We start from the raw sequence: 57,671 nt of genomic DNA, 5'->3' as shown, positions 1-57,671 counted from the left end.
GAACCATACTTTAAATAAATATCTGTTACATCAATATAACATTCATCAATTGAAGCAACTTCAATTTGATTAGTATAATGCGAACTAATAAAATCAAATAATTTTTGGGCAAATTCAACATATAACCAAAAATCATGATTAACAACTTCTAAATTAGGATAAATTTCTTTTTCCTTATAAAGGGGCATTGGATTATTAATTCCTAATTTTCGTGCCGCATAATTTGCTGTTGTCACAATCGCTCTTCGTGAGGGTGAAGATACCACTAATGGTTTTAATTTCCGCTGGGGATCTAATGCTTGGTGACAACTAGCAAAAAAACTATTCATATCAATATGAAAAATAACTTTCATAACAAAACTCCCCTACCCTCTTCTTATAAACCAAATGGACCAGTATATTTATAAATCTGTTTAAAAATAAAATTATAACCAAATAAATAGGTAAATTGAATTCCACGAGCATAACTACGAGCAATAATTCAATCATCATATAATTCGGGAAATTCTTTCTTAACAAATGGACGCATTTCTGTTTCATACAAATTTTCTAAGTTTTGTTTAAAATGGCCATTAAAACCTAATAAAATTAAATAAGCTGCAATAATAAAAATTAAGATTAAATTTAAAATGCCATAATGTTCAATGAAATAAAAAAATTAAAATCTAGTAAACTTGTATCCACTTTTATTAAAACATAAAAAATAATAATAAGAATTGATAATATGAAAAATAAAAACAATAATAATGGCGGTGCCACATATAATAAAAAATTCATTGTTCGTATATGACGATTTTTTAAGTGTAACTGTGTAGCAAAAAAAGTACGTCCTAAAACATAATCTAACCCTATCCCTGATAAAAAATAAGACTGATTAAATAATTGTAAATCATTAATATAAAACGTTTTCTTTTTATAAGAATTAGTAATTAACACTTGATGTGGTTTTCGTACTACTTTTAACCCACTAATTTTCTTTTTGGTTAAATAACGATCAATTACTTCTAAAGATGTCATTGTTTGACTAGGAGTATTATTTAAATTTGGAATTGGTACTAAAATATTTCGATAAGAAACAATTAAAAAAATTAACACAATAATATTAATTGCAACAAAAAATCCAATTAAAATAAAGGCAATTTCACTATTTCCTAACATCGTTTCAATCATCCTTTGCTTGTACTCATTTATCCTATTATAACTTGAAAATAACAACATTAATAGAGTCTATTAATAAAAATTAGTTTTTTTCATAAAATAAAAACTGATTTGTCTAGGCGATCAAAGGTTATTTTGCCCATCAGCTTTACTTTTGGTTTTTTTCTTCGGTTAATTCAATTTCACCTGCATTAATTCTTTGTAGTTGCTTTTTAACAATTTCTGATAATGAACTTAAACTACCATTGTTTAGCTTCATTTGTAACAGTTTTTTTCGTTCCTCATTATTTGGATCAGCTGCTAATTTTAATAATCGTAATCGTTGTTCATAACTTAAATGGTCAGGGTCTAAAACATCATTTTCATCAATAAAAATTGCTTCTTCTTTACTAATTGCAATGTTTTTCTTTGCATTCTTTAAGATATCACTCAACGCAGGATTATGATTTATTGCATTTTCATCAAGAATAGTTGTGATATTTTCTTCTGTAAAAGTTAAATTTTCATGATTTGGATTAGTTCCTAAATCATTACATTTTGGTTTAACAGCATCTTCTCCTTGCACTTTTAACAATAAATCAGCATTATTAAAGTATTTTTTTTCAGAATAAATTTCATCCCCACCAGCACGAGGTGTTGCATCCAACACAACTTTTGCTGGTTTATTAAGTAATTCTTCTAATGTCTCAGGAACAAGAAAACTATATTTTCGACGGCCTTCAACACGCGGCTCTTGTACTCGATTACGAAGAACATCTAATTTTCGTGTAACCAAATTAGTTTTTGATTTTTGTCAACGATCATAAATTTGGTTAACATTTAAAACTGGTTCAAGGGTATCGTTTTCGTCAAGAGGGACAAAACGGTTTTCATTATTTAAATTTAATTCATCTAAATCATTTAGTTCTTCTGATTGATCAATTTCAACTATTTTTTCTGATCGATTTGATAAACTTTCAAGTTCCTCATCGGTTGCTAATTCATCATAACTATTACTTTCATTAAAAACCTCATCATCCTGGTTTTGATTAACATTAAATTTATTATTATAATATGAAAATGTTTCATAGTCATCCGTGGTCTCAACATTGTTAACAATGTTTCGTTCCAAACGAATTTCATCAGCATTTGTTTTAACAATTGAAGTTGGACGTTTTGCTGGATCAAATTCATTTGGATCATAATCATCTCAATAATCAATGACTTTTTTCATATCCCCCATTATTAAAACCCCCATATGTTTTTACTTATATATTATACTACAATTTTAACTTGAAAAAAATACCCCATAATTAAAACTATTTTTATCATTTAAAAAGACTGAGTTCTAATCAGTCTTTTTAAAAAATTCATTTATACTAAACATTTATTTTATTTAATATCAAACTACACTTATTACTCTGTATAACAAATTGTAAACGATAAACCTAAGTAAACTAAATCTTTTTAAACTTGACACAAAACAGACATTACTCCAAATACTTCACTTAAAATTTCCCCAAAATGAGGAATATATTTAGTTATTTGACTAGCAACTTTTGTTGTGGATGGGTTAAGATAAATTGGACAACAATAATGTGGAGTAAGGATTATAATTAAATTAATAAATGGAGGTGTAATTATGGCAAAGAATCATTATACCGATGAATTTAAACAACAAATTGTTAGTCTTTATAAAACAGGTAAAACAGCAAAACAATTGTCCAGTGACTATCAGGTCGGTAAATCAACAGTTTGAAAATGAATTTATGAATTCAATAATTCTGGTTCATTTAAAGCAAAAGATAATCGAAGCCCAGAAGAAAATGAACTAATTCATCTAAGAAAAGAAATTAAACAATTACGAATGGAAAATGATATTTTAAAGCAAGCCACACTGATAATAGGCAAAAAATAGTAATTATTAAAAACAACAAAGAAAAATATGCAATTACTAATTTATGCAAAACACTAAAAGTTCCTAGATCAACGTTTTATTATCAATTGAAATCAAATAATCCTAAATCAAACCATACTATTGATAATGCTGTTATCAGTATTTTCTTAAAAAGTCGTAAAAATTATGGCACAAGAAAAATTAAAGTTATGTTAGCACAACAAAATATTTTATTATCACGAATAAAAATTAGTAAAATAATGCAAAGATATAACTTAATTTCCAATTATACAAAACTTAAATATAAACATCAAAGTAACAAAAACGCTATATACAAATATCATAATTTGTTAAATCAAGAATTTAATAATTATAAACTACATGAAGTTGTTGTCAGTGATTTAACACAAGTTGCTATCAATAGCAAATGATATTATGTGTGCTTTCTAATTGATTTATTTAATCGTGAAGTTATTGGTTATGATGTTAGTTCTCATAAAGATGCCAAATTAGTTGAAAATACTTTTAAAAAGCTTAGTTTTTCTTTAGATAATATTAAAATATTTCATACTGATCAAGGAAGCGAATTTAATAACAATATCATTTACAATCTTTTAGCTAAAAACAATGTTGCAAAATCTTATAGTAAACCAGGCTGTCCTTATGATAATGCTGTTTCTGAATCAACCTATAAAATTTTAAAAACAGAATTAATTAAAAACAGAAAATTTAAAAATATTGAACAATTTAAATTAGAATTATTTGACTATGTTAATTGATACAATAATGTACGAATTCACAGCAAATTAAATTATTTAACACCAATTGAATATAAAAATCTTTACTCTACATAAAATTTGTCCAAAAAACCCTTGCCATTCCATTGTAGTACTATAGTATTTATCAGAAGGGTTTAAAATTGAATCAATCTTTTTATTTATTCTATTAATTTCTCGTTTAAGATTGTCAATATCTTTTTTTAAATTATTTATTGAATTATTTAATTTTTCTATTTTTAAATCAATTTCTATTAGATTTAAAATATAGCCTCAATCTCTAATATAGCTTTTCATTTGTTCTGCAACGTTATCTCTTCATATATTCTTTTGAGACTCAGAAAGTTTATGAACATCTTCTATAATTTCACGTTTTATTCTCTTTTTTCAATCTTTTAAATTATATAATCATAATTGTACTTTTGGATCATTAACAAGAATATCATTGATTTTTTTCAAATTAACTTTAGTATTAAAAATAAAATCATTTTTTATATTTCCTATTGAATAAATTTTAGAATTATCTTTTATTTTTAATTTTAATAAAAAACCTTCACTAAAACTCAAAAGTTCTTCTTTTTTTATAATTTCAATATCATTAATATTTAAATTAGGATATTGAACTTTAATTCTATCAAAAATATAATTATTATTGTTATCTTCAATGATTCCTAGACCAACTTTTTCTCACTTTATTAAATCACTTTTAAAATCATCATTTAATTTTTTAACATATGAATTTGGATATAATATTGTGTCATTAGGGGCAATGGAAGCATTAAAATGATCAATATTCATAGAAATCACAGAAGTATATAATCTATAATTAATTTTTATTCTTTTGTCTTTAGAACTGTTCTTATATACCTCAATAATTTCATTTCAATGATCTCATATAGCTTCCCCAAGAGCATAGTCAGGCGAATTCCCATATATTCCGGTTATATTTTTTTTAGCAAATTCTAGAAAAGCGTTACTAAATAACCGTTTATCGTTCTTATTTGAATAATAAATGTGTGCTAAATTTTCAAAAGTTTCTGGTTTTAACAAAAGCTCAAAATAACTAAAATTATCCTCTTCATCAGTTTTAATACGTTCATCATTACCATTAATAGTATAATTTTTTGTATTAGTACCATTATTTTGTTTTTCATATTTGCTAACGGTAATAAACGTTGGCATACTTGTCTCACTAATTATTAATACACTTACTAAACTTAAAATTTTTTTCATAACTATTTCTTTCTCTCCTGTTGTTTTGTTTAATCCCTAACCATCAACTATTACAACTATTATATATCTTTTATTATGAAAATAATTTTTACAATAACTTTTGCAAAATTAAAAAACATCAATTAATAAAATTTATAATCTCTTATTACAAAGATTTGTTTTATTAATTGATGTTTAAGATTACATTTGCAAAAAATTAATAAAGTTCTTCAACAAAATTATTTAGCTCGTTTCATTGAATTCATTACTTTTTTAATGTCTGCTTCAGAAGGTTTTCTTCCCATTTGCATATACATTGCCCGAATTTGTTTTTCAGTAATTGGAGGATTATCACGTAATTGTTTTTGTACAATTTTTTTTGTAATTAAAAATCCTAATACCCCACCAATAACTAAACAACCAATTCCTATAATAAGTCCTGCTCATCACGGCATTTGAAACTCCTCCTTTTATATTCTATTAATTACCCTATAATTCCTATAATATTTTAACATATTTTAAGATATTAGTTAAATATTATCTTCATATTTCATCTCAAAAGACAAAAAAATAGAACATTATCCTCATATTTCGGTAATATTAAGGTTAGTTTCTAATTTTTGAATAGTAATATTTTTATTTTGTGTAATAAAAAATAAAATATCAGTTTTTAAATCACCTTGTGTTTGTTGGCCAGCAATAAGAAGATTGCTCTTCCAAAAGGTAATTAACTGAACAGTTAAAACAACATTATTATTAATAGTAAGCTTTGTTATTAATGTTAAATCATTAGTTAAAATATTATTACGATATAAACTACCATCATTTAAAAGTAAATAAAAATAACGGTTATTATCCCATGTCGGACTAGCCGTTAAACCGATAATGCTCTGCTTTTCAAAAAGCGTTTCAACAACTAATGTTGGTTTTAAAGAGTTTGTCATCCGATATAAAACCAAATCAATTGCAATATATAAATAGTTATTAATAACCATCATTAGCACATTTTTAGTTTCATCATCTCGAAACGAAGCAATAATATCTCATTGGTAATTATGGAACCGAATTAATTTTTTAGTATTATCTTCTGGAAAAGTAACCACTAAATATTCACTTTCAAATAATGAGCAACTAGCAAAAATTTCATTAAGTTGTAATTTCTCATCAAAAATAACGGTTTGTTGATTTGTCGATAAATTATAATAAGATAAATAAATTCCTACTTGGTCTTTTTTTTGATACAAATAATATACCAAAAGTTCTTCTGTTGTTGATTGTGAAAAATTAACACACTTTATTATTAATGCTTGTGGCAATGAAATTTGCTTAATTTTTGTTATTGTTAAGTCATTCATTTTATAAAAAATAATCTTTTGGTCAAAATACTCAAAAAAATAAAGTTCTTCTTTAAACTTAATTTTTTTACGATAACTATTCTTTGTTAAATTACCAAGTTTAGCTATCACATTTGGTGCAAACTGATATATGCTGTTATTTGTTATTAACAACATTTCCTCATACGTTGACATTTTAATTCCTTCTTTATTTTAAATCTTTCTATTTTAACTTAATTCCTAATTCATCTAATTGTTTTGAATCAACTGAACTTGGTGCTTCTGTCATTGGATCACTTCCCGAAGCATTCTTCGGAAAAGCAATTACATCACGAATTGAATCACTATTTGTTAAAATCATTGCTAATCGATCAAGACCAAAGGCAATCCCCCCATGTGGTGGTACGCCATAATTAAAAGCATTTAAGAATCATCCAAATTTACTTTCAATTTCTTTAGCACTTAATTGTAATGATTGAAACATTTTTTGTTGAATCTCACTTTGATGAATTCGAATACTTCCCCCACCAATTTCATAACCATTTAAGACTAAATCATAAGCATTAGCACGGGCAGTTGCTAAATTTTGTTCAAAATTATTTAAATATTCTGTTGTTGGTGCTGTAAAAGGGTGATGAGCTGCTTCATAACGATTTGTTTCATCCGATCATTCATACAATGGCCAATTAACAATTCATAAGAAATGATATTCATTCGGTGGAATTAAAGCAAACATCTTTGCCAATTCAACCCGAACCGCTCCTAATGCTTGGCAAGTAACACTCTTTTCATCACTAACAAAAAAGAACGTTCCCGTTTGATTATTACTAATTTTTAATAATGCTGTTTTTTCAGCATCACTAATAAATTTTGCAATTGACCCTTCTCATACATTATTTTCTTGTTTAACTCATGCTAATCCTTTTGCTTTATTCTGTTGCGCAATGCGAGTTAATTCTTCTACTTGTTTTTTTGTTACTAAATGTGGAATAAAAATCCCTTTTAAACTAAGATTATTTTGTAAGGCATTAGCAAAAATACTAAAAGTTGTTTGAGCAAAAATAGTTGTTGCATCAAACAATTGTAAATCATAACGCATATCTGGTTTATCTGTTCCATATTTTTCAATTACATAATCATAATTCATTTGCATAAATGGCGTTTTAATTTTAACGTTCATTACTTCAGCCATCACAACTTTAAATAATGCTTCAACTAACACAAAAATATCTTCTCGTTCAACAAAACTCATTTCCAAATCTAATTGGGTAAATTCTGGTTGGCGATCACTTCGTAAGTCTTCATCACGAAAGCATTTTGCAATTTGAAAGTACTTATCAAAGCCAGCTAACATTAACAATTGTTTAAATAACTGTGGTGATTGTGGTAAGGCATAAAAATTATGTAAACTTTGTCGTGATGGCACTAAAAAATCACGCGCTCCTTCTGGGGTTGATTTATTTAAAATTGGTGTTTCAATATCAATAAATTTTTGTTCTTGTAAAAACTGGCGAATTATATTGATTAAATGATTTCGTAACATAATTTTTTGTTGCATTACTGGGCGGCGTAAATCTAAGTAACGATATTTCATTCGGACATCTTCTAAAGCATCAGTAACATCATTAATAATTAAAGGGGTCGTTTGTGCTTTTGATAAAATTGTTACTGTTGTTACACTAATTTCAATTTCACCTGTTTTTAACTCTGAGTTCTTATTTTTTCGTTCAACAACAACTCCTTCAACACGAATAACAAATTCATTACGAATACTGTTTATCATCTCATACTGAGGATGTTTCGGTTCAACCACAATTTGAGTAATACCTTCCCAATCACGTAAATCTAAAAAAATAATGCCTCCCATACGGCGATTTTTTGCCACTCATCCTTCTAAAACAACTTTTGTTTGAACATTCTTTAATGTTAATTCCCCACAGGTGTGTGTTCTCTTCATTATTTATTCTCCTTACTTAAAAATGTAATAATTTTTTCAAACTTAACTTCTTGCTCTTTACCAGTTGTTTGGTTTTTAATTTTAACAACATTCTTTTTCAATTCTTCATCACCAATAATAATTGCATTCTTTGCTTTTAACCGTTCTAATGATTTAAACTGTGCTTTAACACTACGTGATAAATAATCACAATCAGCACGAAAACCACTTCCGCGTAATAGTAATAACAATGATGATGCAAAATAACGGGCATGATCAGATAAACAAATTAAATAAACATCTAAATAAGGTTCATCTGCTAACTTAATTTCATTTTCTGTTAACGTTAATAATAATCGTTCTAATCCTAGCGCAAAACCAACTGCTGGATAATCTAAACTAGGTTCAAAACTATTTACTAATTGGTCATATCGCCCCCCGCCTAATAACGTTAATTCTCGTTCTTGTTTATCAACAACAACTTCAAAGACAAGTGACGTATAATAATCTAACCCGCGGACTAATTTATGATCTAATACAAATGGAATTGCTAATTTTGTTAAAATATTTTGTAAATTATTAAATTCGGTTTGATCACTTTCTGTTAAATAATCATAAATTTTGGGAGCTTGATCAAATTTTTTATTATCAATTTTACAATCTAATACTCGCAATGGATTTTTTTTCACCCGAATAGCACAATCAGCACATAAATCTTGTGTTTTTAAAAACGTTTTTAAAACTGCAATGTATTTTGTCCGTTCTGCCCCAACTGCTAAGTAATTTAATTTTAAAGTAAGATTTGATAAACCAAGCGCTTTTAAAAGATTATAACCAAGTAAGATTACTTCAACATCTAATAAGTAATTTTTTACCCCAACAACTTCAACACCAAACTGATTAAATTGTCGTAATCGCCCATGTTGTGGTCGTTCATAACGAAACATACTCCCAAGATAAAATAATTTTAATGGTAATTCATATTTCCCATATAATTTATCTTCTAAAATACTACGAATCACAGGCACGGTTGCTTCTGGGCGCAACACAAATTCACGTTCTTTTTTATCTAATAATTCAAACATTTCTTTAGTCACAATATCAGTTTCATTGCCAACAGCACGAACAAATAAATCTTTTGCTTCAAAGATTGGTGTTCTAATTTCATGGTAATTATACTGCATCACAATATCTCGTAAAATTAATTCTAATGCACTTAATTCACTAGCTTTTTCATAATAGATGTCTTCGGTTCCCCGTGGTTTTTGAATATTCATAACTTTCTTTCCTCTCTAAAAAAAACTAAAAGATTTCTTAGGAACGAAAAATCGCGGTGCCATCCTATTTCATTATCTTTTAGTTAATGCGCTTTATTTTGTCAAAATCTATTAAATTTTTATAATGAAGTTGTCAACACTGTTTAAAAGGGTAATAGTTTCCACCGATCACTATTTCTCTGAGCAATTATTTTTATCAATAATTTCTTTCAATTAAAATTATACCTATTTTTTAAAAAAAGTAAATTAATTAAAAGCAAAGTTAGCATAAAAGTTTGGGGACCTATAAACTTATTCCAAATCCAGATTTTGCAATATTAAAAGTATAAGAATTAATTTATAATTCTTATACTTTTAAGTTATAATATTTATTAAATTAAATATTCTATCGTAAAATTATCCTGAATTTTCTTGTGAAATTTCAAGTCCTTCGACGAAAAGCAATATTAACTTTATTAAATTCATATTATGTAATAACATTCAATAATTGTTTCTATCTTTCCTCCTTTTTAATCATTATATAATCTAAGGCCATGGCCAAAGCCCATTCAGATTCCACCGCCGCCACGGTACATTCCTTTTGTTAAGACATTATATACAACTGAAAATTGCAAATAATAATTCCCATTTTCAAAATAATAACTTAAAATAATAAATTGTTTTCCTCAAATTTTATTTCCTCATAATGTATAATTAAGATTAAAATTTTGAATTTCAAAACATTTTTTTAAATTGTTATTGTTCAAAACAATAAAATTATTAGAAGATAAATTTTTATTTAAAATTTTTTCTTTTAATAATGAACCATTAAATTCATTTGGATTTTTCCCCTTAAATGGATCATTCCCTCAACTTATTTTTGAATAAAATTCAGAATTATTTCCTATAAGTTCAAGTTTTTCATAATTTAATGGATTAATTGTTCCAAGATTAAAAGTATATAATACTTTTAATGTTATTTTTTTATTTTTATAAGACTGATATATACCAGCAGGATAATTAAGTAATCTTGAATATTCCGAAGTTCAATTTTCATTAAAAGCCTTATTATTAGAAAAATTTAATGATAATTCATTTTCGTTATAATAACTAGGATATGGCAATTCCACAATATTCATTGCTCTAGCGGCTAATTTATAAACGCCGTTTTTAGCAGCAATATACAAATTATCATTTTTATCAACTGATATCGTATCAACTCAACCTTCAAAAAGATTTGTCATTGTTTTTGTTATTTGATTAAAATAATACACATTTTGTTCTGTTCCAATATAAATGTTATCACTTTTATCAAATGCAAGGGACTTAACCGATTGCGTTATTTCTTTAATTTTAGTTATTGTTTTAAAAATAGCACTTAGTTTATATATCCCATTTTCTGTTCCAAAGTAAACATTGTCGTCACTATCTGCTTTTATTATGTTTACTTTTGATCTAATTTGATCAAGTTTTTTTGGTCAAGATAATCAATCACGTTTCAAGTTATAAATACTATTCCCTTCTTCATAGAAAACATTCCCAAGGCGATCCTTAAAATATAGAATATTTTCACGATCAAAATTTAGTCTTATTTTCAAATCTGACAAATATTTGACTTTGCCAAGCAATGAAGGTATTTCTGATGATGGATTTTTATTTATTGCTAATTGATTTATTGCTAATTTATTTTGTTTTAAAGTAAGATTAGTAACAATGCTAGGTAAAATTGTAGAACCTGACATTGCAAGAGTTCCTAATATTACTAATATTTTGCGCATTTTTTATTTCCTTTCTTTTTCTTAATTAAATTGCAAAACAAATATTATTAGTTTTAAAATAATAAAATAATTTTATTTCCATAACAAATAGATTAATAAGGTTTGTCTTTTGATATAATAATTTACGAAAATATTATTACTTTACAACTGTTAGTGAATTTAATATTATTTTAAAAAAATAGGATTAATGTTAATCCTATTTTACAAAATTTTTAATTTATTAATTTTATCAATAACATTTTGATATTCTTGTTCTCCAAATAATAAAGACCCAACAACAATTAAATCAACCGCATTTGTAATTAATTGCTGAATATTATTTCAGCGTACTCCCCCATCGATTTGAAATAATAAATGTGGCTGCTACTGTTTTAGGATTTTAATCTTCTTAATTTTTTGTCATACGATTGGTTCAAAACTTTGACCAACAAAGCCCGGTTTAATTGCCATAATGGTAATTAAATCAATTCTTGGCAAAAGATCACTAATTTCAAAAATATCATTTAGTAAATCTAACGCAATCCCCACTTTGCAGTGTTGTTGTTTAATTATTGTAATTAATTCATTAGCTTCTTGGTAATCTTTAACACTTGCTCAATGAAAAGTAATATAATCAGCTTGAACAAATAATGGGAGTTTGTTGAATAAATTAATCCCCATTATATGAACATCAATTGTTAAATTTGGATAATGTTTTTTAATATCATTAAGTTGTTTTGGACCTAAACCATAGTTTTGAACAAAAACACCATCCATAACATCAAAATGAATTCAATTAATACCTATTGTTTGTAATTTTTTAATTTCTGTATAAAAATTAGTGGTATCGGCACAATAAATTGATGGGGTTAATAAAAACTTCTTATTCATAAGCTTTTAAAAATTCAATTAACTTAGTTTTTAATTCATTATCATCTAATAAATTATCTAAAACAATTTTATCTTGATAAGAAATCGAATTAACTAAATCCGAACCACAAATAACAGCCAGAATGTTCTGATCATTTGGATCAAACGCATTAATATTCGTGTGACTAACTTCGATATTTTCTAATTTTAATTCTTCAATAACATTTTTAATATTCATTTCAATTATCAGGGACGATCCTAAACCTTACCAACAAACAGCAACAAGTTTATTGCGTTGCTGTAAGTTAACTGTTTTATTTATCGATAATAAACTTTCTGAATTGTTTGCTGAAACTTTTTTGTTTGTTGTTATTGAAGTTAAATTTTTATTACCATTTTTTACGAGATAAAAAAGTAACTAAATTAATAATTGGAAATAACATTTAAAGCATAATAGCAATTAATGGTAATAATCATAAACTCGTTTTTCGCCCAACTAGTTGCCCTAACGCAGCAATTGGTAATTCCAATAAGAAATCACTATTTCCTTACGTTAAGACATTTAAACTACCATCAACATTAGGTAATGTTTGCATATATCTTAACCCAAAGAATAAAAATGGAATGAAACTCATTAAAATCCCATTAATAAATGGACCAAAGATAGCTCCTAAAATTCCACCATGTGCATTACCAAAAACCCCGGCTGTTGCGCCAACAAAAAAATGCGGAACAATACTTGGGATTACAATTGCTCATCCAATAATCCTTGAATCTTGAAGACCAATACTATGGACAATCCCAATTGTAATTGCCATTCCAAAAATTCCACCAATAAATGACGCAATAAAACCAATTAAAACAGCATTTTGCGCATAAGGAAACATTGTTGGACAATCCAAGGCCGCTTTGGCATTAGGGACTAACTTCTGAGAAATTCCTTTAAACGAAGAAACAATTTCAGCAATAAACATTCTAACTCCAATTAGTAACACTTCAACCCCAGCAGCAAACAAAAATGATTGTAATAACCCTTGCACAAAAACATCTTGGTTATTAGCAATAACATTGGCGTTAACTAAAGCATCATAACCTTTAACCCCTCAGGCCGTAAAGTAAATAATTAAATATAAAAAGAACATTGCAATTGCAATATTAGTATTGCGTAGAAAACTTAGTCCTTTTGGAAAATTAATTTCCTCTGTTGATTTAAGTGGTTTTTTACTTATTTTTGCAATTAAAATATCAACTCATGCTGAAAACAAATATGACAATGAACCAGTATGACCAACTGCTAATGTATTTGATTTTGTAATTTTGATAACATGTTTATTTAAAAACGCTGGTGAAATAATCATTCATAATGAAACAAATAATGACCCCGTAATAACAATAATTGGTAAATCTTCTTGTAAATTTAATCCAGCTAAATTTAAAGCACTAGCAAACATTACTGATAAATAAAATAAAACATGACCTGTTAAATAAATATATTTATGTAATGTAATGCGAGCTAATAAGATATTTAACAGCATTGCACAAATCATAATTAATGATCCCGCTAAAACAATTCTTGGTAAGACATTTAAGAATAACCCTGGAATAACATCATTATTAGCAATAATTCCATTAATACTAAATAATAAATTAAAAGCGTTCCCTAGTTTACCAACTGCTCCTGCTAAAATACCGGCACCACCACCGATAATTAAAAATCCAATTATTGTTTTAATTGTTGCTGAAATAGTTTCTGTAAATTTCTTTCGTTGTAATAAACAACCAATAAGCGCAAATAATCCAATTAAGATTGCCGAAGTTCCAATAAATTCTTTAAAAAAATTTAAAATATAATCTCCTGTATTTAAAGATAAAACATTATTCATTTTACCCCTCCCTGCTAATTATTGTATTTTCATTAGTTCATTATTTGAATTACAAGTCTCTTATTTATTTAAAAATTTTTGTGTTAAAAACACCTTTTTACCAATTAAACTAAAACATTAAATCAACTTAACATATTTCTAATATGTTATAACTTCATTCTATTTTTTTGATAAAACTTTACAATTTTCTTTGCACATTTTGTAATTTATATTAAATTTGGAAATTTTCTGCAAATTTATATCAAATTAATTATTCTAAAACAAACAATTTTAACATCATCAAAAAAACAAATGCAAGTTTTAGTTGCATTTGCTATATTAATTAAATTATATGATAAAAAACAAACTATTTAAAAAATAGTTTGTTTTTTTACTTTGCTTAAATTAGTATTTCTAACCATATATTTGAACTAACATTTTAAATTGCCCCGATAACTCAAATGATTCAAAAACAACATAAAACGCTTTTGCCGTAATTAATTCATTGTTTAGATAACTATCGCCAGGAAGAAGACCATTAATTTATTCCCCCGCTGAATCTAGGTCCTCTATTACTTTCTGCGTTACGATGGCATATAAAGAATCCATTATCCCATTAAGGTTAAGTGTTTGTTGGATATAATTTCTTGCAATATCATAATATTCATTTTCCTCATAATTAAAAATATCTTTCACCTGATGAGCAATGTATTGTCAGAAACCTTCATCAATTTCATCTTGAGCTAAAGAAATATCATTAAAATTTTTTACTGCCTTTTCTTCCTAATTTTTATTTTCTTCGTTATTTTTATCCTTCTTATCAATAACATTATCTTTACAAGCGGTAACACCGCTTGTCCCTACACCAGTTAAAGTTACTACACTTAAAATATTTAATAGTTTTTTCATATATGTTATTTTCCTTTCTAAATAATTTATATAGTACGTGTGAAATATTTTTCAATATAATGTATTTAAAACAAAAATTATAAAAAATCAATAATTAGATTGTTCTATAATTCTATGTTTTTAATTCTAACAAAAAGAAAAAAATATATATAAAAAGAATTCAATAAATATGTTTTATCAAATAATTTGCAAATTATTTGATAAAACATACAAAAAATTATTTTTTTTAGAACAATATTTTAATTTAACCTTGAAAAACTTAATTTAGTTTAATCATCATTTAATTGTCTTAGCATCTTTAATTCTTTTTCCCATTATATGTATTTTATCTTGCTTGCATTTACAATAGACTTCTTGCGATACCATTTTTTATTAAAATATTATTATAAAATATAATTTATGAGGACATAAAAATATGAACAATAATAAATTTAATACTCTTAATGATAGAGAATGGTTAAGATTAACAGGAATAAAAAAATCCACTTTTAATAAAATGTTAGATATTTTAAAAGTTGCTGAAATAGAAAAATTTAAAAAAGGTGGTAAAACTAATAAATTATCATTAGAAAATAGATTAGACTTCTTGCATTACTTGTTAAAAAATTGCAAATATTTGTAAAAAAGATACTAATAGAAAAATATAATTTTAATTAATTATGTTTTTTATTTAAAAATTTAATATTTTTCCACAACGAAAAATTAATTTATTATTTAAATTATTTAATTTTAAATAAATATTTTATGTTAAATATAATAATTGTAAATTATAAATTGAGGCAATTAAATTAAATCTTAAACCAAATCTTTTTCTTCGATTACGATATTTTTCTGTAATAATTTTAAATTTTTTAAGAATAGCAAAAATATTTTCAATAATAATTCTCATTTTTGAAACTAGTCTATTATATTGCTTTTGTTCTTTGTTTAAAGGGTTTTTCTTTGTTTTCTTTGTAGGTATTAGAACATTATTGTGATTTTTTTGTATTCCTTGATAACCACTATCAACTATTAATTTGGTATTTTTTAAAATTGGGATTTTTGATTCTTTAAATAAAGCATAATCATGTTTTTTTCCGAGCGAAAAACTTGTTGCAATAATTTTTTTGGTTTCTTGTTCGATAATTACTTGTGTTTTGATCGTGTGTTTTTTCTTTTTACCAGAATAAGATTGTTTTTGTCTTTTTTTGGGCGTTGGATTGGAGTTTCGGTAGCATCAATAATAATAGTTTTATCATTAAAATAATCATTTATTAGTGCTTTTTTACCAGCAAGTTGTTGAAAATCAGAGTTTTTAATTAAAATATCTTCAATTCACTTAATATTACGATAACAATTAGCCTCACTAATATCAAAACTTTTACCAAGATGAAAATAAGTCTGATATTCTCGTCAATATAATAAAGTCATCAATAATCTATTTTCTAATGATAATTTATTAGTTTTACCACCTTTTTTAAATTTTTCTATTTCAGCAACTTTTAAAATATCTAACATTTTATTAAAAGTGGATTTTTTTATTCCTGTTAATCTTAACCATTCTCTATCATTAAGAGTATTAAATTTATTATTGTTCATATTTTTATGTCCTCATAAATTATATTTTATAATAATATTTTAATAAAAAAGGGTATCGCAAGAAGTCTAATATAACGTTAATACCATTTTTTCTAATTGATATGGATAAATATTATTATTTGTTAAACCATTAACAACATCAGTAATTGTTTTAAAATGCGACAATGCTTTTTTTGATTAAATGCTGCTACAACTTTAGGGTTTGCTTGATAAAGCATATTATTTTCACAACGTTTAATAAAAGCTCAGTCATTGGTACTAAGTTGTCTTATTTTACCATTTGCATGCGCAAAGTTTTTAAAGGTGGCACTTACTAATTGGTTATTATTTTGGCGGGTTAAATCTATTTTTTGGTTACTATGATCAGCATATAATAAACATTTACTATATTCAGCATAATTAATTTCATTATCGCCTTTTAAAACACTTCAAAACATTCAGGCAAACAACACCGCTAGCCCTAAACTCACAATTAAAATTGTAATCATTGTAATATTTTTTGTTTTCTTCATAACCATTCCCCTTTAACAAGATTAGTTTTGTTATAATTAAAAATTGATAAAATATTACGTCCCATTTTTTATAATTATACCAAAAAACGCCTTAAATTAAAAGGTTTACGCCATATGGATAGTACCATAGGGTTCTTAAAAAAGTTTAATATAAAAAAACATCCGAAACAAAACGGATGTTAAAACATTAATATAAACAAGATGATAGTGGCTATTAGAGTTCTCTAATAACCATTTTGATTCTAGCATTTGAATACAAAAAACTATTTTCTAGTAAAGAAAAATACTAATTATTATCGTCATCATCTTCTGATAAATCTTTTATTTTCTTTTTATCAATTTTAACTCAACCAGAAGTTTGCTTTTTTTGATTCATTTGCAATCAAATATGATAATTTGGATCGTTTGGATTATTTGCTGCTTTTCGTAATTTCAACTTTTGTTCTAATGTTAAATTACTAGGATTAAAATATTCACCTTCAGTCGCATATTGATCACCATCAATTGCTGCTTTTGCTTTTTTAGCTGTTGCTAAAATTTCAGCCATTGTTTTTTCTGCCATTATATCCCTCCAGTATGAAACCATTATATTAATATTATAACATTATATAGGATAACGACATAATTATTAAAAAAAGAGTTCGAATATTATTTTAGGTACCAGTTTTACAACAATTTTAGACTATTTTTAAAAATAGTTAATCATTAAACCGCTTAATTTAAAAGTATCTTATTTACACATTTATTAAAACACATTTCTTTAAAAAGGGAATACTAAAATAGACTTCTTGCGATACCCTTTTTTATTAAAATATTATTATAAAATATAATTTATGAGGACATAAAAATATGAACAATAATAAATTTAATACTCTTAATGATAGAGAATGGTTAAGATTAACAGGAATAAAAAAATCCACTTTTAATAAAATGTTAGATATTTTAAAAGTTGCTGAAATAGAAAAATTTAAAAAAGGTGGTAAAACTAATAAATTATCATTAGAAAATAGATTATTGATGACTTTATTATATTGACGAGAATATCAGACTTATTTTCATCTTGGTAAAAGTTTTGATATTAGTGAGGCTAATTGTTATCGTAATATTAAGTGAATTGAAGATATTTTAATTAAAAACTCTGATTTTCAACAACTTGCTGGTAAAAAAGCACTAATAAATGATTATTTTAATGATAAAACTATTATTATTGATGCTACCGAAACTCCAATCCAACGCCCAAAAAAAGACAAAAACAATCTTATTCTGGTAAAAAGAAAAAACACACGATCAAAACACAAGTAATTATCGAACAAGAAACCAAAAAAATTATTGCAACAAGTTTTTCGCTCGGAAAAAAACATGATTATGCTTTATTTAAAGAATCAAAAATCCCAATTTTAAAAAATACCAAATTAATAGTTGATAGTGGTTATCAAGGAATACAAAAAAATCACAATAATGTTCTAATACCTACAAAGAAAACAAAGAAAAACCCTTTAAACAAAGAACAAAAGCAATATAATAGACTAGTTTCAAAAATGAGAATTATTATTGAAAATATTTTTGCTATTCTTAAAAAATTTAAAATTATTACAGAAAAATATCGTAATCGAAGAAAAAGATTTGGTTTAAGATTTAATTTAATTGCCTCAATTTACAATTATTATATTTAACATAAAATATTTATTTAAAATTAAATAATTTAAATAATAAATTAATTTTTCGTTGTGGAAAAATATTAAATTTTTAAATAAAAAACATAATTAATTAAAATTATATTTTTCTATTAGTATCTTTTTTACAAATATTTGCAATTTTTTAACAAGTAATGCAAGAAGTCTAATCTAGAAAAACAAAAAACAGGTTTAAGTTATAATAAACTTAAACCTGTTTTAATTATTAAGCATCTTCATTATAATATTTATTTCATGAAGCAATATCATCACTATCTTCTTTTTTAGTTCCTTCTAATGCTGCTTCACTTTCGCGATCAAGATTTTTTTCTTCAACAGTTTCTTTAGTGCGGTCAACAATGAAATCATTTTCTGGTGCAGTTCGATTTTGTAATGATGAAATCTGCATTCTCATTCGTGACATTGTTAGATTATTATCTTTAAATTCAATAATTCATTGAATTGGCAATGTTAATGGATCAATTTTTTTCGAATTACGAATCAACATTAATAACATATTAATGAACTTTCCAAAACCTTCTTCACCAACTCAATGATCCATTTCTAATGGATCATGTACTAATTGGTTTTTAACTAAATTATAATTTGAAGCATGTGCTTCAGTAATTCTTTCAGCTCACTCTGATTCCGAAATTAAATAAAAGTTAGTTGATAAACTACAATTAAATAAATGTTGTTGATTTTTAAATAATGAAAAATTAAATTTATCAACAATAATGGCACTAATACTAATTGTTAGACCTGACAAATCAGTTACATCATTCATTCAACGAAAAATTGCTTGAACATAACGAAGAATAAATTTTAATTTTCCCGATGAATAAAGAACTGTTTTTCAACTTTCATAATCAAATTGATATTCTGCATCATGACGGACCTTGCGAATGTTTTCATCAGGTTCTAAGTCCAAGAACTCTTCAGCTGATAAAATTATCATATCTTTTTTCATACGATTACTCCCCTCCCCTATAAAGATAACCTATCTATTTAATTTAACTTATAAATGAATTATACCATAAACTTAGGAATAAAACCATCTGTTAACCGATAAAGGGTGGAATAAAGTAAGTGTTTGTTTAATAGACATAAATTTAATGCTTGGAATTATGTAAAATGAAGTGCAACAAACCTTATTAGGCATCGTGTAAGTGAAGTGCAACAAATCAACTCAGAAAGGAGTTGATTTTTTAATGGAAAGAAAATATTATTTTATTTTACGGTCCTTAGTAACTAAGTATGGAAAAGATAATGTTATTAATACGGTAAATAATATTAGACTTCTTGCGATACCCTTTTTTATTAAAATATTATTATAAAATATAATTTATGAGGACATAAAAATATGAACAATAATAAATTTAATACTCTTAATGATAGAGAATGGTTAAGATTAACAGGAATAAAAAAATCCACTTTTAATAAAATGTTAGATATTTTAAAAGTTGCTGAAATAGAAAAATTTAAAAAAGGTGGTAAAACTAATAAATTATCATTAGAAAATAGATTATTGATGACTTTATTATATTGACGAGAATATCAGACTTATTTTCATCTTGGTAAAAGTTTTGATATTAGTGAGGCTAATTGTTATCGTAATATTAAGTGAATTGAAGATATTTTAATTAAAAACTCTGATTTTCAACAACTTGCTGGTAAAAAAGCACTAATAAATGATTATTTTAATGATAAAACTATTATTATTGATGCTACCGAAACTCCAATCCAACGCCCAAAAAAAGACAAAAACAATCTTATTCTGGTAAAAAGAAAAAACACACGATCAAAACACAAGTAATTATCGAACAAGAAACCAAAAAAATTATTGCAACAAGTTTTTCGCTCGGAAAAAAACATGATTATGCTTTATTTAAAGAATCAAAAATCCCAATTTTAAAAAATACCAAATTAATAGTTGATAGTGGTTATCAAGGAATACAAAAAAATCACAATAATGTTCTAATACCTACAAAGAAAACAAATAAAAACCCTTTAAACAAAGAACAAAAGCAATATAATAGACTAGTTTCAAAAATGAGAATTATTATTGAAAATATTTTTGCTATTCTTAAAAAATTTAAAATTATTACAGAAAAATATCGTAATCGAAGAAAAAGATTTGGTTTAAGATTTAATTTAATTGCCTCAATTTATAATTTACAATTATTATATTTAACATAAAATATTTATTTAAAATTAAATAATTTAAATAATAAATTAATTTTTCGTTGTGGAAAAATATTAAATTTTTAAATAAAAAACATAATTAATTAAAATTATATTTTTCTATTAGTATCTTTTTTACAAATATTTGCAATTTTTTAACAAGTAATGCAAGAAGTCTATTATTCTTTCACTAAGATTAGCGTTTTCGACAGTATCTAAAATATCTTTATATCTTTTTCCATCGCCTAAAAATGAATTAATTTTATTTATTAAATTTTGTTCATTTCTTTGGTATTTTTTTAAACCTAATTCTTCATCCAAAGGATAGCGGTTTATATATTCATTTTTTTCTTCATCATATTTAACATATCTTCGTCTTTTTAAAGGTATATCTCCATCTTTGGATGGGTTAAAATAAATTGGACAACAATAATGTGGAGTAAGGATTATAATTAAATTAATAAATGGAGGTGTAATTATGGCAAAGAATCATTATACCGATGAATTTAAACAACAAATTGTTAGTCTTTATAAAACAGGTAAAACAGCAAAACAATTGTCCAGTGACTATCAGGTCGGTAAATCAACAGTTTGAAAATGAATTCATAAATTCAATAATTCTGGTTCATTTAAAGCAAAAGATAATCGAAGCCCAGAAGAAAATGAACTAATTCAGATAAGAAAAGAAATTAAACAATTACGAATGGAAAATTATATTTTAAAGCAAGCCACACTGATAATAGGCAAAAAATAGTAATTATTAAAAACAACAAAGAAAAATATGCAATTACTAATTTATGCAAAACACTAAAAGTTCCTAGATCAACGTTTTATTATCAATTGAAATCAAATAATCCTAAATCAAACTATACTATTGATAATGCTGTTATCAGTATTTTCTTAAAAAGTCGTAAAAATTATGGCACAAGAAAAATTAAAGTTATGTTAGCACAACAAAATATTTTATTATCACGAATAAAAATTAGTAAAATAATGCAAAGATATAACTTAATTTCCAATTATACAAAACTTAAATATAAACATCAAAGTAACAAAAACGCTACATACAAATATCATAATTTGTTAAATCAAGAATTTAATAATTATAAACTACATGAAGTTGTTGTCAGTGATTTAACACAAGTTGCTATCAATAGCAAATGATATTATGTGTGCTTTCTAATTGATTTATTTAATCGTGAAGTTATTGGTTATGATGTTAATTCTCATAAAGATGCCAAATTAGTTGAAAATACTTTTAAAAAGCTTAGTTTTTCTTTAGATAATATTAAAATATTTCATACTGATCAAGGCAGCGAATTTAATAACAATATCATTTACAATCTTTTAACTAAAAACAATGTTGCAAAATCTTATAGTAAACCAGGCTGTCCTTATGATAATGCCGTTTCTGAATCAACCTATAAAATTTTAAAAACAGAATTAATTAAAAACAGAAAATTTAAAAATATTGAACAATTTAAATTAGAATTATTTGACTATGTTAATTGATACAATAATGTACGAATTCACAGCAAATTAAATTATTTAACACCAATTGAATATAAAAATCTTTACTCTACATAAAATTTGTCCAAAAAACCCTTGCCATTCCAAATTTATTAATATTTTTATTAAAAATACAATTGTTTATTTGAAAAATATGTTATTATCTAATTTTGTTCAGTTTTAATTGTAAAATTATTTATAATTTGGTGATAAATTTCATCAAAAACAGGTGGATTCATTTTAAGATATTCTTTTACTTGTTCGCGACCTTGTCCTAATTTATTATTTTGATAAGCATATCATACTCCTGTTTTTTCTAAAATATCATATTTCACTGCTAAATCAATTAATTCATAATATTTATCAATTCCTTCATTATAGTTAATATCAACGATTGCTGTTTTAAAGGGTGGTGAAACTTTATTTTTTACAACTTTAATTTTGACTTTATTCGCAGTGGCGATTCCAGCGGTAGTTAACGTTTCTGTTCGGCGAACATCTAAGCGAACGGAAGCATAAAATCGTAAGGCACGACCACCGGCTGTTGTTTCGGGACTTCCAAAGAAAACGCCAATCTTTTCACGAATTTGATTAATAAAAATAACAATGGAATTTGTTTTATTAATTACACCATTTAATTTTCGTAACGCTTTACTCATTAGACGAGCTTGTGCCCCAATGGTAACATCACTCATTTCCCCATCTAATTCTACTTTTGGGACTAATGCTGCAACTGAATCAATCACAACTAAATCAATTGCATTTGATTTAACAAGGGTTTCTAGAATATCTAATGCTTGTTCACCAGAATCAGGTTGGGCAATAATTAATTCATCAATGTTAACACCTAATTTTTTTGCATAATTTGGATCTAAAGCATGTTCGGCATCAATAAAAGCCCCTCTTCCCCCCCTTTTTGTGTTTCAGCAATGGCATGTAATGATAATGTTGTTTTTCCAGATGATTCTGGTCCAAAAATCTCAATAATTCGTCCTTTTGGATATCCACCAACACCAATTGCTTCATCAAGTAATAAACTACCTGTTGAAATTGCTTCAATGGTTAAGTTACTTTTATCTCCCAATTTCATAATGGCACCTTTACCATATGCTTTTTCAATTTCTTTCATTACATTTTGTAAGATTTCATCTTGATCAATAGTCTTGGTATTATCAGAATTTGTTTTATTATCTTCTTCCATTTGTAACGCTCCTTCCTACTTAGTTTTATCTATTTTAATTAATGATTCCTTTTTTATTTTAAAATAATTTGTAAAAGATGGTTAATAATTGTTTCAGCGGCAATAAGTTTTATTTTTTCTCGTGGTCAAGTTGGATTTAATGATAATTCAACTGTCGTTGGTTGATTTTGATAGACAATTGTGGCAAAGATGGTTCCAATTGGTAATTGTTCTAATTTACCAGGACCAGCATTACCAGTAAAACTAACAGCAAGATCGCTGTTAAATTGGTTTTGACAAGCAATTGCCATTGCTTCTGCGGTTTGTTTTGATACAACCCCATATTGAGTGATAATCGCTGCTGAGACATGACCAATGTTAACTTTAACATCATTGGTATAAGTAACAATACTTCCTAGGAAAACTTGACTAGCATTAGGAATATTTGTTAACAGATGACTAAAAAGACCACCCGTTATTGATTCATATGCTGCGATTGTTAATTGTTTTTGTTGTAATAATTGAATTAATTTTTGTGTCATTTTCATTGTTCACCTCAAAAACTTTCTTTAATATTATACATTTATATAATATAATATAATATGTAAGTAATATTAAATTGTCAGAGAAAGAATATCGTTAGAAAAGAGGACTTAAAATGAATTGAGCTAATCGTATTACATTAATTCGAATTTTTTTAATGCCAATTATTATTGTGCTCATGGGAATTGTTCCGTTTCCAGGAACATCACTATATCATAGTTGAGACCAATGGTTAACAATTAATGGACCTAATGTGACCTATTCGTTACCAACTAGTTATTTAATTGCTGGAATATTATTTATTGTTGCTAGTTTAACTGATTTATTAGATGGTTATGTTGCTCGTCGTTATAATCAAGTTACTACTTTTGGAAAGTTTTTTGATTCAATTGCCGATAAATTATTAACAAATACTGTTTTAATTGTTTTTGCTTGTGCAAATATTATTCCTGTTTGAATGACAGTGGTTTTAATTGCTCGTGACTTTGTAATTGATGTTGTTCGTCAAATTTTAGCGTCACAAAAAGTAATAATGGCAGCTAATCAATTAGGGCGTGTTCGAGCAGCAGTTGAAATGTTTGGAATGATAATCTTATTCTTTATTGGTTTTCGTATGTTTGGTGGGCAAAGTTTAAAAACGGGACAATGAGATGAATTTGGGTGAGTAAATCAAATTATTATGATTCCAATGTATTTAGCAACAGTTTTATCATTATTAGCATCTGGAAATTACATTTACTTAAATCGAAAAGCATTATTTGATATGACCGTGATTAAAAAACCAAAATTAGAAAGTGACCAAAATCAAAATGGCTAAAAAAATAATAAATAATTCAGAATGAGCGGTTGTAACAGGAGCTAGTAAAGGTTTGGGATATTGTTATTGTGAAGAGTTATTAAAACTTGGTTATAATGTTATTGCTGTTGCTCGTGATACAACATCTCTTGCTATTTTGCATGAAAAGTACCCCGACCAAGGAATCAAAATGATAAATTATGATTTAAGTAATTTAGATAATCCTTATCAGTTTTTTGCTGATGTAAAAGCAGAAAATGTTACGTTGTTAATTAATAATGCTGGTTATGGGGTATGAGGTTATTTTAATGAATCAAGTCTAGAACAAGAAATGAATATGGTTGATTTAAACATCAAGGCGTTACATATTTTAACAAAATTATTTGTGCAGCGTTTTATTGATCAAAATAAGGGTCGTGTGTTAAATATTGGTAGTTTAGCAGCCTTTACTCCTGCTCCTGTTTTTGCCAGTTATTATGCTTCAAAAGCTTATGTCTGAAGTTTAGGGGTTGCAATTAATACTGAGTTAAAGAAAACAAAATCCCCTGTTCGGGTAATTACCTTGTGTCCAGGTCCGTTGAAAACAGATTTTTGAAATCGAAGCAGTAATCAAAAAGAGGCAAAATATCATTCAACAGTAAAAGTAATGAAAACAGCAACATATGCTCGAAAAAGTTTAATGCGTGGTTTAAAAACAAAACGAAAAAATTACATTATCACAGGAAGTGTGAATAAGATGGTTAAAGCATTAACCAGATACGCACCACAAAGTTGTGTTTTAACATCAGTTTATAATTATCAAAAAAACCGAAAATAAAAGTTGAAGTTAACTTCAACTTTTATTTTTTTATCATCATATAATGTTTAAGATATCACCAGAAACTATTCTCCCTCATGGTCTACTACCAGTGGCAGCATAATTTCCAGAACCATAAAAATGAATTCGCATCATTAAATGTTTTAATTTTTTGTTTGTCATTGTTTCAACTTTTCCCCCAATTCAAGCATATAATAGACTTCTTGCATTACTTGTTAAAAAATTGCAAATATTTGTAAAAAAGATACTAATAGAAAAATATAATTTTAATTAATTATGTTTTTTATTTAAAAATTTAATATTTTTCCACAACGAAAAATTAATTTATTATTTAAATTATTTAATTTTAAATAAATATTTTATGTTAAATATAATAATTGTAAATTATAAATTGAGGCAATTAAATTAAATCTTAAACCAAATCTTTTTCTTCGATTACGATATTTTTCTGTAATAATTTTAAATTTTTTAAGAATAGCAAAAATATTTTCAATAATAATTCTCATTTTTGAAACTAGTCTATTATATTGCTTTTGTTCTTTGTTTAAAGGGTTTTTCTTTGTTTTCTTTGTAGGTATTAGAACATTATTGTGATTTTTTTGTATTCCTTGATAACCACTATCAACTATTAATTTGGTATTTTTTAAAATTGGGATTTTTGATTCTTTAAATAAAGCATAATCATGTTTTTTTCCGAGCGAAAAACTTGTTGCAATAATTTTTTTGGTTTCTTGTTCGATAATTACTTGTGTTTTGATCGTGTGTTTTTTCTTTTTACCAGAATAAGATTGTTTTTGTCTTTTTTTGGGCGTTGGATTGGAGTTTCGGTAGCATCAATAATAATGGTTTTATCATTAAAATAATCATTTATTAGTGCTTTTTTACCAGCAAGTTGTTGAAAATCAGAGTTTTTAATTAAAATATCTTCAATTCACTTAATATTACGATAACAATTAGCCTCACTAATATCAAAACTTTTACCAAGATGAAAATAAGTCTGATATTCTCGTCAATATAATAAAGTCATCAATAATCTATTTTCTAATGATAATTTATTAGTTTTACCACCTTTTTTAAATTTTTCTATTTCAGCAACTTTTAAAATATCTAACATTTTATTAAAAGTGGATTTTTTTATTCCTGTTAATCTTAACCATTCTCTATCATTAAGAGTATTAAATTTATTATTGTTCATATTTTTATGTCCTCATAAATTATATTTTATAATAATATTTTAATAAAAAAGGGTATCGCAAGAAGTCTATTGTAAACTATGTTTACCTTTTGCATGCGTAAACATTCCAATTCCGGCAGATAAATTAGGTAATTCAACAGCTTTGTAAAGATATTTAAAGACAGCTAATGATTTTATGCCAGTATAAGCAGTTAAATCCATTCATTTTGTTGAAATTAATCATTTAATTTCCTCACCTTCACTTGCTAAATTTTTATTGTATTTTTCAATTGGTTGGATGTTAATTGCAATCTTATTTTGTTTTGTAACAAGATTTTCTTTGATAAAACAACTGGTAGTTTCATTCTGTTTTCTCCTTGCCTTTTTCTTATTTTTTATAAAAACTTAAAATTTGGCCAGTCATAAATCAAATGTGTGGTCAATTCCTTGTTGATCAACTTTGCCCACCAACATAAATTATTAAAGTTAAAATTAAATGATTTATCCTAGAATGCGAAAATATTACTTGCACTGAAATGTGACCATCAATATGAGCACCACCAATTTCCTCAATTGCTCTTTCAATTTCAATAATTGGACTAACTCATTTGTCAGCATTATTAGGGAGGTGGTTAAAATTAACCGAAAAATCAGTAACAGATTTTTTTCGAGTAAATAAATATATCTCGCCATTAAATTCATTTAATGTTAGTTTTTGATATGTATCATGGATTTGGCCAGTTTTTGTTGCCCCGGTTGTTGCGGTTAAATCTAATTGCATTCGTATTACTTCATGATTTTCATTATCATTAATGTCATTTTTATCAATTTCTTCATTTTCAACAACAACTTTTAACACATCTTTCTGAAAGTCAGGTTCTGCACCAAAACCAACTAGTTCGCCATCAATATGAATATAATTACTAATTTCACGACCTAAAAATGTCATTTGGGCCCCATCTGTTGGATCAAGATAAGTATATTGTGTTTCGCCAGGGTTATTTTCGTTAATATTAATTCCTGTAATCAGAATGGCATGGCCATCGTTCTGATCAGTATAACCAAAGAGAACGAGGTAATTGTTAAATAATGATTGATATACATAATTTTCAAATAACAATTGTTCAGCGCTAGTATGTCCAAAATTAGCAGGCATTTGCACAAGACCATAATTGATGGTTTGATTTACGGGTCGAATATTCTTATTTAAATAGTTAACTAAATTTTGGTTAATAACTAATCCGTTTTCACCAACACTATTTAAATCATTATAAATTACTGTTTGCCTTCGGGTAATATTAAAATATCCAAAAATCATTTGCATACTAGTTGAAACACAAAACCAATTGGTTTCTTGAATTCTACGAATAATTCATAATTTAATACTTCTTTTATTTTGTGCTACTGTTTTATGGTAGCAATCATTAGCAATAACATTTGGAATACTACTACCCAAGATTGTTATTACGCCTAAAGCACTTAATAGTTTTTTCATAACCTAAGGCCTCTCTTCTTAACAACCCTACCACCCTACCAAAATTAATAATTTTTGATAAATAAAAAACGGAATTATAATTAAAATATTATTACATTTTATTTTAGTGATGATTGTTAAGTTGATATTATGATTCCGCGGTTAACGGTTAGAACTAATTTAAAACATTTTGTTATAAAGATAAGTTTATTATATCTTAAAAAACTAAAATTAAGGGATGATAATCCTTTGTTTTTTTGCTTGGAACTAAAAAATGTTTATCAAAGATAAACATTTTTCTTAAGAAATATTAAATTAAAGTTATTTACCAGAAATTTCTGATAGTTTTGTTGCAACCGCTTCAACATTTAAGCCAATAATGATTTGAATTCCTTTTGTTTTTGAAACTAAAACCATTCCGGCGACCCCAGCCTCTTTAATTGGTTGTTGATTAATTTTAGTGTTGTCTTCAACGGTTAATCGTAATCTGGTCATACAGTTGTCAACTTTAACTAAATTGTCATGGCCAATTGCATCATAAATAACTTGTGCTAATTTTAATGGTCCGTCTGGATCTTTTTGAATGTCAATTCGTTTATTAGCAACATTGGTGGGAGTGTTGCAAAGATACGGATTTTAGTTAAAAACAAGATATAATCTTGTTTTTTCTTTTATATATAGAAATTATTAATATTAAAGTTATTATTTTTTAAAAATTTTAAGGAGTTGGAATTATTCAAACAAAGCAATATTTTATTTTGCGGTCGTTAGTGAAAAAATATGGTAAAGATAATGTTATTAATACTGTCAATAAGATTGCAAATGATATTGAAATTAAAAAGTAAAGAATAAATTATTCCGCGTAATTTATTAGCGGATAATTTATTCAATAATGTTTTTTAATGGAGCAAAGCGACAACGAGCGGAGCGAGTTTGCAAATTTCAATTTTTTAATTTATTGAAAGGAGATATATTATGCCAGTTTGATTAACGACAATTTTTAGTGTTGTTATTATATTAGGTATTTTTGCGTGAATTGGTTTATCAATTTATCAAAAAATTCGCCAAATTCGAGGAAAGAAAAAATATAAAAAAGAAATTGAAAATAAGGAGGATAAGAAATAATGTTAGGTATGTATTTAACAACAGTAATTAATTTTTTAGCAGTTGGTGATAAACCTACTATTTCAGATGGAATGGGTTCTATTTGAAGTGGATTAGGACAAGCAATGATGAAAGTTAAAGAAGCAATTTATGCTGTATTACCACAATTAATGACCTTTTTAGGTGATGCGTGAATTATTTTAATTCCATTTGGTATTTTTGTTATCATTAAGATTTTAAACTTTTTCCGTGTTATGGTTAAAGGATTTTAATTCATATATCTTAGCTGTGGCACACTAGTTTTTATATGTGATTTTATTAAATAATTTTATTGTTTATTTTTACACTATACACTGTTTACAAATTTATTTTTTAATAAAGTTTATTATTATTGTTAATGTTGGAATTATAAAAATTTCTATTATACATATAATTTTAACTATATTTTCTATGGTGGATAAATTTATATTGTTTATTATTCATAATATTGAGTCTATTATGAAAAATATTTTTTTAGTGGAATGGCAAGGGTTTTTTGGACAAATTTTATGTAGAGTAAAGATTTTTATATTCAATTGGTGTTAAATAATTTAATTTGCTGTGAATTCGTACATTATTGTATCAATTAACATAGTCAAATAATTCTAATTTAAATTGTTCAATATTTTTAAATTTTCTGTTTTTAATTAATTCTGTTTTTAAAATTTTATAGGTTGATTCAGAAACAGCATTATCATAAGGACAGCCTGGTTTACTATAAGATTTTGCAACATTGTTTTTAGCTAAAAGATTGTAAATGATATTGTTATTAAATTCGCTGCCTTGATCAGTATGAAATATTTTAATATTATCTAAAGAAAAACTAAGCTTTTTAAAAGTATTTTCAACTAATTTGGCATCTTTATGAGAACTAACATCATAACCAATAACTTCACGATTAAATAAATCAATTAGAAAGCACACATAATATCATTTGCTATTGATAGCAACTTGTGTTAAATCACTGACAACAACTTCATGTAGTTTATAATTATTAAATTCTTGATTTAACAAATTATGATATTTGTATATAGCGTTTTTGTTACTTTGATGTTTATATTTAAGTTTTGTATAATTGGAAATTAAGTTATATCTTTGCATTATTTTACTAATTTTTATTCGTGATAATAAAATATTTTGTTGTGCTAACATAACTTTAATTTTTCTTGTGCCATAATTTTTACGACTTTTTAAGAAAATACTGATAACAGCATTATCAATAGTATGGTTTGATTTAGGATTATTTGATTTCAATTGATAATAAAACGTTGATCTAGGAACTTTTAGTGTTTTGCATAAATTAGTAATTGCATATTTTTCTTTGTTGTTTTTAATAATTACTATTTTTTGCGTATTATCAGTGTGGCTTGCTTTAAAATATCATTTTCCATTCGTAATTGTTTAATTTCTTTTCTTAGATGAATTAGTTCATTTTCTTCTGGGCTTCGATTATCTTTTGCTTTAAATGAACCAGAATTATTGAATTCATGAATTCATTTTCAAACTGTTGATTTACCGACCTGATAGTCACTGGACAATTGTTTTGCTGTTTTACCTGTTTTACCTGTTTTACCTGTTTTATAAAGACTAACAATTTGTTGTTTAAATTCATCGGTATAATGATTCTTTGCCATAATTACACCTCCATTTATTAATTTAATTATAATCCTTACTCCACATTATTGTTGTCCAATTTATCTTAACCCATCCAAAATATTGTTGCAGGTAGTTTAGAATTAACACATTTTAAACAATATTGGGATGGTAATAATGCAAATAGTTATCGGTATACTGATGATTTAGGTTTTTTGTTTACTTTTATGAAAGATAAAGATAATATTTTTAATTTTAGTGCTGAAACATATAATTATAATCAAGGTAATTCTCCCAATACTGGTAAAAATGTTTTTGAACAGATGAAAGGTCAAATTGATATTAATAAATTTTTAAAAGCCTTTTTTGCCTATGCTTTGGTACCTGTTTTTCAAAATCGTAGTAATTTTATTGAAAGTGGTTATATTGATAATTTACAATATGATACTGTTTTAATTAATTTTTTTGGCTTAAAATTAGTTAATTTTAGAGATGTATTAATTGAAGAAAATAATACTAATAAAAGTCAATTTGAAAAGTTATTAAATAGTATGTTCACGATTTCGCAAAACTTTTATAAAGATTATTTACGTACCATTTTTGATTTAGAAAATAATACTTATGTGCAAGGTTATAATAAAAAATATGGTTTATTAGCAAATAATGGTTTTAAAATTTACCCACGATATTTTTATTTTTCAGATAAATATAATCAGTTGGATATTAAATTGTATTCAGCATTTAAAAATCGGTTTTATAATACAAACTATGGTAATGTATTTAATTACGATTTTTCAGTTGCAAATGATTATAATATTAATCAAAATGAGGGTTATATTTTTGAAGGGACTTTAAAAGATAAATATGGTTTAAAATATAAAAAAATTGAATAACAAAAAATCGGTTATAATGTTTTTGAATTACAAGCCCAAAAAGAAAATGATATGTACCGTTATTATGATTTTAATTTTGGAATTTATAACTGACAAGAAATAAATAAAGATGGATTATTTCCTGATGGGCAATGATGACAAGCACAACCTGAAAGTTGTAAATGATATGAATTATCGTGTTATATCAGAAATTCTGCAATTTGAGTTGTTAATAATATCCCTGGTGTAAAACAAGTTAATGAATTAGCAAGTGGTGTTGGTAAAATATTTCAAACAATATATAGTTTTTTTAATCAAACATTCGAGGTGTGAAAATTTAGTCCAGCATTATATAACACAATAACAAATATATTCTTATTAATTATATTTATGAAATTTGTACGATTAATTTAAAAAAGGACTTATAGGTCCTTTTATTCTTTTCAATCAATTATTAGTCCTGTATCTTTATTAATTTCTGGTATTTCAAGTTCATTTAAACCATCTCAACAATAAATTTTAGCATGTGTACTTCACATTCATCTATGATTAATGTCTTTTGCATTTGTTTTAATAATTCTTCATTTTTGTACTTGATCTCCATAAATTACTATATATTCTTTATTATCTTCTTCTACTTCTGTACCGCTAGGAATAAACTTTCATTTACTTCCAACTGGCGGTTGTTGTGGTTTATTAGGTTCTGGTTTATTACCCCCCCCCGTTTTCATTGTTATTTGGTTTTTCACAACTAATTAATGTTGTTGTACTTGCTGTAGTTAATCCGATTGTTCCTAAAATACTTAGTCATTTTTTCATATTTTTATTCCTTTCTGTGAAATGCTATAATTTTTTTAATTATACTATACATTTTTTAAAGTAGGTGTAAATTTATGAAATATATTAATTAATAATTTTAATTTAACAACGAAAGGAAATAATAAAATGTTTAATTTTAATAAATTTAGCGTAAATATTTATGAAAATGCTTTAAATCAGTTAATAGAAAAAATAGAAAGAATTGATAATATAATTTTTAAAAAACGAGATAAAACAAAATATTTTGTAAAAGAAATAAAAACTAGAAAAATTAAAACAGAATTTGGAATATTGATTTATAAGCGAAGAATTTACAAATATTTTTATAAGGGTAAGTGAAAATATGTTCCTCTTGTTGATAAACAATTTGGAGTTAAAAAATGGCAAAGAATAATTAATAATTTAAAACTAAAAATAACTGTTGAAATAGTAAAAAATAAAAGATATAGTGATATATTAGATATGTTTAATTGCAAATTACATTGTTCGTCTGTTTCGCGTATTTTACGAAAAGCATTAATAAAAAGAAAAGATAAAAAAATAGATTTGAAAAATTGTAAAAATTTATATATTAATTTAGATGATGCATATGTAACTTTAAAAAATAAAAATAATAAATCTTATTTGCAAACTGTTAGAATAATTTCATTTAATACTGTAAAAGAAAATAATAAATCTTTAAATAAAAAATATTGTTATTTTTTTCTTAATAAGAAAACTCGGGGTGCAGAATTTAATGCGTTCTTTATTAAAAAACAAATTCAGAAATTTTTTAAAAATTATGAAAATATTAAATTAATTATTGGTGGAGATAGTGCTAAATGAATTAAAAAAACTGCTAAAATTTTAGATGGTATGTTTATATTTGATAGATTTCATGCAATAAGAGAATTAAAGAATAATATATATTGTGGTAATCGTAGTAAAGAATCCTTTAAAAATTATTTACACGCAAAAGAGTTATTTTTACAAGGAAAATACGACGAATTTATAACTTTTTTAAAATCATTACAGAATGAAAGAATTAAATTAAGGTATTTTATTAATTTAAAAAATGGTATTTTAAATCAAAATAAAGAGTGAAATATTGGCGTATCTGCTGAAAGCGATGTTTCAAGAGTTGTAAAATCTTGTTTAGGATATGGGAATAAAACATTTTCGTTTTCAACATTTAAAAAAATTTTAGATTTAAAAATTATGAAATTTAATTTTAGTTAATTTAAAATAATATAATCTTAGTTTTTAAAATATTTTTTAGTGTGTAAAAATATGAAATTATTATTTGTATTTTTATTTTTTTTGTGTTATTATTTTTTTATAAAAGAAAAAAGTTTCTTGTTTTTAAATAAATTAAATAATACCCGTTTATTTGCAACACTCCCCCATTGGTTTGTAAAAGAACATTAACATTGCCACTTGTTGTTGCAACTGTACCGTTTGCTGTTTGTTGTTCTTGCAATGCTTTTTTCTTCGCGTGTTTTTCAACACTTTTTCCTAATGATTTTGCAATCATAGCGGCTTCGTCTTCACGACCAGGTGTAGATAAATTCATTTTTTTAATATTAGACTTCTTGCATTACTTGTTAAAAAATTGCAAATATTTGTAAAAAAGATACTAATAGAAAAATATAATTTTAATTAATTATGTTTTTTATTTAAAAATTTAATATTTTTCCACAACGAAAAATTAATTTATTATTTAAATTATTTAATTTTAAATAAATATTTTATGTTAAATATAATAATTGTAAATTATAAATTGAGGCAATTAAATTAAATCTTAAACCAAATCTTTTTCTTCGATTACGATATTTTTCTGTAATAATTTTAAATTTTTTAAGAATAGCAAAAATATTTTCAATAATAATTCTCATTTTTGAAACTAGTCTATTATATTGCTTTTGTTCTTTGTTTAAAGGGTTTTTCTTTGTTTTCTTTGTAGGTATTAGAACATTATTGTGATTTTTTTGTATTCCTTGATAACCACTATCAACTATTAATTTGGTATTTTTTAAAATTGGGATTTTTGATTCTTTAAATAAAGCATAATCATGTTTTTTTCCGAGCGAAAAACTTGTTGCAATAATTTTTTTGGTTTCTTGTTCGATAATTACTTGTGTTTTGATCGTGTGTTTTTTCTTTTTACCAGAATAAGATTGTTTTTGTCTTTTTTTGGGCGTTGGATTGGAGTTTCGGTAGCATCAATAATAATAGTTTTATCATTAAAATAATCATTTATTAGTGCTTTTTTACCAGCAAGTTGTTGAAAATCAGAGTTTTTAATTAAAATATCTTCAATTCACTTAATATTACGATAACAATTAGCCTCACTAATATCAAAACTTTTACCAAGATGAAAATAAGTCTGATATTCTCGTCAATATAATAAAGTCATCAATAATCTATTTTCTAATGATAATTTATTAGTTTTACCACCTTTTTTAAATTTTTCTATTTCAGCAACTTTTAAAATATCTAACATTTTATTAAAAGTGAATTTTTTTATTCCTGTTAATCTTAACCATTCTCTATCATTAAGAGTATTAAATTTATTATTGTTCATATTTTTATGTCCTCATAAATTATATTTTATAATAATATTTTAATAAAAAAGGGTATCGCAAGAAGTCTAATAAAGCATAATCATGTTTTTTTCCGAGCGAAAAACTTGTTGCAATAATTTTTTTGGTTTCTTGTTCGATAATTACTTGTGTTTTGATCGTGTGTTTTTTCTTTTTACCAGAATAAGATTGTTTTTGTCTTTTTTTGGGCGTTGGATTGGAGTTTCGGTAGCATCAATAATAATAGTTTTATCATTAAAATAATCATTTATTAGTGCTTTTTTACCAGCAAGTTGTTGAAAATCAGAGTTTTTAATTAAAATATCTTCAATTAACTTAATATTACGATAACAATTAGCCTCACTAATATCAAAACTTTTACCAAGATGAAAATAAGTCTGATATTCTCGTCAATATAATAAAGTCATCAATAATCTATTTTCTAATGATAATTTATTAGTTTTACCACCTTTTTTAAATTTTTCTATTTCAGCAACTTTTAAAATATCTAACATTTTATTAAAAGTGGATTTTTTTATTCCTGTTAATTTTAACCATTCTCTATCATTAAGAGTATTAAATTTATTATTGTTCATATTTTTATGTCCTCATAAATTATATTTTATAATAATATTTTAATAAAAAAGGGTATCGCAAGAAGTCTATTGTATTTCATAATTAATATGTTAATATAATTATAACTTTTTATCGTTTAGTTTTACAGTATACAAGTGAATATTAGGTGAATTATCCGATAACGACCAGAAACAATTTTAAAACGAATATATAAATTAAATAAAAATATTAAAAAAAACAGTTTAAGAATAATCAATGTTAGGGAAAACATTGCTAGAATAATTTGAGACGAATATACTGATAGTACAACAAATTTTATTGACGTTTATTTTACAATTTATAATTTAAGCACTTCAGTATTTTATAATGACAATCCAAGTTTGGGATGTCAAAACCCCTTACCCACTATTCCAAATCCAGAAATAACATCAGAAGATGATAAAGATCAAAACAAGGAACCAATTTATGCAACAGTTTTACCTAAAAGTCAACGAAATAAACAAAATAACGTTCCCCCACCCCGCCCACTCAAAAAATTAAGTCTTCTTGTACCAAATACCCACTTAGGGGAATTATCTGATAACTTACCAGAAACAATTTTAGAAAGAGTAATATTGCTAAACACTGATATAAATTTAGATGAAGTAACTCTTCATGATATTACACATAATTTAGCAATAATTAGCAGTAATCAAAATAGCAATAGATATTATGGCAGAGTTATCGTTGAATTTACTCTAAATAATACTGAAACAAAAACTATTAAAAAAGAAGAAAATAAACCAGATTCAAACTCTGATTCAGATAATAGTAATGGTATTAATAAATTAGTTAGTAAATTTAATAGATTATGTTCAAATGATGAAGCTAATAATTTAAATCCTAAAAAAGTTTTAACTGAAACTACCCGTGGTGGACGTTTGCAAGCTGGTGATACTTATCTTGGGACAAACAATGGTGTTTATTTAAAACATGAATATGGACAAATTGACAAATTTGATGGTTTAGCTTTTCCAATCATCGCAATCGAATTAGATAATAACGGTGGAATGGCAAGGGTTTTTTGGACAAATTTTATTTAGAGTAAAGATTTTTATATTCAATTGGTGTTAAATAATTTAATTTGCTGTGAATTCGTACATTATTGTATCAATTAACATAGTCAAATAATTCTAATTTAAATTGTTCAATATTTTTAAATTTTCTGTTTTTAATTAATTCTGTTTTTAAAATTTTATAGGTTGATTCAGAAACAGCATTATCATAAGGACAGCCTGGTTTACTATAAGATTTTGCAACATTGTTTTTAGTTAAAAGATTGTAAATGATATTGTTATTAAATTCGCTGCCTTGATCAGTATGAAATATTTTAATATTATCTAAAGAAAAACTAAGCTTTTTAAAAGTATTTTCAACTAATTTGGCATCTTTATGAGAACTAACATCATAACCAATAACTTCACGATTAAATAAATCAATTAGAAAGCACACATAATATCATTTGCTATTGATAGCAACTTGTGTTAAATCACTGACAACAACTTCATGTAGTTTATAATTATTAAATTCTTGATTTAACAAATTATGATATTTGTATATAGCGTTTTTGTTACTTTGATGTTTATATTTAAGTTTTGTATAATTGGAAATTAAGTTATATCTTTGCATTATTTTACTAATTTTTATTCGTGATAATAAAATATTTTGTTGTGCTAACATAACTTTAATTTTTCTTGTGCCATAATTTTTACGACTTTTTAAGAAAATACTGATAACAGCATTATCAATAGTATGGTTTGATTTAGGATTATTTGATTTCAATTGATAATAAAACGTTGATCTAGGAACTTTTAGTGTTTTGCATAAATTAATAATTGCATATTTTTCTTTGTTGTTTTTAATAATTACTATTTTTTGCCTATTATCAGTGTGGCTTGCTTTAAAATATCATTTTCCATTCGTAATTGTTTAATTTCTTTTCTTAGATGAATTAGTTCATTTTCTTCTGGGCTTCGATTATCTTTTGCTTTAAATGAACCAGAATTATTGAATTCATGAATTCATTTTCAAACTGTTGATTTACCGACCTGATAGTCACTGGACAATTGTTTTGCTGTTTTACCTGTTTTATAAAGACTAACAATTTGTTGTTTAAATTCATCGGTATAATGATTCTTTGCCATAATTACACCTCCATTTATTAATTTAATTATAATCCTTACTCCACATTATTGTTGTCCAATTTATCTTAACCCATCCATTAATTAAATGATCAGATTATGCTAACAATTGACAAGAATTTAGAACAAAATATTAATATATTAAAATTAATAATATTACTTCTGCTGCTGGTGGTCAAGGTACAACAATATCTAATACAAAAAAAATATTAAATTTAAGACAAAAGACATTAATGAAGATTGATATTCTGATCAAAATCATTTATCGCTAGTAAATTATGCCTATTGTATCTTTATGCCTATTTTTTATGTAGAACAAAAAGCAGTGTTATATATTAAAAACTTATGACTTGAAGGAGAATACTTAAAAATGCAAATAACGTCATATACTTTTTCTCTCTTAGCTGTATATCACGTTTGATCAAATTTACAAATTGATAAAGTTGAAGTGTATTAAAAAATAACACTGATTCATGTTTTATAAAAAATTACCTTTGATATAAAAAATAGGTCTTTACAGAGACCTATTTTTTATATCAAAGGTAATTTTGAAAACAAAGTTATACTCATAAAAAAATGTTTATTCAAAAACATTTTTAACTTGTGGTAAAAACTCAGCAATTTGTTCTTTTGATAATACTTCGGTAAAAAGATATGTTCACGAACACCATTATCAAAAACAGAAGTAGTTGTTGCATTAGCAATTTTTTTTAGTTCTAAAACACTATTCCCCATTGCGACAGAATAACCAACACTTTTTGCAAGTTCAACGTCATTAAAATTATCGCCATAAAAAATAAACTGCTGTGGATTATACCCTTTTAATTCACATAATTTTTTAAAAACATTTCCTTTGTCAATATCTAACGCTTGAATATCAAACAAGTCTTTTTGTGAAAAGACCCCTTCAACTTGATCTTTAAATGGTTCATTAATAAACTGGACACGCTCTAATTCAGCTGTTGAGTTAAATGGAAATAAAATTTTTAAGACTTGAATATTATTATTTTTTAATAATGCTAAATAATTTGTTTCAATATCTAATGGAATTTGATAATTATTATCACCTAATTGTTCATTATATTTTATCATTAATGCAATTCGTTTTGAATGAGGATGACCATAAATCATACTTGCAGTATAAACAATATGATCAACATCATGTTCTAATGCTAATGTAATAATTTCAATCGCTAAATCTTGCGGTAAGGTTTGCTGGTATAAAACTTCATTACTAACGGGATCTCGAATTAAAGCACCATTACAAGAAATAATTGATGTCTTAATTTTTAACTTTGCAAAATATTCTTTTGCCATTAAATCTAACCGTCCCGATGCTAACAACAAATGATAGTCACTCACTAACTGATACGTTTGTAAGGCTTCATAAGTTTCTTCATTAATTACATAACCTTCACCGGTTATTGTTCCATCTAAATCGTTAATAACATAAGGATATTTTTTAAAAAGATTCATATAACCTTCTTCCTTTCTAACTATCTACTTTTAAGTATAAAACTAAATGAACCGTTTTCGTAAATTAATTTTAATGTTTTCATTTGTTCCAACCATTAGTTCTTGTCCTGGGCTTCCTTTAAAAGTAATTCACCCTAATCCGGCAATAAATAAAGAATAATCTCCTGGTTCTGCAATAATGATTGTTTGTTCTTTTCAAGGATTATAATCTTTTAATCTTAGCGAAGCTTGCATTAAGTGGTGCTTAAAATAATAATCTTTATTTGTTAGTTTTGTTCGATGTAACATTATATTATTATTTTTATAAAAGTGAAAACTTGTTTTTAATCCTTTTACAAAAGAAAAACTTGCTAGCCCTTCATAAAAAATTGTTTGTTCAGACTCTAATTGAAATGTAATTGGTTTAAGCAATTTATTAGTAATCATTTTTTTGTCATTATGATCTAAATAAGAAATAATGGTATGGTTATTAACAACTCCTGGGCTATCATAAATTTTATGCTTAGTTCCCAACTTAACTTCAATATTGCCAAGGGTTGTTGAAACATTATTGGAAACTGTTATTTTTTGTTGATAATTTGTTAACTTAATTAAACTATTTAACAAAGTACTCTTTCCGGTATTTGAACTACCAACAAAAACAATATCTTCAGTTTGATGTTTTATATAGCGATATAATTCATCTAATGCATAATTTTTTAAAGCACTAACTAAAATAATGTTTTCAATCTTTGCAAACAACGCTGAATTAATAAAAAGTTCTTCAACAAAAGTAAGAATTTTGTTATTATTAATTAACTTTTGAACTAAATCAACTTTATTAATAATTATTGTCACTTTATTATTTTGTAAGATTTGCTCTAATGGTAAGTTTCGTGAACCATCTAAATCATAAGCATCCAAAACATAAAAATAATGGTATCCTAAACCATAATTATTACTAAGATTTGCTAAAAAGGAATTCTCATTTAAATCATAATCAATTAATTCATTATAATGTGTTAAGCGAAAACAACGATAACAATAATCTTGTGTTAAATTTTCAACATAACCAATTTTGTTTTGCTTGGTGTTTTGTAAAGTAACACCACAACCTTGGCAGTGCTTATAAGATGTCATAGTCTAACCCATATTCTCCTTCATCAAAGAATCCCTTATGTAAAATATTTTTTTGTGCTAATCTTTTGTAAACAACACTTTCTAATAACCGTATAAAACGATTTGACTCATCAACACCAGTTACAGGAACCACCAAAATACTTTCCATATGAGCACGGTTTGCAAATAAAACATCAGTAATTAATTGGTCACCAACCATAATCATTTCATGGGGATTAACATTAAATTGCCGTGAAATAATACGAAAGTATTTTAATAATGGTTTTTTAGCATTTCAATAATAATGTTTAATTCCTGCTTTTAATGCAAATCGTTCCACTCGTTTACGGGCATTATTTGAAACTAGGACAAATGTCATTCCTAAGTCCTGCACCTTTTGAATTAAATTTAGATTATCTGCATTTGGAATGCCACGATAAAATGGGATTAAAGTATTATCTAAATCACAAATAAAAACCTTAATCCCATGTTTTTTTAATGATTCAAGATTAATCTTGTTAACATTTTGAACATAAATTGATGGTTTAAAATAATTTAATAATAAATTACGATTCTTTTTTTTTCCAAAAATTGTTTTAGCCATTATTAAAAACCCTTACTTCTTTCTTTTATCATTATACCAAGATTAAATAAAAAAGTTATTCTTTTCCTTGAAAGAATAACTTTTCAAATTGTTTAATGGATTGTAATTTCATTAATAAGATATTTATTATGTTGTAATTCAACAACAATTTTAATAACCTTATCATTAATTTTATATTCAAAAACATTATCAACTGTTTGTGAACCGACCCCGACTTGTAAAGCATTAAAAGTTTGTTGCATTGTTGCTGCTAATTTTTGTTGGGTAACATTAAAATCAGTAATATATTTATTGATTGTTTTAAACCCGCCTTCAATACCCATCATATTTTCTAAAATACTTTTTAAATAAGATAACGGGGATTTATCAACAATTACATTATTTTTAAATCCTAGAATAGCAAAAAAATCATCCGGATTTAACAATGCATCTTGTAACAGATACGAGTTATTAGTTGTTGGTGTTAGAAAACTATCAAATAATTGATAAACATCTTACGCATTAACAAATGTTGGTTTGGTAATTGCTTGTTTTAAATCTCCTACAACATCAACGATACTTTTTTCACCAATAATATTTGTAAACTGATTTGCTGGGATTCAGTTTTTTAATGGTTTATTTAACATTGTTTCTAGATTTTTAATCTTTGCTAATGGTGAGTCTGGTAATATAATTTTTAAAACATCACCCAAAAGATCACCTTGATATAATGCTGCAAATAAATCGTTAATTGCAGCAGGATCCGCTTTGATTTTATCAATCACTGGTTTAATATTTTCTGGAAGCTGGCCAGCTATTAACTGGTTACTTAAAAATGCAACCATATCATCTAATGTCTCTTTTGCTGAAATGGTGTTTATCAAGTCTCATACCACATTGCCAAGATAAATCTTAATTGATCCTAATATTTCAAGAGGCATATATTTATTAATAAAAACTTTTCCAAGAGCTGACAATCCGACTGGCGTTAAATCTTCTTTTGATAAAAAACCAAGATTAGCTAAAGGATTTGCCTTAATTTGATGATGTTCCGAACTTTGAAATAAAATTGCAATTAAACTACGGATTCCTTCACCATTCGTACTAGTTAACCGAACTGATAAATCATTAACCATTTTTTTAAAATCAAGTTTTGAATTTAACTTATAAGTTGTTGTACGAACAGTATTAATTTCTGCTCAAGTTGAACTTTTTGTCGCATCAAATTGATCAAGATAAGTTAAAATAATCCGAACAAAACGAATAACTTCATTAATTGCTGTTAAATTATTCAAAATATTAAATTTAAAAGCGATTTTGTTATTCATGACATCAACAATTGTTGTTCCAAATTGATGCATTGCATCAAGATAATTTTTAGCATCTCCTTGCAGATTTGCTTTATCTTTATAATCAAAACGTTGGCTTTGACCAGTCAATTCATTAACGGCATTAACAAGACCAATTACCCCGGAAGTTAAAACTTCTTGATAACTCATATTTTTATAAATTGAATCATCAAAAGCATCACGAAAAGCAAGTAATGTATTTTGATTTAATAAATCATTAGCAAATCTTAAGATTGTTGGTGATAAAAACTCTGATAATAAATTTCCGTCAGCAACAAATGATAAGACACCAGCTAATCCTTGGTTTGCAATCATATCTAACGCTGTTGAACCCATTGTTGCAATTTGATTAATCGTACTATTTGCCGTTTCTGGTTTAACAGTGTTTGTTAAAACTAAATTAGTAGTTAAATCATGTTTTAAGTAACTTTCATCATAATAACGATTAAATAATTCAGTATAACGATTGTAATCATGCAGATTTTCATTTTTATCAGGTTGTTGTGGTAAATCTTTTAAATACATTGGTTGAACAAAATTATTCATTAGACTTCTTGCATTACTTGTTAAAAAATTGCAAATATTTGTAAAAAAGATACTAATAGAAAAATATAATTTTAATTAATTATGTTTTTTATTTAAAAATTTAATATTTTTCCACAACGAAAAATTAATTTATTATTTAAATTATTTAATTTTAAATAAATATTTTATGTTAAATATAATAATTGTAAATTATAAATTGAGGCAATTAAATTAAATCTTAAACCAAATCTTTTTCTTCGATTACGATATTTTTCTGTAATAATTTTAAATTTTTTAAGAATAACAAAAATATTTTCAATAATAATTCTCATTTTTGAAACTAGTCTATTATATTGCTTTTGTTCTTTGTTTAAAGGGTTTTTCTTTGTTTTCTTTGTAGGTATTAGAACATTATTGTGATTTTTTTGTATTCCTTGATAACCACTATCAACTATTAATTTGGTATTTTTTAAAATTGGGATTTTTGATTCTTTAAATAAAGCATAATCATGTTTTTTTCCGAGCGAAAAACTTGTTGCAATAATTTTTTTGGTTTCTTGTTCGATAATTACTTGTGTTTTGATCGTGTGTTTTTTCTTTTTACCAGAATAAGATTGTTTTTGTCTTTTTTTGGGCGTTGGATTGGAGTTTCGGTAGCATCAATAATAATAGTTTTATCATTAAAATAATCATTTATTAGTGCTTTTTTACCAGCAAGTTGTTGAAAATCAGAGTTTTTAATTAAAATATCTTCAATTCACTTAATATTACGATAACAATTAGCCTCACTAATATCAAAACTTTTACCAAGATGAAAATAAGTCTGATATTCTCGTCAATATAATAAAGTCATCAATAATCTATTTTCTAATGATAATTTATTAGTTTTACCACCTTTTTTAAATTTTTCTATTTCAGCAACTTTTAAAATATCTAACATTTTATTAAAAGTGGATTTTTTTATTCCTGTTAATCTTAACCATTCTCTATCATTAAGAGTATTAAATTTATTATTGTTCATATTTTTATGTCCTCATAAATTATATTTTATAATAATATTTTAATAAAAAAGGGTATCGCAAGAAGTCTATTAAATAATTAAGATCATACTTATTTTCATTACTAATATAAGCAATTTTAGCAATTTGGCTATTTAAAGCTAATAAACTAGTTTGTGAATGTTGAACACTTGAATTAATAGGTTCATGATCGGTACAAGCAACAACTGAGCCCGCTGACATTGTTAATAATGAAATTGTTCCTAAATATGATAATAACTTTTTCATTTTATGTTCACCCCTTTACCGCATCATAATAATGCTCTGCTGCTAACTGATGAACTTCATGGGTTGGATGAACATCATCAAAAAAGAAATAATCATTAATTTTTGCATTTGCAGGAATATTAACATTTCGTTTTGCATTCAAAACACCTGTTTCTAAAATTTTCATAAAATCCATATCTAAAGTATTAAAATTAACTTTAAGTTCTGCGGTTGCATACTTCGTTTTAAATTCTTCCATTAAAACTGGTAAATTCTCATATAATCCTCATTCACGAACAGCATGATTATAATAATTATTAGCTTCCTCAATCATATTTTTAACTCGAAAATGAAATTCTGTTGAAAGATCATTGGCGCGTTGTTTTAACTTAGCAACACTATTAACATATCGTGGTACTAAACTAACATTTGGGGCATCAGAAAAGATAATTTTTCGAATTCCATTATTTAATAACGTAAATAATGCTTCCTGAATTCGCTCAACGCTTTGTTCCATTAACGCTAACTCTGCTTGCGGATCAGTAGTATCAACTAGTTGAAATAAATCATTTCCACCAATTTCCATAAAAACTAAATCAGTTCCTCGTAATTTATGTTGACTAACTAAAGCGAGAGTTTGCTTTTCAATTGTAACTTTATTTAATAATAACCCTCCTACTCCAGCAACATCAGCCGCAGTAGCACCACCAATCGCATAATTACGACCAAAGTTAGGATCATTATCATTTGGAATTCCTGGTTTAATATCGTTAAAACCAAGTTTATCATTTAACAAAACAGCCGCTGTTTTGCCATTGCTAAAACTACCATGTTGATAATCTTCTAACTTGGTTTCATCATCAGTTCCTAGTTTAAGATCAACATTAAAATTATCTTTTACTAATTTTTCAATTCCATGTGAATCACTTAAACTATCTCCTAAAATATAATAATTTGTAAATTGTAAATTACTTTTGGCATCATCAACCACTTTTGATGTATCAATATCTTTTCCAATTGATAATAATGCATCAGTTGGACCAAGATGCTGATCTTGAACAATTGTACAACTAATTACCGTAACGGTACTAACTGTTGTTAAACTAAAGACCGTTAACAATGTAAACATTTTTTTCATTTATATTTTCTCCTTTATTATTTTTTAATAATGATGAGCACAATCACTGGTAATATTGCCACTAACAAAAATGGTCACATTAGCACAAAAATCGTTCCCGTTCTGGTCGTATCTAACGCACTAACAAAATTTGGATGATACAAATCATTAACCGTAATCGGAGCAATAATATCTTTTTCTGTTCATGCGGTATTAACAAAAACACTATCCCCACCCATTGCTGTCATAGCATAGGCTAAATTTTTTAACTGCATATTTAAAAATCTGGAATGGCAAGGGTTTTTTGGACAAATTTTATGTAGAGTAAAGATTTTTATATTCAATTGGTGTTAAATAATTTAATTTGCTGTGAATTATTACATTATTGTATCAATTAACATAGTCAAATAATTCTAATTTAAATTGTTCAATATTTTTAAATTTTCTGTTTTTAATTAATTCTGTTTTTAAAATTTTATAGGTTGATTCAGAAACAGCATTATCATAAGGACAGCCTGGTTTACTATAAGATTTTGCAACATTGTTTTTAGTTAAAAGATTGTAAATGATATTGTTATTAAATTCGCTGCCTTGATCAGTATGAAATATTTTAATATTATCTAAAGAAAAACTAAGCTTTTTAAAAGTATTTTCAACTAATTTGGCATCTTTATGAGAACTAACATCATAACCAATAACTTCACGATTAAATAAATCAATTAGAAAGCACACATAATATCATTTGCTATTGATAGCAACTTGTGTTAAATCACTGACAACAACTTCATATAGTTTATAATTATTAAATTCTTGATTTAACAAATTATGATATTTGTATGTAGCGTTTTTGTTACTTTGATGTTTATATTTAAGTTTTGTATAATTGGAAATTAAGTTATATCTTTGCATTATTTTACTAATTTTTATTCGTGATAATAAAATATTTTGTTGTGCTAACATAACTTTAATTTTTCTTGTGCCATAATTTTTACGACTTTTTAAGAAAATACTGATAACAGCATTATCAATAGTATAGTTTGATTTAGGATTATTTGATTTCAATTGATAATAAAACGTTGATCTAGGAACTTTTAGTGTTTTGCATAAATTAGTAATTGCATATTTTTCTTTGTTGTTTTTAATAATTACTATTTTTTGCCTATTATCAGTGTGGCTTGCTTTAAAATATCATTTTCCATTCGTAATTGTTTAATTTCTTTTCTTAGCTGAATTAGTTCATTTTCTTCTGGGCTTCGATTATCTTTTGCTTTAAATGAACCAGAATTATTGAATTCATGAATTCATTTTCAAACTGTTGATTTACCGACCTGATAGTCACTGGACAATTGTTTTGCTGTTTTACCTGTTTTATAAAGACTAACAATTTGTTGTTTAAATTCATCGGTATAATGATTCTTTGCCATAATTACACCTCCATTTATTAATTTAATTATAATCCTTACTCCACATTATTGTTGTCCAATTTATTTTAACCCATCCAATCAAACCTTATTATTAACAAGATATGTTCCAACTGATTTATTAACAACTAAGCCATTAATGTCTGGTCCCGTACTGTCAACCATTTGATTATAATTATCTTGATTATTAATTGTTTGTTGCACAAGCGCATGATGATGGAGCGCAGAACTAAACATTTGGTTAATACCCCCACTCTTAAACATTCATTGAATTCCTGTGTTAACATAACCATAAGAATGAAACTTAACAGCAACACTCTTATCAAATTCAATTAAATCAAGACCAACATCATATAAATCAATATTTTTTCGATTACTAATTGTTGTTCCTCAACGATTATTAAACCAATCATCAGCAAAAGCTAAATACTCTTTTTTAATTGCTTCATTTTGATTTGGATTTTCATAAAAATTTAATGAAGACAAAATATCCGCTTCATATGATGATTTTAAAACAGTATTCACAAGCGTTTCATAAATTTTAATATTAGACTTTTTGCGATACCCTTTTTTATTAAAATATTATTATAAAATATAATTTATGAGGACATAAAAATATGAACAATAATAAATTTAGGTCGTATAAATTATTTTGGGGTCTTAAATTAATATCTTAGAAATTGTGGAATAATATACCACTTACTTATTTAGATTGTATTACTTTTAATTTTATTGTCAATATATTTTTCTATTTTTTTAAATTTTTCCACAAAAAAAATACATTTTTATTAAAGTTATTTAATTTCTTAGATAAAACTAATAAAAATATAAGTTTTTTTGTAAATTATTATTTACAAAATTATTAACTGAATAATTAAATTTATTTTCTTCTAACAATTGTTCATTAGTATTAAATAAATTAATTTTATTTTTTAATCCCATCATACTAGCATTTAATTTATTTCTAATAGTTTTTTCACTATAAATAGCTTTTTTAATTATAGTGCCTTTTCAATAATGAGAAATATCACCTTCAATATCACAACCAATATTATTCCATAGTGTTTGGTTTTCAATTCCTTCTTTATTATTTTTAATTAATCTAATAGTTTTATTCAAAAAAATTAATTTAGCATCGCTTATAAAAGATTTACTATCTTCTAAACACTGTAATAATCCCTCATATTTACCATTATAAAAATTATCAACTGCTTTATGATATATTTCTCTATTTTCTTTGTTTTTACTTTGATATGGATATAGTTTTTTAAATCTACTTGTAAGATGAAATTTATCTATTGTATAGTGAATTTTATTTTTAGGAAAATATTGACGCATAAAATTTTTAGTATTTTTAATCCATAATGCACCATCACCTAAAATCATAATTTCAATATTAGGTGTCAATTTGAAATGAGTTTCAATTAAAGTAAATAATTTTATAAGAACTGGTTTTAAATTTGCTTCTTTTTTAAGATAATCTGGAATATTATCCATTTCAAAAACACCTAATTTATTTGCGATTACAGGTCTTTTTACAGTATATTTTTCTTCATCATACCCAGTATGTACAGTACATGCTATCGTATGTTTTTTTATCTTTTTTCTTCCTTGCTTTGTTGAATCTAACATTTTCAAATAAGTACCATCCATTTGAATATATAAAGTGTGTGGAATATCTATTTTTTTATTACTTTTATTAAAGTAATATTCTTCGTCAGTTTTTGCATTTTTCATAATATTAGATACTGTCATTAAACTAATTTTTACATGCTCCATAGTATCTAAAATATCTTTATATCTTTTGTTCTCAGTAATAAATGATAATATTTTTTCTTTAACAGAATTATCTATTCTTTGTCATTTTTCAATTCCTAAAAGTTTATCCAAAGGAAAAATATATTCTTCTTTACCTGTTTCTGGATTAATTTTATAATATCTTCTTCTTTTAAAAGTTATTTTTCCATTTAAAATTACTAATGTTCTTTCAATTTTATCTTTTACTTTATAATATTTAAATTCTTTTAAAGTTTTATCAATTTTGTAATTTTTAAAAATTCATTCATCATAATCTTCTGAACTTTGTTGAATAATTTCAATACTCTGTATATATAATAAATTAATAAAATTATTAAAAAAATTGTTATCAACATTCATCATTTTTTACCCTCTTTCCTTAGTTCTACACATTAACACAAAAATAATAAAAATGCAAAAAAAGATATTATTTTTTATTTATTATGTTATAATTTAAGTGTTAATTATTAGCAAATTAATTTAACTGAAAAAAGTAAAGTAATTTACTTTTTTTTATTTTGATGTAAAATATAGATAATAAAAAAAAAGAACCCTGTTAAGTTCTTCTGTACATGTTTTTCTCTACTTATATTTAACCATATAAAAGGAGTAAAAATGAAAGAATTTAATCCAAAAACAGCAAGTTTGGCGACTTTTTATCGTAAAATAGAGCAATTTTGAGAAAATAAATCACCTAATAAACCATATACTTTGAATGATTTAACCAATGAATTCAATCTTTCTCGCAAGTGAAGATATGATACTTATGCGAGCGAAAAGATAGTTCCTTTGCTTGAAAAACAAGTTGATAGAATTGAAAGTGAAATAATTAATTTTATGATGAAATCACCTGATGGTGCTAAATTATATTGACAACGAGCATTTAATTATAAATATTCACTGCAAGAAAAACAGTTAGAACAAGAATTAAACTTAAATAATCAACAGCCAATAATTGTTAATTTACAAACGGATATTAGAGATATTAAAAAAGAAAGTGATAATAATGCTTAATCATTTTACTTATTTGTTAGAAACACCTTATTGGTTATTACAAAATAGTAATGTTGGTAATAAATATCCCTTTGCAAAGAAATATGAGTTAGTTAATGAAATTAATCAAATTGGGACACGATATAGTGGTAAGACTATTTCAAATATTAAAATGTTTGGTGAATTATTAAAAATTAGTTTATTGATTAAAGAACCAATTTGTATCATTGCTAGTATGTATTGGAGTAAAGATTTAAAAGATAGTGTATTTCAAAATATATGAAATATGTTAGATGAAAATAATATTCCTTATACTATTAATTTATCTAATTTTACTTTTACTTTATCAAATGGGAGCAAAATATATTGTAAAGGTTTACATTCACCAAGTCGGAAAGAAAAATTAAAAGCTTTTGCTGATTTGAATAAATATAAATTAGTTATTGATTGAAGAGAAGAATGTGACCAATTTCAACAAAAAGATTTAAGTGATTTAGAGTTTGCTATTCGTGGTTATCAAAATAAAATAACAATTAATACATGTAATCCTGAGAGTTTAAAAAGATATATTGTTGGTTATTGTAATGAATTAATGCCTTTTGATGAACAAATAATGCGTAGTAAATATGAACAAATTAAATATATTGAAAAATGAAATATGAAGATTATTATTCATTATTCTAGTTGAAGACTTAATTACGAATTACCACAAGATAAAGTTAATGAACAATTAAGATTAGAACAATTAGATATTGAAAGAGCAAGAGTATGAAGTTGAGGATTGCCCGGTAATACTAGTGGTTCAATCTTTGCAAGATATATTGATATTATGCAAGCAACAGATATTATTCAACCAACGAAATTATTAGGTGGTGTTGATTTAGCAAACTCTACTAGTCCCAAAGGACATACAACAGCAGCGAGTTTTTGAATATATAATTCATTTGATAAAAAAGCATATAAAGTAGCAGAATATACACACTCAAATGCTACTCAACAATTTAAAGGACCATTAGAACAAGTAAAAGATATTTTAGATTTTACAACAATCAATTAAACCAATATTTTATTTAATACAACAAGGTATATCAATTAATGTTGATGATAGTGCTTATGCAACATTAGAAAGTTTAAATAGAGAAAAATATAATTATACTTTTGGTCAATACATGAATTTTAAACCAGCACAAAAGCAGAAGTTTAAAATAAAGCATCGTATGAGGCAATTACAATGTTAATAAATACTAATCAATTAAAATGATTATGAGAAAAATGTCCTGTAAGTAAAACCCAATATGAATTAATTCAATGAGAAGATAAACCAGATGCAGAGAAGAACGAATGTTAGATTTATATGATGATACATTTGATAGTGATTTTTATGCTTTACACTTTGAATTAATACCAATGGTTAAACATAATAGTTCAGCAGATTATAAATTATGACAACAAAGGGAGTGATTAACTTAATGAAAAAAGATATTTATGTAATACATGATGAGCGTGTAATAAATGCAAAAAGACCTTATATGTCTGTTTGTGGACAAGTTAAAAAAAGACTTTGTAAAGAATTAAAAAAAGATAATATCGCAATATGTAAATTAAATTTATATAACGAATATATTAAGAAATATCAAAAAGTTAAAGTATGTGTACAAGTTTTAGCAAATGAACCAAATTTATTAACAGTAAATATTATTAATTATGCACTTATTTTAAAATTAAAGGAGAAAAATAATAATGAATAATACTTTCCCTAGTTTACCAAATTTAAATGATATTAATAGTGTTTTAAAATTTTATAATTATGATTGAACTATTAATTTAGCAAATATTATTGCTCGTCATCAAATGCGATTAGTAAATGGTAAAGATATTTTATTTAAATCTCATCGTAAAGACATTTTAGAAAAATTAAACTGATGATATGAAACTTATAAAATAAAAGAAAAATTAGATAAAAATGAATTAACAGCAAGTTTAATGGGTAAAACAATCTTTGGTTTATTAGAGACTAATGACGGCAATATTGATTTATGAATTAACCCTTTTAACTTTACATCACGAGTAAGTAAAATAAATGAAATTGAACAAGGTGCTGATATTTGATTAAATTATCATCAAAGTGATAGTGGATTTATATTAAATTTAATTTGTACCAAAGATAAAATAGTTATTAAAGGTTGACCAAAAAATAATGAAGTAGTTGTTGGACAAAGTAAAACACAAATTAAAGATGATGTTAGACCTGTTTTAGTACAAGAATTTAAAAACAAATTAGGTATTGTCCCTTTTTGAGAAATGATTAATGAACCTAATCCATTATTTTTATCAACTTCAACAACATTAAACCCTTGACCTACTATGACAAATTGTTATAAATTACAATTTGATTTAGAAGATAGTTTTAATATTAAATCAAAAGAAAGATGAGCAAATCGTACGCATTGATATGGAATATTAGATGATGATTTAATGACTGCTTATAACAAAGGCAATAAAAAAGTATTGCAAGATGTATTTGATGATATTTTTATTCAATCAGGTCAATCAGCCGTAGATGGTCAATTATCACAATCTTTACAAGTGGTACAAGGTACACCAACCTTAGAAACATATACCGAAGACCAAAAATCAATTATTGAACAAGTATACTTAGTATGTCATTTTTCTAGTCCTTTTGGTGATAAATCAGATAATGACCAAAATAAAACACAATCTTTATTAACTAAAACCAAAGATTTAGAAAAACAAGCATATTTACAAGCATATCGTAAACAATATTATACAAAGATGTTTGATACTGTTTTAAAATATTATGGTTTATGAGATGGTGTTGGTGAACGACCTTATGGTTTTGATTTTGTTAGTGCTAGTTTAGTTGACCAAATGCGACAAAATGAATTAATTACTGCTAGATTAGATAATGGCACAATGGAACCAATAAGAGCAATTACTGAATATGATAATATTGATGAATTAGAAGCAAACAAATATTTTGAAAAAATAGAAAAATGACAAGATAAAATGCAAACCAAAGAAATTGAACATAATAATAAATTACTAGAATATGATGAAACTGGTAATAATCAAAATGCCTTACAAGGTAGAACAGAAATTAAGGAGAATTAACAAATGAGTAGAATTAATCCCGGAGTTATCGAAGAATTAAGAAGACAAGCCCACGATACTTTAATAGATATCAGAGAAAACATAAAAGACAATCGTCATTGAATGGTATTTCCTTTTAATGTTTATAGTTCATATATCCCTGATACTGAAACAGGATGAAAACCTAATAATGCAAAACCAAGTGATTATGGTAGTTATTCACGCATATTTGATAATATGGAAAGTACTATTGCTCAATGACAAAATAGTTTAAAAATAGTACAAAAATATAAAGGTGAAGAAATTAATATATTAACGATTGATGATTTTAATAAACAGCCAATTAATTCAACTATATGAGCCAATAATGAAACACCTTTTGCTATAAAATTAAAAGATGAAAATAATAATGTTTATTGAAAATTAATTGATGGTGAAAATATTTATGATATTAATAGAATGCTAGAATACTTAAAGCAATATAAATTAAGTTATTTTATGAATAATGATAATAAAGCAGATAATTTTTATACTAAAGAAGTTAAGGTTGGGAAATATTGAGATGCTTATATGATTGATGATAGAAGTTCAATTCAATTTGGTGAAGCTAAATTTGAACAAGTATTTACTCAACAATCAACTGAAAGACAATATACTTTATTAATTTTAGATGAAGATGTCAATAAATTAAATATTAATGATTATTATAATTTTTATACTGTATTTAATGACCGTGGTTTAAATATTGGTGGGGGTAATATTAATTCTGCACCACAAGATAGACAATGATTATATCCATCTAATGTTATTAATTATTATTCACCTTATGATGGTAGTTTTTTATGACAAGAAATTACATTTTCAAGTATTAATGACAAAATTAGTAATAGTGGTTTATCAGTAAGACAATTTATACAAACAAGTGCCCCAGGTGAAGGTTATTGTTTTCCTAAAATAACTTATGATGAAAAACTAAATAAAGGTATTGTTGAATTAGATGAAGTTTTATTAAAAGACCCGGGGGTTAGAGCAATGGCAGTTAAATTTTATGGTAATCCTATCTTTTTTGATATGCCTGTAATTGGTCGGCCAATTATTAAAGGTCAATTTAATAAAAAAGTTATGAATTCAAGAGATTTATTAATGTATAACATGTATCCTTGTCCACCCGACAAAGTTAATAATTATGCATCACCAGAAGTAAGCTGATATAACATTCAAGGTATTCAACCAACAATGATAACTGGTTATGAAGATTGAAAAAAAGATATGGAAAGTAGATATGATTTTTGAAAACAGAAAAATAGTGAGGGCATTGTTATAACCGACCCCACTACTACATCAGCAACTAATTCTAGTGTTGGTAGAAATATTCATAAAGAAGATAAAAACTCTAAATTTTATTGATCTAAAGATTGAAAAATAACACCACCAAACAAAATAAAAGTAAATGGCGGTAATGTTGATAATATTATTAGTACTCAAGCATCATCATATTTTAGAAGAAAAGATGAATTTGGTAATACAGTAGGTCAAGTTCAAATTGAATATAGCAAAATGGGTTCATGTAATGTTTGAGATATTTTAAATATGAATAATTTTATTAATCGCCAAGTTACCGTATTACCTTTAAACTATACTCAAAAATTAGTATTTAATCCTTTTACGATACCGGGCGGAGTTGGTAAGTTCTTAAACTTTATTTCATTTGGTATTCCATGAGGTTGAGTAATTAACCAAGACGAAAAATCATGACCTAATTTTCAATGACTTAATGGTTTTATGAGTGCTAATATTTATAGTTTTTATAATGATGCCTTTTGGTCTGAAAAATCAAAAGGTAAGGGTTATTTACCATTTGAAATATTTAGAGAACAAGGGAACGACAAAGTTGGTGCTATATTTGGTGCAAATGCTAATAGTTTAGGTTTTACTACTTTATTAACTGATAAAGTACAAGGTATTGTTTTAACTAAGGATGGTAAACCAACAAAAGAATTAGTTTATTCAACTTATAATTTAAAACAATTAAATGAAAAAACTAACCGAGTTTATTTAATTAATGAAAAAACCAAATCAGTTGACGCTCAAACACCAGTTAGTGATAGTGAAAAAGATAATGATTGCGAATTCTTACAAACACCAGATGGAACAAATTGTAGTTATATTATTGATATGTTTTCAATTCAAGCATTATATAAAGGTAATTTTGAAATCATCTTTTATGCAGATAATCCATATACTAATAATGAAGAAGATTACTTAAAATTATCAGTATGGAGTTTTAGAGGTAAAACAAAAAGTACATTAAATAATTATTTACGCGATATGACAACTAATTATAAAACTAGTTTCTTATTACCACATGACTATGAAATACCAACATTTAATTACCCAGAATATGTCTTGCCACCAGTACCATATAACTATAAACCTTATACAAAAGATATCTGAGATGCTAAAACAGGACAAGCATTAAAAACTAAAATTACAGCACCACCACAATGTAAACACTCAAATAATCCTAAAAGTTTTATTAATTTATTTGATAATACAACAGAATATAAAGGATATTATGAAATAGAAATTGATTTAAGACAAATTGACCCAACAATTCAAAGTATAAGTAAATTTCAAGATTCTTATAAAACAATTGAAATAAGTAATCTTGACAATTTACAAGTTAGTTGTATTGAACCTGATATAAAACATTTTATTCGTGATAGAAATGTTAATATTTTAGGAGGTTATTCTACTTGTGAATATAATTTTGGACCACTATCTGATGCAACTTTACACAAAAAGGGATTGCCACAAAAAGATAATGTTAATTTTGAAAGTACAAAAACTTTGTATACAGAGAATATAAAAGTAAATGATACTGAAACAATATATGTGACTGCATATACTAATGGATTATCTAGTGGAAATTATCAAAGTGAATATACTATTTCATGAAGAAACTGAGATATTAACTTTTTACTTCAAATAACAAAATTATCTGATAATGATAATAATAAAATTACAGAAACATATTTACAAGCATATTATACAAATGATATGAAATTAAAAATTAGATTTTCAAAAGTATTACTTGCTAAATTATTAGGATATTGTTTAACAAATAATACTTCATTAGGTAATGATAAAGATATAACAATAGATGTAAATGCCTTAGGTGTTTTAAATATGATAAATAATAGTAATAATCCTGTTAAAATTACATTTACACCAAGATAAAAGAAAAAGAGATTTAATATCTCTTTTTTATTCTCCTTTAACTTTCACATTACCATCATTATCAATAACTAATTTTGGTTCTGTTGTAGTTAAATTTCAACGATAAACAGATTTAAAATGAGTTCCTTTGTCTATTCTTCAAGGTCAGTTTGTCATTTTAGATGGCTCATAATTAAACAAATCAACTTCATAATTTAAACTATAACGATATAAACCAATTTCACATCCTTCTTCTTCTTTTAAGTTTTTTTTGCCACGTTCATTTATTTTTTCATTATTTAAAAAATTTGTTATATATCATTGTGTTTTACCTTTTCAAACCACATAATATCATTTGTTATCAACTTTATTAAATGGTTTTTCTTGTGGTGCTATTCATTCTAAATTATCTCTAATTTCTTGGTTGTTTGTTTTAATTTTGTTTTCTTGTTTTATTTTTGCTAATTCTTCAGGTGTATATTTTTGTGTTGTATTACAAGCAACTAAACTTGTTGTACTTGTTCCAATTAAAGTGATTGTTCCTAAAAGGCTTAATATTTTTTCATTTGATTATTTCCTATTTTATTATCAATTAAGTGAATCTATTGAAACAGTATAGTTAACATTTACATTATTAGTATAAACATTTTCATCAGCGGAAATGATTTTTGCGCTACTGTTACTAATATTCTCAACGTTGATTTTTGTAATATCTAAGTCGGTATACATTTCTTTTAGTTTATTTTTAATTTGTTCTTTTGTTGGATTAGATAAATTTTCAGTTTTAAATTCACCTAAATTATTATTATTAATAATTTTATTTAAATTAATATTAGATGTAAAATTAACAACTACTTCACCACTTAAAATATCTTTTCTATTAAAACTTATTTTTGCATATGTAGAAGTTATATTTTTAACTTCAAAATCATTTATATTATTTTTTAAATCTGTATTTTTTTCTTTTAATTTATCTTTAATTTGTTGTTCTGTTGGTAAATTTAAACCACTAGTTCTAATTGAACCTAATTCAATGTTTCTAATAATTGATTTTACTGGTCTACTATATTTAATATTTAATTCACCATTATAAATATTTATATCATTTGAACTAACTTTAGCATTACTTGTTGTAATACTTGTAACATTAATTTTTGTTGTGTCTAATTGTGGGTTTAATTCTAATAATCTAAACTTAATTTGTTCTTCATAACTATTAACTAATTTTGAAAAATCTATTTCTCCTAAATTATGGTTTGCAATAACATTGTTTAAAGGTATAGATTTATCAACTATAAAAGTAAGTGTTGTTTCTCCAGAAAATCCATCTATAGTAATATTTACATAATTACTAGTAATATTTTTGACTTTAATTTGTTCAGCCGCTATGTGTGGATATTTATTAATTAATTTATCTTTGATTTGTTGTTCTGTTGGAATGTCAGCTCCATTAGTTTTAAAAATAGGACTTTGTGTTTGTCTTTTTACTCTTATAGTTTGTTCTTTTTGATAAGGACTAGCGGCAATTGTTGTTGGTACAGCACTTCCACTAATTGTTAATAAGCTTAATAAACTTAGTAATTTTTT

73 protein-coding genes and 5 pseudogenes (1 of these 78 only partly in view) are annotated in these 57,671 nt (G+C 25.3%); 23 read left to right on the top strand and 55 right to left on the bottom strand.

The features are described from left to right. The 4 genes from MSROBK_RS11585 to MSROBK_RS05270 form a co-directional block, all read right to left on the bottom strand. Nucleotides 1–353 carry the 5' portion of a Y-family DNA polymerase gene (locus MSROBK_RS11585; RefSeq protein WP_227991472.1) on the bottom strand. 403 nt of this gene lie to the left of the window's left edge, so only the first 353 of its 756 coding nucleotides appear in the window; it begins with the start codon at nucleotides 351–353; its stop codon lies off the left edge, out of view. A 23-nt stretch (nucleotides 354–376) separates the two neighbouring features. After that, entirely contained in the window at nucleotides 377–544 is a 168-nt protein-coding gene (locus tag MSROBK_RS11580; RefSeq protein WP_227991471.1) for a hypothetical protein, read from the bottom strand. Between the two features lie 80 nt (nucleotides 545–624). Beyond that, nucleotides 625–1,158 carry a hypothetical protein gene (locus tag MSROBK_RS05275; RefSeq protein ID WP_227991470.1) on the bottom strand — a complete coding sequence of 178 codons (534 nt, stop codon included), beginning with the start codon at nucleotides 1,156–1,158 and terminating at the stop codon, nucleotides 625–627. 148 nt (nucleotides 1,159–1,306) lie between these two features. After that, on the bottom strand, nucleotides 1,307–2,380 hold the full coding sequence (locus MSROBK_RS05270) for a hypothetical protein (protein WP_040093510.1): 1,074 nt from the start codon (nucleotides 2,378–2,380) through the stop codon (nucleotides 1,307–1,309). A gap of 399 nt (nucleotides 2,381–2,779) precedes the next feature. Between MSROBK_RS05270 and MSROBK_RS05265 the strand changes: the two genes are divergently transcribed. Together MSROBK_RS05265 and MSROBK_RS05260 are read left to right on the top strand one after the other, a co-directional pair. Then, nucleotides 2,780–3,055 (top strand): IS3 family transposase, encoded by a 276-nt coding sequence (locus tag MSROBK_RS05265; RefSeq protein WP_040092565.1) that lies wholly within the window; start codon nucleotides 2,780–2,782, stop codon nucleotides 3,053–3,055. Then, the gene (locus tag MSROBK_RS05260; protein WP_206780832.1) at nucleotides 2,998–3,888 is read left to right on the top strand and encodes an IS3 family transposase; all 891 of its coding nucleotides are present in this window, start codon (nucleotides 2,998–3,000) and stop codon (nucleotides 3,886–3,888) included. The genes MSROBK_RS05265 and MSROBK_RS05260 overlap by 58 nt, the downstream gene beginning before the upstream one ends. On the opposite strand, the gene MSROBK_RS05255 is transcribed toward MSROBK_RS05260, so the two are convergent. The 9 genes and pseudogenes from MSROBK_RS05255 to MSROBK_RS05210 all read right to left on the bottom strand — a co-directional run bounded on the left by MSROBK_RS05255 (nucleotide 3,850) and on the right by MSROBK_RS05210 (nucleotide 14,946). Beyond that, a complete protein-coding gene (locus MSROBK_RS05255) occupies nucleotides 3,850–5,043 on the bottom strand; it encodes a hypothetical protein (protein ID WP_040093509.1) in 1,194 nt (397 codons plus the stop codon). The two genes, MSROBK_RS05260 and MSROBK_RS05255, sit on opposite strands and share 39 nt — an antisense overlap. Nucleotides 5,044–5,261: 218 nt before the next feature. Further along, complete coding sequence (locus MSROBK_RS05250) at nucleotides 5,262–5,477, bottom strand: YneF family protein (protein WP_004028146.1); 216 nt, start codon at nucleotides 5,475–5,477, stop codon at nucleotides 5,262–5,264. Between the two features lie 123 nt (nucleotides 5,478–5,600). Continuing rightward, nucleotides 5,601–6,551 carry a hypothetical protein gene (locus tag MSROBK_RS05245; protein WP_040093507.1) on the bottom strand — a complete coding sequence of 317 codons (951 nt, stop codon included), beginning with the start codon at nucleotides 6,549–6,551 and terminating at the stop codon, nucleotides 5,601–5,603. A gap of 28 nt (nucleotides 6,552–6,579) precedes the next feature. Next, nucleotides 6,580–8,313: an aspartate--tRNA ligase gene (gene aspS, locus MSROBK_RS05240; protein WP_040093505.1), complete on the bottom strand. Its 1,734-nt coding sequence runs from the start codon at nucleotides 8,311–8,313 to the stop codon at nucleotides 6,580–6,582. Beyond that, nucleotides 8,313–9,569, bottom strand: coding sequence for a histidine--tRNA ligase (hisS, locus tag MSROBK_RS05235; RefSeq protein ID WP_040093504.1), 1,257 nt, complete (start codon nucleotides 9,567–9,569; stop codon nucleotides 8,313–8,315). Before hisS ends, aspS begins: the two co-directional genes overlap by 1 nt. Nucleotides 9,570–10,078: 509 nt before the next feature. After that, nucleotides 10,079–11,326, bottom strand: coding sequence for a ligand-binding sensor domain-containing protein (locus MSROBK_RS05230; RefSeq protein ID WP_040093502.1), 1,248 nt, complete (start codon nucleotides 11,324–11,326; stop codon nucleotides 10,079–10,081). 363 nt (nucleotides 11,327–11,689) lie between these two features. After that, entirely contained in the window at nucleotides 11,690–12,196 is a 507-nt protein-coding gene (locus MSROBK_RS05225; protein WP_227991468.1) for a ribulose-phosphate 3-epimerase, read from the bottom strand. After that, nucleotides 12,189–14,058, bottom strand: a pseudogene (gene ulaA / locus MSROBK_RS05215) (PTS ascorbate transporter subunit IIC). Before ulaA ends, MSROBK_RS05225 begins: the two are co-directional and overlap by 8 nt. 762 nt (nucleotides 14,059–14,820) lie before the next feature. After that, nucleotides 14,821–14,946 (bottom strand): lipoprotein, encoded by a 126-nt coding sequence (locus MSROBK_RS05210; RefSeq protein WP_157944235.1) that lies wholly within the window; start codon nucleotides 14,944–14,946, stop codon nucleotides 14,821–14,823. A 415-nt stretch (nucleotides 14,947–15,361) separates the two neighbouring features. Here MSROBK_RS05210 and MSROBK_RS05205 point away from each other — a divergent pair, with 415 nt between their 5' ends. Continuing rightward, complete coding sequence (locus MSROBK_RS05205; protein ID WP_040093501.1) at nucleotides 15,362–15,568, top strand: hypothetical protein; 207 nt, start codon at nucleotides 15,362–15,364, stop codon at nucleotides 15,566–15,568. 120 nt (nucleotides 15,569–15,688) lie between these two features. On the opposite strand, the gene MSROBK_RS13495 is transcribed toward MSROBK_RS05205, so the two are convergent. The 4 genes from MSROBK_RS13495 to MSROBK_RS05190 form a co-directional block, all read right to left on the bottom strand. After that, entirely contained in the window at nucleotides 15,689–16,087 is a 399-nt protein-coding gene (locus MSROBK_RS13495; protein WP_242441474.1) for a transposase family protein, read from the bottom strand. Continuing rightward, a complete protein-coding gene (locus tag MSROBK_RS13490; protein ID WP_040092446.1) occupies nucleotides 16,072–16,524 on the bottom strand; it encodes an IS5 family transposase in 453 nt (150 codons plus the stop codon). The genes MSROBK_RS13495 and MSROBK_RS13490 overlap by 16 nt, the downstream gene beginning before the upstream one ends. Nucleotides 16,525–16,646: 122 nt before the next feature. Next, the gene (locus MSROBK_RS05195) at nucleotides 16,647–17,036 is read right to left on the bottom strand and encodes a hypothetical protein (protein WP_052443421.1); all 390 of its coding nucleotides are present in this window, start codon (nucleotides 17,034–17,036) and stop codon (nucleotides 16,647–16,649) included. A gap of 286 nt (nucleotides 17,037–17,322) precedes the next feature. After that, on the bottom strand, nucleotides 17,323–17,598 hold the full coding sequence (locus tag MSROBK_RS05190) for a hypothetical protein (RefSeq protein WP_040093500.1): 276 nt from the start codon (nucleotides 17,596–17,598) through the stop codon (nucleotides 17,323–17,325). Between the two features lie 287 nt (nucleotides 17,599–17,885). Here MSROBK_RS05190 and MSROBK_RS13485 point away from each other — a divergent pair, with 287 nt between their 5' ends. After that, nucleotides 17,886–18,338, top strand: coding sequence for an IS5 family transposase (locus tag MSROBK_RS13485; protein ID WP_040092446.1), 453 nt, complete (start codon nucleotides 17,886–17,888; stop codon nucleotides 18,336–18,338). After that, nucleotides 18,323–18,709: a transposase family protein gene (locus MSROBK_RS13480; RefSeq protein WP_416375039.1), complete on the top strand. Its 387-nt coding sequence runs from the start codon at nucleotides 18,323–18,325 to the stop codon at nucleotides 18,707–18,709. Before MSROBK_RS13485 ends, MSROBK_RS13480 begins: the two co-directional genes overlap by 16 nt. Before the next feature lie 226 nt (nucleotides 18,710–18,935). On the opposite strand, the gene MSROBK_RS05180 is transcribed toward MSROBK_RS13480, so the two are convergent. After that, nucleotides 18,936–19,679, bottom strand: a complete 744-nt coding sequence (locus MSROBK_RS05180; RefSeq protein WP_040093496.1) for a hypothetical protein — start codon at nucleotides 19,677–19,679, stop codon at nucleotides 18,936–18,938. A 241-nt stretch (nucleotides 19,680–19,920) separates the two neighbouring features. Between MSROBK_RS05180 and MSROBK_RS12130 the strand changes: the two genes are divergently transcribed. From MSROBK_RS12130 to MSROBK_RS13470, 3 genes are read left to right on the top strand one after another with little or no spacing between them, the layout of a single operon-like run. Beyond that, a complete protein-coding gene (locus tag MSROBK_RS12130; RefSeq protein ID WP_258267068.1) occupies nucleotides 19,921–20,046 on the top strand; it encodes a hypothetical protein in 126 nt (41 codons plus the stop codon). 26 nt (nucleotides 20,047–20,072) lie between these two features. After that, nucleotides 20,073–20,525, top strand: a complete 453-nt coding sequence (locus MSROBK_RS13475) for an IS5 family transposase (protein WP_040092446.1) — start codon at nucleotides 20,073–20,075, stop codon at nucleotides 20,523–20,525. Further along, the gene (locus tag MSROBK_RS13470) at nucleotides 20,510–20,908 is read left to right on the top strand and encodes a transposase family protein (protein WP_416375438.1); all 399 of its coding nucleotides are present in this window, start codon (nucleotides 20,510–20,512) and stop codon (nucleotides 20,906–20,908) included. Before MSROBK_RS13475 ends, MSROBK_RS13470 begins: the two co-directional genes overlap by 16 nt. Before the next feature lie 120 nt (nucleotides 20,909–21,028). Here MSROBK_RS13470 and MSROBK_RS05170 read toward each other — a convergent pair whose 3' ends face one another. Further along, complete coding sequence (locus MSROBK_RS05170; protein ID WP_105628934.1) at nucleotides 21,029–21,214, bottom strand: hypothetical protein; 186 nt, start codon at nucleotides 21,212–21,214, stop codon at nucleotides 21,029–21,031. Between the two features lie 157 nt (nucleotides 21,215–21,371). On the opposite strand from MSROBK_RS05170, the gene MSROBK_RS05165 reads away from it, so the two are divergent. Both MSROBK_RS05165 and MSROBK_RS05160 read left to right on the top strand, forming a co-directional pair. After that, on the top strand, nucleotides 21,372–21,647 hold the full coding sequence (locus MSROBK_RS05165) for a transposase (RefSeq protein WP_040093495.1): 276 nt from the start codon (nucleotides 21,372–21,374) through the stop codon (nucleotides 21,645–21,647). After that, a complete protein-coding gene (locus tag MSROBK_RS05160; protein WP_206780848.1) occupies nucleotides 21,590–22,480 on the top strand; it encodes an IS3 family transposase in 891 nt (296 codons plus the stop codon). Before MSROBK_RS05165 ends, MSROBK_RS05160 begins: the two co-directional genes overlap by 58 nt. A gap of 86 nt (nucleotides 22,481–22,566) precedes the next feature. Here the strand turns inward: MSROBK_RS05160 and recA are convergent. Further along, a pseudogene (gene recA, locus MSROBK_RS05155) lies at nucleotides 22,567–23,603 on the bottom strand (recombinase RecA). Nucleotides 23,604–23,656: 53 nt separating this feature from the next. Next, nucleotides 23,657–24,124, bottom strand: a complete 468-nt coding sequence (locus MSROBK_RS05150) for a CinA family protein (protein WP_040093571.1) — start codon at nucleotides 24,122–24,124, stop codon at nucleotides 23,657–23,659. A gap of 116 nt (nucleotides 24,125–24,240) precedes the next feature. Between MSROBK_RS05150 and pgsA the strand changes: the two genes are divergently transcribed. Both pgsA and MSROBK_RS05140 read left to right on the top strand, forming a co-directional pair. After that, nucleotides 24,241–24,942 carry a CDP-diacylglycerol--glycerol-3-phosphate 3-phosphatidyltransferase gene (gene pgsA, locus MSROBK_RS05145; RefSeq protein ID WP_040093492.1) on the top strand — a complete coding sequence of 234 codons (702 nt, stop codon included), beginning with the start codon at nucleotides 24,241–24,243 and terminating at the stop codon, nucleotides 24,940–24,942. Beyond that, a complete protein-coding gene (locus MSROBK_RS05140; RefSeq protein ID WP_040093490.1) occupies nucleotides 24,935–25,738 on the top strand; it encodes an SDR family NAD(P)-dependent oxidoreductase in 804 nt (267 codons plus the stop codon). The genes pgsA and MSROBK_RS05140 overlap by 8 nt, the downstream gene beginning before the upstream one ends. A 30-nt stretch (nucleotides 25,739–25,768) precedes the next feature. Here the strand turns inward: MSROBK_RS05140 and MSROBK_RS12125 are convergent, their stop codons facing one another. The 6 genes from MSROBK_RS12125 to MSROBK_RS05125 all read right to left on the bottom strand — a co-directional run bounded on the left by MSROBK_RS12125 (nucleotide 25,769) and on the right by MSROBK_RS05125 (nucleotide 28,917). Then, complete coding sequence (locus tag MSROBK_RS12125) at nucleotides 25,769–25,900, bottom strand: hypothetical protein (RefSeq protein WP_258267067.1); 132 nt, start codon at nucleotides 25,898–25,900, stop codon at nucleotides 25,769–25,771. Nucleotides 25,901–26,097: 197 nt separating this feature from the next. Further along, nucleotides 26,098–26,496, bottom strand: coding sequence for a transposase family protein (locus tag MSROBK_RS13465; protein WP_242441474.1), 399 nt, complete (start codon nucleotides 26,494–26,496; stop codon nucleotides 26,098–26,100). After that, entirely contained in the window at nucleotides 26,481–26,933 is a 453-nt protein-coding gene (locus tag MSROBK_RS13460) for an IS5 family transposase (RefSeq protein WP_040092446.1), read from the bottom strand. The genes MSROBK_RS13465 and MSROBK_RS13460 overlap by 16 nt, the downstream gene beginning before the upstream one ends. A 66-nt stretch (nucleotides 26,934–26,999) precedes the next feature. Further along, a complete protein-coding gene (locus MSROBK_RS12120; protein ID WP_258267066.1) occupies nucleotides 27,000–27,134 on the bottom strand; it encodes a hypothetical protein in 135 nt (44 codons plus the stop codon). Between the two features lie 166 nt (nucleotides 27,135–27,300). Further along, nucleotides 27,301–28,407 carry a papain-like cysteine protease family protein gene (locus MSROBK_RS05130; RefSeq protein ID WP_040093489.1) on the bottom strand — a complete coding sequence of 369 codons (1,107 nt, stop codon included), beginning with the start codon at nucleotides 28,405–28,407 and terminating at the stop codon, nucleotides 27,301–27,303. Nucleotides 28,408–28,707: 300 nt separating this feature from the next. After that, nucleotides 28,708–28,917 (bottom strand): PTS sugar transporter subunit IIB, encoded by a 210-nt coding sequence (locus tag MSROBK_RS05125; RefSeq protein WP_227991531.1) that lies wholly within the window; start codon nucleotides 28,915–28,917, stop codon nucleotides 28,708–28,710. 444 nt (nucleotides 28,918–29,361) lie between these two features. On the opposite strand from MSROBK_RS05125, the gene MSROBK_RS05120 reads away from it, so the two are divergent. Together MSROBK_RS05120 and MSROBK_RS05115 are read left to right on the top strand one after the other, a co-directional pair. Beyond that, nucleotides 29,362–29,511, top strand: coding sequence for a hypothetical protein (locus MSROBK_RS05120; RefSeq protein ID WP_084218001.1), 150 nt, complete (start codon nucleotides 29,362–29,364; stop codon nucleotides 29,509–29,511). Beyond that, nucleotides 29,511–29,762, top strand: coding sequence for a hypothetical protein (locus MSROBK_RS05115; RefSeq protein WP_040093487.1), 252 nt, complete (start codon nucleotides 29,511–29,513; stop codon nucleotides 29,760–29,762). The genes MSROBK_RS05120 and MSROBK_RS05115 overlap by 1 nt, the downstream gene beginning before the upstream one ends. A gap of 274 nt (nucleotides 29,763–30,036) precedes the next feature. On the opposite strand, the gene MSROBK_RS05110 is transcribed toward MSROBK_RS05115, so the two are convergent. Next, complete coding sequence (locus tag MSROBK_RS05110; RefSeq protein ID WP_242441467.1) at nucleotides 30,037–30,837, bottom strand: IS3 family transposase; 801 nt, start codon at nucleotides 30,835–30,837, stop codon at nucleotides 30,037–30,039. 32 nt (nucleotides 30,838–30,869) lie between these two features. Beyond that, the gene (locus tag MSROBK_RS05105; RefSeq protein WP_040093486.1) at nucleotides 30,870–31,163 is read right to left on the bottom strand and encodes a transposase; all 294 of its coding nucleotides are present in this window, start codon (nucleotides 31,161–31,163) and stop codon (nucleotides 30,870–30,872) included. A gap of 75 nt (nucleotides 31,164–31,238) precedes the next feature. Between MSROBK_RS05105 and MSROBK_RS05100 the strand changes: the two are divergent. Next, nucleotides 31,239–32,408, top strand: a pseudogene (locus tag MSROBK_RS05100) (spiroplasma phage ORF1-like family protein); the annotation flags it as partial. Nucleotides 32,409–32,428: 20 nt separating this feature from the next. Here MSROBK_RS05100 and MSROBK_RS05095 read toward each other — a convergent pair. Then, a complete protein-coding gene (locus tag MSROBK_RS05095; RefSeq protein WP_040093484.1) occupies nucleotides 32,429–32,725 on the bottom strand; it encodes a hypothetical protein in 297 nt (98 codons plus the stop codon). Then, entirely contained in the window at nucleotides 32,706–32,813 is a 108-nt protein-coding gene (locus MSROBK_RS05090; protein WP_157944234.1) for a lipoprotein, read from the bottom strand. The genes MSROBK_RS05095 and MSROBK_RS05090 overlap by 20 nt, the downstream gene beginning before the upstream one ends. A gap of 126 nt (nucleotides 32,814–32,939) precedes the next feature. Between MSROBK_RS05090 and MSROBK_RS05085 the strand changes: the two genes are divergently transcribed. Next, a complete protein-coding gene (locus MSROBK_RS05085; protein WP_040093483.1) occupies nucleotides 32,940–34,031 on the top strand; it encodes an Mbov_0401 family ICE element transposase-like protein in 1,092 nt (363 codons plus the stop codon). A gap of 97 nt (nucleotides 34,032–34,128) precedes the next feature. On the opposite strand, the gene MSROBK_RS05080 is transcribed toward MSROBK_RS05085, so the two are convergent. From MSROBK_RS05080 to MSROBK_RS12115, 5 genes are all read right to left on the bottom strand, one after another. After that, complete coding sequence (locus MSROBK_RS05080; RefSeq protein WP_040093482.1) at nucleotides 34,129–34,365, bottom strand: hypothetical protein; 237 nt, start codon at nucleotides 34,363–34,365, stop codon at nucleotides 34,129–34,131. A 175-nt stretch (nucleotides 34,366–34,540) separates the two neighbouring features. Further along, nucleotides 34,541–34,939: a transposase family protein gene (locus tag MSROBK_RS13455; protein ID WP_242441474.1), complete on the bottom strand. Its 399-nt coding sequence runs from the start codon at nucleotides 34,937–34,939 to the stop codon at nucleotides 34,541–34,543. Further along, on the bottom strand, nucleotides 34,924–35,376 hold the full coding sequence (locus MSROBK_RS13450; protein ID WP_040092647.1) for an IS5 family transposase: 453 nt from the start codon (nucleotides 35,374–35,376) through the stop codon (nucleotides 34,924–34,926). Before MSROBK_RS13450 ends, MSROBK_RS13455 begins: the two co-directional genes overlap by 16 nt. A 19-nt stretch (nucleotides 35,377–35,395) precedes the next feature. Beyond that, complete coding sequence (locus MSROBK_RS12365) at nucleotides 35,396–35,533, bottom strand: hypothetical protein (protein ID WP_369123224.1); 138 nt, start codon at nucleotides 35,531–35,533, stop codon at nucleotides 35,396–35,398. Further along, nucleotides 35,518–35,970 carry a transposase family protein gene (locus tag MSROBK_RS12115; protein ID WP_040093480.1) on the bottom strand — a complete coding sequence of 151 codons (453 nt, stop codon included), beginning with the start codon at nucleotides 35,968–35,970 and terminating at the stop codon, nucleotides 35,518–35,520. Before MSROBK_RS12115 ends, MSROBK_RS12365 begins: the two co-directional genes overlap by 16 nt. Before the next feature lie 360 nt (nucleotides 35,971–36,330). On the opposite strand from MSROBK_RS12115, the gene MSROBK_RS05060 reads away from it, so the two are divergent. After that, the gene (locus MSROBK_RS05060; protein WP_227991466.1) at nucleotides 36,331–37,032 is read left to right on the top strand and encodes a hypothetical protein; all 702 of its coding nucleotides are present in this window, start codon (nucleotides 36,331–36,333) and stop codon (nucleotides 37,030–37,032) included. On the opposite strand, the gene MSROBK_RS05055 is transcribed toward MSROBK_RS05060, so the two are convergent. The 16 genes from MSROBK_RS05055 to MSROBK_RS04980 all read right to left on the bottom strand — a co-directional run bounded on the left by MSROBK_RS05055 (nucleotide 37,025) and on the right by MSROBK_RS04980 (nucleotide 49,124). Then, nucleotides 37,025–37,822 (bottom strand): IS3 family transposase, encoded by a 798-nt coding sequence (locus MSROBK_RS05055; protein WP_242441483.1) that lies wholly within the window; start codon nucleotides 37,820–37,822, stop codon nucleotides 37,025–37,027. The genes MSROBK_RS05060 and MSROBK_RS05055 overlap by 8 nt on opposite strands. Nucleotides 37,823–37,857: 35 nt before the next feature. Beyond that, nucleotides 37,858–38,133 (bottom strand): IS3 family transposase, encoded by a 276-nt coding sequence (locus MSROBK_RS05050; protein ID WP_040093310.1) that lies wholly within the window; start codon nucleotides 38,131–38,133, stop codon nucleotides 37,858–37,860. Nucleotides 38,134–38,661: 528 nt separating this feature from the next. Next, a complete protein-coding gene (locus MSROBK_RS05040) occupies nucleotides 38,662–39,606 on the bottom strand; it encodes a Cof-type HAD-IIB family hydrolase (protein ID WP_227991465.1) in 945 nt (314 codons plus the stop codon). Nucleotides 39,607–39,648: 42 nt separating this feature from the next. Next, the gene (gene yqeH / locus MSROBK_RS05035) at nucleotides 39,649–40,725 is read right to left on the bottom strand and encodes a ribosome biogenesis GTPase YqeH (RefSeq protein ID WP_040093477.1); all 1,077 of its coding nucleotides are present in this window, start codon (nucleotides 40,723–40,725) and stop codon (nucleotides 39,649–39,651) included. Further along, nucleotides 40,712–41,308 carry a YqeG family HAD IIIA-type phosphatase gene (locus tag MSROBK_RS05030; RefSeq protein ID WP_040093476.1) on the bottom strand — a complete coding sequence of 199 codons (597 nt, stop codon included), beginning with the start codon at nucleotides 41,306–41,308 and terminating at the stop codon, nucleotides 40,712–40,714. The genes yqeH and MSROBK_RS05030 overlap by 14 nt, the downstream gene beginning before the upstream one ends. A 92-nt stretch (nucleotides 41,309–41,400) precedes the next feature. Further along, nucleotides 41,401–41,733 carry a hypothetical protein gene (locus MSROBK_RS05025; RefSeq protein WP_052443492.1) on the bottom strand — a complete coding sequence of 111 codons (333 nt, stop codon included), beginning with the start codon at nucleotides 41,731–41,733 and terminating at the stop codon, nucleotides 41,401–41,403. Between the two features lie 69 nt (nucleotides 41,734–41,802). Next, nucleotides 41,803–43,182, bottom strand: coding sequence for a hypothetical protein (locus MSROBK_RS05020; RefSeq protein WP_052443491.1), 1,380 nt, complete (start codon nucleotides 43,180–43,182; stop codon nucleotides 41,803–41,805). A gap of 164 nt (nucleotides 43,183–43,346) precedes the next feature. Continuing rightward, entirely contained in the window at nucleotides 43,347–43,745 is a 399-nt protein-coding gene (locus MSROBK_RS13445; RefSeq protein WP_416375038.1) for a transposase family protein, read from the bottom strand. Then, nucleotides 43,730–44,182 (bottom strand): IS5 family transposase, encoded by a 453-nt coding sequence (locus tag MSROBK_RS13440; protein ID WP_040092446.1) that lies wholly within the window; start codon nucleotides 44,180–44,182, stop codon nucleotides 43,730–43,732. Before MSROBK_RS13440 ends, MSROBK_RS13445 begins: the two co-directional genes overlap by 16 nt. A 19-nt stretch (nucleotides 44,183–44,201) precedes the next feature. After that, on the bottom strand, nucleotides 44,202–44,447 hold the full coding sequence (locus tag MSROBK_RS05010) for a lipoprotein (RefSeq protein ID WP_040093475.1): 246 nt from the start codon (nucleotides 44,445–44,447) through the stop codon (nucleotides 44,202–44,204). 1 nt (nucleotide 44,448) lies between these two features. After that, on the bottom strand, nucleotides 44,449–45,564 hold the full coding sequence (locus MSROBK_RS05005) for an SGNH/GDSL hydrolase family protein (RefSeq protein ID WP_040093474.1): 1,116 nt from the start codon (nucleotides 45,562–45,564) through the stop codon (nucleotides 44,449–44,451). Nucleotides 45,565–45,581: 17 nt separating this feature from the next. Then, complete coding sequence (locus MSROBK_RS05000; protein ID WP_040093472.1) at nucleotides 45,582–45,818, bottom strand: hypothetical protein; 237 nt, start codon at nucleotides 45,816–45,818, stop codon at nucleotides 45,582–45,584. A gap of 40 nt (nucleotides 45,819–45,858) precedes the next feature. After that, nucleotides 45,859–46,659 (bottom strand): IS3 family transposase, encoded by an 801-nt coding sequence (locus tag MSROBK_RS04995; protein ID WP_242441482.1) that lies wholly within the window; start codon nucleotides 46,657–46,659, stop codon nucleotides 45,859–45,861. A 32-nt stretch (nucleotides 46,660–46,691) separates the two neighbouring features. Further along, on the bottom strand, nucleotides 46,692–46,967 hold the full coding sequence (locus MSROBK_RS04990) for an IS3 family transposase (protein ID WP_040093278.1): 276 nt from the start codon (nucleotides 46,965–46,967) through the stop codon (nucleotides 46,692–46,694). Between the two features lie 60 nt (nucleotides 46,968–47,027). Then, nucleotides 47,028–47,489: a hypothetical protein gene (locus tag MSROBK_RS04985; RefSeq protein WP_227991464.1), complete on the bottom strand. Its 462-nt coding sequence runs from the start codon at nucleotides 47,487–47,489 to the stop codon at nucleotides 47,028–47,030. A 291-nt stretch (nucleotides 47,490–47,780) separates the two neighbouring features. After that, on the bottom strand, nucleotides 47,781–49,124 hold the full coding sequence (locus MSROBK_RS04980) for an Mbov_0401 family ICE element transposase-like protein (RefSeq protein WP_084217997.1): 1,344 nt from the start codon (nucleotides 49,122–49,124) through the stop codon (nucleotides 47,781–47,783). A gap of 252 nt (nucleotides 49,125–49,376) precedes the next feature. Between MSROBK_RS04980 and MSROBK_RS04975 the strand changes: the two genes are divergently transcribed. From MSROBK_RS04975 to MSROBK_RS04955, 6 genes are all read left to right on the top strand, one after another. Further along, nucleotides 49,377–49,775, top strand: coding sequence for a hypothetical protein (locus MSROBK_RS04975; protein WP_040092461.1), 399 nt, complete (start codon nucleotides 49,377–49,379; stop codon nucleotides 49,773–49,775). Next, nucleotides 49,768–50,811, top strand: coding sequence for a PBSX family phage terminase large subunit (locus tag MSROBK_RS04970; protein ID WP_159373222.1), 1,044 nt, complete (start codon nucleotides 49,768–49,770; stop codon nucleotides 50,809–50,811). Before MSROBK_RS04975 ends, MSROBK_RS04970 begins: the two co-directional genes overlap by 8 nt. A 284-nt stretch (nucleotides 50,812–51,095) precedes the next feature. Then, entirely contained in the window at nucleotides 51,096–51,224 is a 129-nt protein-coding gene (locus tag MSROBK_RS12110) for a hypothetical protein (protein ID WP_265575310.1), read from the top strand. After that, nucleotides 51,224–51,502, top strand: coding sequence for a hypothetical protein (locus MSROBK_RS04965; protein WP_040092467.1), 279 nt, complete (start codon nucleotides 51,224–51,226; stop codon nucleotides 51,500–51,502). Before MSROBK_RS12110 ends, MSROBK_RS04965 begins: the two co-directional genes overlap by 1 nt. Beyond that, nucleotides 51,495–52,886: a hypothetical protein gene (locus tag MSROBK_RS04960; RefSeq protein WP_105628933.1), complete on the top strand. Its 1,392-nt coding sequence runs from the start codon at nucleotides 51,495–51,497 to the stop codon at nucleotides 52,884–52,886. Before MSROBK_RS04965 ends, MSROBK_RS04960 begins: the two co-directional genes overlap by 8 nt. 3 nt (nucleotides 52,887–52,889) lie before the next feature. Beyond that, entirely contained in the window at nucleotides 52,890–56,105 is a 3,216-nt protein-coding gene (locus MSROBK_RS04955) for a hypothetical protein (RefSeq protein WP_105628932.1), read from the top strand. Between the two features lie 27 nt (nucleotides 56,106–56,132). On the opposite strand, the gene MSROBK_RS11570 is transcribed toward MSROBK_RS04955, so the two are convergent. The 3 genes and pseudogenes from MSROBK_RS11570 to MSROBK_RS04945 all read right to left on the bottom strand — a co-directional run. Then, the gene (locus MSROBK_RS11570; protein WP_105629196.1) at nucleotides 56,133–56,429 is read right to left on the bottom strand and encodes a hypothetical protein; all 297 of its coding nucleotides are present in this window, start codon (nucleotides 56,427–56,429) and stop codon (nucleotides 56,133–56,135) included. A 156-nt stretch (nucleotides 56,430–56,585) separates the two neighbouring features. Beyond that, a pseudogene (locus MSROBK_RS12360) lies at nucleotides 56,586–56,639 on the bottom strand (hypothetical protein); the annotation flags it as partial. Nucleotides 56,640–56,669: 30 nt separating this feature from the next. Then, nucleotides 56,670–57,671, bottom strand: a pseudogene (locus MSROBK_RS04945) (hypothetical protein); the annotation flags it as partial.

The organism is Spiroplasma poulsonii, from assembly GCF_009866525.1.
GTDB lineage: Bacteria > Bacillota_I > Bacilli_A > Mycoplasmatales > Mycoplasmataceae > Spiroplasma > Spiroplasma poulsonii.
The sequence above is the reverse complement of the archived record's forward strand: the minus strand, read 5'-3'. Positions and strand labels throughout refer to the sequence as shown.